The organism is Sulfitobacter sp. 15WGC, from assembly GCF_005068605.1.
GTDB classification, from domain to species: Bacteria; Pseudomonadota; Alphaproteobacteria; order Rhodobacterales; family Rhodobacteraceae; genus Sulfitobacter; species Sulfitobacter faviae.
Window position 1 is genome coordinate 56,805 of record NZ_SZNL01000010.1, and the last position, 53,962, is coordinate 110,766.

General features: G+C 64.7%; 59 protein-coding genes and 1 pseudogene (1 of these 60 running past the window's edge). 27 read left to right on the top strand and 33 right to left on the bottom strand.

Going from position 1 to position 53,962, the window contains the following annotated elements; all coding sequences use genetic code 11:
* The 3 genes in view from FCK22_RS10335 to FCK22_RS10345 are tightly spaced (each overlapping or abutting the next) and all read left to right on the top strand, a layout consistent with a single transcriptional unit that may run on beyond the window.
* On the top strand, positions 1-574 hold the 3' portion of the coding sequence (locus tag FCK22_RS10335; RefSeq protein ID WP_067261046.1) for a FliM/FliN family flagellar motor switch protein. 374 nt of this gene lie to the left of the window's left edge; only the last 574 of its 948 coding nucleotides appear in the window; its start codon lies off the left edge, out of view; it ends in the stop codon at positions 572-574.
* Positions 555-956 carry a hypothetical protein gene (locus FCK22_RS10340; RefSeq protein ID WP_082851920.1) on the top strand — a complete coding sequence of 134 codons (402 nt, stop codon included), beginning with the start codon at positions 555-557 and terminating at the stop codon, positions 954-956. The genes FCK22_RS10335 and FCK22_RS10340 overlap by 20 nt, the downstream gene beginning before the upstream one ends.
* Positions 953-1,582, top strand: a complete 630-nt coding sequence (locus tag FCK22_RS10345; RefSeq protein ID WP_067261044.1) for a hypothetical protein — start codon at positions 953-955, stop codon at positions 1,580-1,582. Before FCK22_RS10340 ends, FCK22_RS10345 begins: the two co-directional genes overlap by 4 nt.
* A gap of 9 nt (positions 1,583-1,591) precedes the next feature.
* Here the strand turns inward: FCK22_RS10345 and flhB are convergent, their stop codons facing one another.
* The 8 genes from flhB to flgB are packed head-to-tail and all read right to left on the bottom strand — an operon-like array spanning position 1,592 to position 7,831.
* On the bottom strand, positions 1,592-2,710 hold the full coding sequence (gene flhB / locus FCK22_RS10350; RefSeq protein ID WP_067261042.1) for a flagellar biosynthesis protein FlhB: 1,119 nt from the start codon (positions 2,708-2,710) through the stop codon (positions 1,592-1,594).
* Between the two features lie 3 nt (positions 2,711-2,713).
* Positions 2,714-3,469: a flagellar biosynthetic protein FliR gene (locus FCK22_RS10355; protein WP_067261040.1), complete on the bottom strand. Its 756-nt coding sequence runs from the start codon at positions 3,467-3,469 to the stop codon at positions 2,714-2,716.
* Positions 3,470-3,471: 2 nt separating this feature from the next.
* Positions 3,472-5,556, bottom strand: a complete 2,085-nt coding sequence (gene flhA, locus FCK22_RS10360; protein WP_067261039.1) for a flagellar biosynthesis protein FlhA — start codon at positions 5,554-5,556, stop codon at positions 3,472-3,474.
* Positions 5,553-6,374, bottom strand: a complete 822-nt coding sequence (locus FCK22_RS10365) for a lytic transglycosylase domain-containing protein (protein WP_231886261.1) — start codon at positions 6,372-6,374, stop codon at positions 5,553-5,555. Before FCK22_RS10365 ends, flhA begins: the two co-directional genes overlap by 4 nt.
* A 14-nt stretch (positions 6,375-6,388) precedes the next feature.
* On the bottom strand, positions 6,389-6,658 hold the full coding sequence (fliQ, locus tag FCK22_RS10370; protein ID WP_067261035.1) for a flagellar biosynthesis protein FliQ: 270 nt from the start codon (positions 6,656-6,658) through the stop codon (positions 6,389-6,391).
* 3 nt (positions 6,659-6,661) lie between these two features.
* Positions 6,662-6,994 (bottom strand): flagellar hook-basal body complex protein FliE, encoded by a 333-nt coding sequence (locus FCK22_RS10375; RefSeq protein ID WP_067261033.1) that lies wholly within the window; start codon positions 6,992-6,994, stop codon positions 6,662-6,664.
* 12 nt (positions 6,995-7,006) lie between these two features.
* Positions 7,007-7,417 carry a flagellar basal body rod protein FlgC gene (gene flgC, locus FCK22_RS10380; protein WP_067261031.1) on the bottom strand — a complete coding sequence of 137 codons (411 nt, stop codon included), beginning with the start codon at positions 7,415-7,417 and terminating at the stop codon, positions 7,007-7,009.
* A 9-nt stretch (positions 7,418-7,426) separates the two neighbouring features.
* Positions 7,427-7,831 (bottom strand): flagellar basal body rod protein FlgB, encoded by a 405-nt coding sequence (flgB, locus tag FCK22_RS10385; protein WP_067261029.1) that lies wholly within the window; start codon positions 7,829-7,831, stop codon positions 7,427-7,429.
* Positions 7,832-7,901: 70 nt separating this feature from the next.
* Between flgB and FCK22_RS10390 the strand changes: the two genes are divergently transcribed.
* Entirely contained in the window at positions 7,902-9,242 is a 1,341-nt protein-coding gene (locus tag FCK22_RS10390; protein ID WP_067261028.1) for a FliI/YscN family ATPase, read from the top strand.
* Positions 9,243-9,248: 6 nt separating this feature from the next.
* Here FCK22_RS10390 and FCK22_RS10395 read toward each other — a convergent pair whose 3' ends face one another.
* The 6 genes from FCK22_RS10395 to FCK22_RS10420 form a co-directional block, all read right to left on the bottom strand.
* Positions 9,249-10,397 (bottom strand): lytic murein transglycosylase, encoded by a 1,149-nt coding sequence (locus tag FCK22_RS10395; protein WP_067261026.1) that lies wholly within the window; start codon positions 10,395-10,397, stop codon positions 9,249-9,251.
* 116 nt (positions 10,398-10,513) lie between these two features.
* Positions 10,514-10,978 carry a CreA family protein gene (locus FCK22_RS10400; RefSeq protein WP_067261025.1) on the bottom strand — a complete coding sequence of 155 codons (465 nt, stop codon included), beginning with the start codon at positions 10,976-10,978 and terminating at the stop codon, positions 10,514-10,516.
* A 53-nt stretch (positions 10,979-11,031) separates the two neighbouring features.
* Entirely contained in the window at positions 11,032-12,756 is a 1,725-nt protein-coding gene (gene sulP / locus FCK22_RS10405; protein ID WP_067261023.1) for a sulfate permease, read from the bottom strand.
* Between the two features lie 50 nt (positions 12,757-12,806).
* Complete coding sequence (locus FCK22_RS10410; RefSeq protein WP_067261021.1) at positions 12,807-13,724, bottom strand: MBL fold metallo-hydrolase; 918 nt, start codon at positions 13,722-13,724, stop codon at positions 12,807-12,809.
* Positions 13,721-14,164, bottom strand: a complete 444-nt coding sequence (locus FCK22_RS10415) for a YeeE/YedE family protein (protein ID WP_067261020.1) — start codon at positions 14,162-14,164, stop codon at positions 13,721-13,723. The genes FCK22_RS10410 and FCK22_RS10415 overlap by 4 nt, the downstream gene beginning before the upstream one ends.
* A 1-nt stretch (position 14,165) precedes the next feature.
* Positions 14,166-14,600, bottom strand: coding sequence for a YeeE/YedE family protein (locus FCK22_RS10420; RefSeq protein WP_067261018.1), 435 nt, complete (start codon positions 14,598-14,600; stop codon positions 14,166-14,168).
* A 92-nt stretch (positions 14,601-14,692) separates the two neighbouring features.
* Here FCK22_RS10420 and FCK22_RS10425 point away from each other — a divergent pair, with 92 nt between their 5' ends.
* Positions 14,693-14,998 carry a metalloregulator ArsR/SmtB family transcription factor gene (locus FCK22_RS10425; RefSeq protein WP_067261016.1) on the top strand — a complete coding sequence of 102 codons (306 nt, stop codon included), beginning with the start codon at positions 14,693-14,695 and terminating at the stop codon, positions 14,996-14,998.
* Positions 14,999-15,025: 27 nt separating this feature from the next.
* Here FCK22_RS10425 and FCK22_RS10430 read toward each other — a convergent pair whose 3' ends face one another.
* Positions 15,026-15,484 (bottom strand): sulfur transferase domain-containing protein, encoded by a 459-nt coding sequence (locus FCK22_RS10430; RefSeq protein WP_067261015.1) that lies wholly within the window; start codon positions 15,482-15,484, stop codon positions 15,026-15,028.
* Between the two features lie 279 nt (positions 15,485-15,763).
* Between FCK22_RS10430 and FCK22_RS10435 the strand changes: the two genes are divergently transcribed.
* The 5 genes from FCK22_RS10435 to FCK22_RS10455 are packed head-to-tail and all read left to right on the top strand — an operon-like array spanning position 15,764 to position 18,623.
* Positions 15,764-16,210 carry a hypothetical protein gene (locus tag FCK22_RS10435; RefSeq protein WP_136720410.1) on the top strand — a complete coding sequence of 149 codons (447 nt, stop codon included), beginning with the start codon at positions 15,764-15,766 and terminating at the stop codon, positions 16,208-16,210.
* Complete coding sequence (locus FCK22_RS10440) at positions 16,210-16,896, top strand: MotA/TolQ/ExbB proton channel family protein (RefSeq protein WP_067264877.1); 687 nt, start codon at positions 16,210-16,212, stop codon at positions 16,894-16,896. Before FCK22_RS10435 ends, FCK22_RS10440 begins: the two co-directional genes overlap by 1 nt.
* A gap of 28 nt (positions 16,897-16,924) precedes the next feature.
* Complete coding sequence (locus FCK22_RS10445) at positions 16,925-17,266, top strand: biopolymer transporter ExbD (protein ID WP_067264880.1); 342 nt, start codon at positions 16,925-16,927, stop codon at positions 17,264-17,266.
* A gap of 2 nt (positions 17,267-17,268) precedes the next feature.
* The gene (locus FCK22_RS10450; protein WP_067264882.1) at positions 17,269-17,658 is read left to right on the top strand and encodes a biopolymer transporter ExbD; all 390 of its coding nucleotides are present in this window, start codon (positions 17,269-17,271) and stop codon (positions 17,656-17,658) included.
* Positions 17,655-18,623 carry an energy transducer TonB gene (locus FCK22_RS10455; RefSeq protein WP_136720411.1) on the top strand — a complete coding sequence of 323 codons (969 nt, stop codon included), beginning with the start codon at positions 17,655-17,657 and terminating at the stop codon, positions 18,621-18,623. The genes FCK22_RS10450 and FCK22_RS10455 overlap by 4 nt, the downstream gene beginning before the upstream one ends.
* Positions 18,624-18,639: 16 nt before the next feature.
* Here the strand turns inward: FCK22_RS10455 and FCK22_RS10460 are convergent, their stop codons facing one another.
* A complete protein-coding gene (locus tag FCK22_RS10460) occupies positions 18,640-19,974 on the bottom strand; it encodes an aspartate aminotransferase family protein (RefSeq protein WP_067262143.1) in 1,335 nt (444 codons plus the stop codon).
* A gap of 173 nt (positions 19,975-20,147) precedes the next feature.
* On the opposite strand from FCK22_RS10460, the gene FCK22_RS10465 reads away from it, so the two are divergent.
* From FCK22_RS10465 to gap, 6 genes and pseudogenes are all read left to right on the top strand, one after another.
* Complete coding sequence (locus FCK22_RS10465; protein WP_067262144.1) at positions 20,148-21,155, top strand: BMP family protein; 1,008 nt, start codon at positions 20,148-20,150, stop codon at positions 21,153-21,155.
* A pseudogene (locus tag FCK22_RS10470) lies at positions 21,156-22,702 on the top strand (ABC transporter ATP-binding protein). It begins immediately after the preceding gene.
* On the top strand, positions 22,692-23,741 hold the full coding sequence (locus FCK22_RS10475) for an ABC transporter permease (protein WP_067262148.1): 1,050 nt from the start codon (positions 22,692-22,694) through the stop codon (positions 23,739-23,741). The pseudogene FCK22_RS10470 and the gene FCK22_RS10475 overlap by 11 nt, the downstream one beginning before the upstream one ends.
* A complete protein-coding gene (locus FCK22_RS10480; RefSeq protein ID WP_067262155.1) occupies positions 23,741-24,685 on the top strand; it encodes an ABC transporter permease in 945 nt (314 codons plus the stop codon). The genes FCK22_RS10475 and FCK22_RS10480 overlap by 1 nt, the downstream gene beginning before the upstream one ends.
* A 142-nt stretch (positions 24,686-24,827) precedes the next feature.
* Positions 24,828-26,108, top strand: a complete 1,281-nt coding sequence (locus tag FCK22_RS10485; protein WP_067262156.1) for an amidohydrolase family protein — start codon at positions 24,828-24,830, stop codon at positions 26,106-26,108.
* 147 nt (positions 26,109-26,255) lie between these two features.
* A complete protein-coding gene (gap, locus tag FCK22_RS10490; RefSeq protein WP_067262158.1) occupies positions 26,256-27,257 on the top strand; it encodes a type I glyceraldehyde-3-phosphate dehydrogenase in 1,002 nt (333 codons plus the stop codon).
* 39 nt (positions 27,258-27,296) lie between these two features.
* On the opposite strand, the gene FCK22_RS10495 is transcribed toward gap, so the two are convergent.
* Positions 27,297-27,824, bottom strand: a complete 528-nt coding sequence (locus FCK22_RS10495) for a winged helix DNA-binding protein (protein WP_067262160.1) — start codon at positions 27,822-27,824, stop codon at positions 27,297-27,299.
* Between the two features lie 198 nt (positions 27,825-28,022).
* Between FCK22_RS10495 and FCK22_RS10500 the strand changes: the two genes are divergently transcribed.
* Positions 28,023-29,090, top strand: coding sequence for a Hint domain-containing protein (locus FCK22_RS10500; RefSeq protein ID WP_067262162.1), 1,068 nt, complete (start codon positions 28,023-28,025; stop codon positions 29,088-29,090).
* Positions 29,091-29,126: 36 nt separating this feature from the next.
* Here FCK22_RS10500 and FCK22_RS10505 read toward each other — a convergent pair whose 3' ends face one another.
* The gene (locus tag FCK22_RS10505) at positions 29,127-29,696 is read right to left on the bottom strand and encodes a TlpA family protein disulfide reductase (RefSeq protein WP_067262164.1); all 570 of its coding nucleotides are present in this window, start codon (positions 29,694-29,696) and stop codon (positions 29,127-29,129) included.
* Between the two features lie 23 nt (positions 29,697-29,719).
* Here FCK22_RS10505 and argH point away from each other — a divergent pair, with 23 nt between their 5' ends.
* From argH to FCK22_RS10530, 6 genes are read left to right on the top strand one after another with little or no spacing between them, the layout of a single operon-like run.
* The gene (gene argH, locus FCK22_RS10510) at positions 29,720-31,111 is read left to right on the top strand and encodes an argininosuccinate lyase (RefSeq protein WP_067262166.1); all 1,392 of its coding nucleotides are present in this window, start codon (positions 29,720-29,722) and stop codon (positions 31,109-31,111) included.
* A complete protein-coding gene (locus tag FCK22_RS10515; RefSeq protein ID WP_067262173.1) occupies positions 31,108-31,287 on the top strand; it encodes a hypothetical protein in 180 nt (59 codons plus the stop codon). Before argH ends, FCK22_RS10515 begins: the two co-directional genes overlap by 4 nt.
* 8 nt (positions 31,288-31,295) lie before the next feature.
* Positions 31,296-31,445 (top strand): hypothetical protein, encoded by a 150-nt coding sequence (locus tag FCK22_RS18920; protein ID WP_156505620.1) that lies wholly within the window; start codon positions 31,296-31,298, stop codon positions 31,443-31,445.
* Positions 31,445-31,762 carry a DUF2834 domain-containing protein gene (locus FCK22_RS10520; protein WP_067262174.1) on the top strand — a complete coding sequence of 106 codons (318 nt, stop codon included), beginning with the start codon at positions 31,445-31,447 and terminating at the stop codon, positions 31,760-31,762. The genes FCK22_RS18920 and FCK22_RS10520 overlap by 1 nt, the downstream gene beginning before the upstream one ends.
* Positions 31,763-31,789: 27 nt before the next feature.
* Positions 31,790-33,055 (top strand): diaminopimelate decarboxylase, encoded by a 1,266-nt coding sequence (gene lysA / locus FCK22_RS10525; protein WP_067262175.1) that lies wholly within the window; start codon positions 31,790-31,792, stop codon positions 33,053-33,055.
* Positions 33,056-33,090: 35 nt separating this feature from the next.
* On the top strand, positions 33,091-35,643 hold the full coding sequence (locus FCK22_RS10530) for a DUF4175 domain-containing protein (RefSeq protein ID WP_067262177.1): 2,553 nt from the start codon (positions 33,091-33,093) through the stop codon (positions 35,641-35,643).
* A gap of 6 nt (positions 35,644-35,649) precedes the next feature.
* Here FCK22_RS10530 and FCK22_RS10535 read toward each other — a convergent pair whose 3' ends face one another.
* Positions 35,650-36,624: a zinc-ribbon domain-containing protein gene (locus FCK22_RS10535; RefSeq protein WP_136720412.1), complete on the bottom strand. Its 975-nt coding sequence runs from the start codon at positions 36,622-36,624 to the stop codon at positions 35,650-35,652.
* Between the two features lie 162 nt (positions 36,625-36,786).
* Between FCK22_RS10535 and FCK22_RS10540 the strand changes: the two genes are divergently transcribed.
* The 3 genes from FCK22_RS10540 to FCK22_RS10550 are packed head-to-tail and all read left to right on the top strand — an operon-like array spanning position 36,787 to position 39,103.
* Positions 36,787-37,464, top strand: a complete 678-nt coding sequence (locus FCK22_RS10540; RefSeq protein ID WP_067261931.1) for an ATP-binding cassette domain-containing protein — start codon at positions 36,787-36,789, stop codon at positions 37,462-37,464.
* Complete coding sequence (locus FCK22_RS10545) at positions 37,461-38,369, top strand: FtsX-like permease family protein (protein ID WP_067261930.1); 909 nt, start codon at positions 37,461-37,463, stop codon at positions 38,367-38,369. Before FCK22_RS10540 ends, FCK22_RS10545 begins: the two co-directional genes overlap by 4 nt.
* Positions 38,366-39,103 (top strand): lysophospholipid acyltransferase family protein, encoded by a 738-nt coding sequence (locus FCK22_RS10550; RefSeq protein WP_067261928.1) that lies wholly within the window; start codon positions 38,366-38,368, stop codon positions 39,101-39,103. Before FCK22_RS10545 ends, FCK22_RS10550 begins: the two co-directional genes overlap by 4 nt.
* 413 nt (positions 39,104-39,516) lie before the next feature.
* On the opposite strand, the gene lpdA is transcribed toward FCK22_RS10550, so the two are convergent.
* The 14 genes from lpdA to FCK22_RS10620 all read right to left on the bottom strand — a co-directional run bounded on the left by lpdA (position 39,517) and on the right by FCK22_RS10620 (position 53,196).
* Positions 39,517-40,905: a dihydrolipoyl dehydrogenase gene (lpdA, locus tag FCK22_RS10555; protein ID WP_067261927.1), complete on the bottom strand. Its 1,389-nt coding sequence runs from the start codon at positions 40,903-40,905 to the stop codon at positions 39,517-39,519.
* 94 nt (positions 40,906-40,999) lie between these two features.
* The gene (locus FCK22_RS10560) at positions 41,000-41,395 is read right to left on the bottom strand and encodes an MAPEG family protein (protein WP_067261925.1); all 396 of its coding nucleotides are present in this window, start codon (positions 41,393-41,395) and stop codon (positions 41,000-41,002) included.
* Positions 41,392-41,655: a hypothetical protein gene (locus FCK22_RS10565; protein ID WP_067261923.1), complete on the bottom strand. Its 264-nt coding sequence runs from the start codon at positions 41,653-41,655 to the stop codon at positions 41,392-41,394. The genes FCK22_RS10560 and FCK22_RS10565 overlap by 4 nt, the downstream gene beginning before the upstream one ends.
* Positions 41,656-41,666: 11 nt before the next feature.
* Positions 41,667-42,050: an MAPEG family protein gene (locus FCK22_RS10570; RefSeq protein ID WP_067261921.1), complete on the bottom strand. Its 384-nt coding sequence runs from the start codon at positions 42,048-42,050 to the stop codon at positions 41,667-41,669.
* Between the two features lie 79 nt (positions 42,051-42,129).
* Positions 42,130-43,713, bottom strand: a complete 1,584-nt coding sequence (gene odhB, locus FCK22_RS10575; RefSeq protein WP_067261920.1) for a 2-oxoglutarate dehydrogenase complex dihydrolipoyllysine-residue succinyltransferase — start codon at positions 43,711-43,713, stop codon at positions 42,130-42,132.
* 3 nt (positions 43,714-43,716) lie between these two features.
* On the bottom strand, positions 43,717-46,677 hold the full coding sequence (locus FCK22_RS10580) for a 2-oxoglutarate dehydrogenase E1 component (protein WP_067261918.1): 2,961 nt from the start codon (positions 46,675-46,677) through the stop codon (positions 43,717-43,719).
* A 305-nt stretch (positions 46,678-46,982) separates the two neighbouring features.
* Entirely contained in the window at positions 46,983-47,870 is an 888-nt protein-coding gene (sucD, locus tag FCK22_RS10585) for a succinate--CoA ligase subunit alpha (protein WP_067261915.1), read from the bottom strand.
* Positions 47,871-47,922: 52 nt separating this feature from the next.
* Positions 47,923-48,609 (bottom strand): hypothetical protein, encoded by a 687-nt coding sequence (locus FCK22_RS10590; RefSeq protein ID WP_067261913.1) that lies wholly within the window; start codon positions 48,607-48,609, stop codon positions 47,923-47,925.
* 73 nt (positions 48,610-48,682) lie between these two features.
* Positions 48,683-48,976 (bottom strand): hypothetical protein, encoded by a 294-nt coding sequence (locus FCK22_RS10595; RefSeq protein ID WP_067261912.1) that lies wholly within the window; start codon positions 48,974-48,976, stop codon positions 48,683-48,685.
* Positions 48,977-49,109: 133 nt separating this feature from the next.
* On the bottom strand, positions 49,110-50,303 hold the full coding sequence (sucC, locus tag FCK22_RS10600) for an ADP-forming succinate--CoA ligase subunit beta (RefSeq protein WP_067261910.1): 1,194 nt from the start codon (positions 50,301-50,303) through the stop codon (positions 49,110-49,112).
* A 223-nt stretch (positions 50,304-50,526) separates the two neighbouring features.
* The gene (locus FCK22_RS10605; protein WP_067261908.1) at positions 50,527-51,558 is read right to left on the bottom strand and encodes a MaoC family dehydratase; all 1,032 of its coding nucleotides are present in this window, start codon (positions 51,556-51,558) and stop codon (positions 50,527-50,529) included.
* Positions 51,558-51,761 (bottom strand): DUF1737 domain-containing protein, encoded by a 204-nt coding sequence (locus tag FCK22_RS10610; RefSeq protein WP_067261906.1) that lies wholly within the window; start codon positions 51,759-51,761, stop codon positions 51,558-51,560. Before FCK22_RS10610 ends, FCK22_RS10605 begins: the two co-directional genes overlap by 1 nt.
* A gap of 14 nt (positions 51,762-51,775) precedes the next feature.
* Positions 51,776-52,333, bottom strand: coding sequence for an NnrU family protein (locus FCK22_RS10615; RefSeq protein WP_067261905.1), 558 nt, complete (start codon positions 52,331-52,333; stop codon positions 51,776-51,778).
* The gene (locus tag FCK22_RS10620; protein ID WP_067261903.1) at positions 52,330-53,196 is read right to left on the bottom strand and encodes a CoA ester lyase; all 867 of its coding nucleotides are present in this window, start codon (positions 53,194-53,196) and stop codon (positions 52,330-52,332) included. Before FCK22_RS10620 ends, FCK22_RS10615 begins: the two co-directional genes overlap by 4 nt.
* Before the next feature lie 303 nt (positions 53,197-53,499).
* Here FCK22_RS10620 and FCK22_RS10625 point away from each other — a divergent pair, with 303 nt between their 5' ends.
* Positions 53,500-53,826 carry a hypothetical protein gene (locus tag FCK22_RS10625; protein ID WP_067261901.1) on the top strand — a complete coding sequence of 109 codons (327 nt, stop codon included), beginning with the start codon at positions 53,500-53,502 and terminating at the stop codon, positions 53,824-53,826.
* Positions 53,827-53,962 lie beyond the last annotated feature (136 nt).

Consider the following 53,962-nt stretch of genomic DNA (forward strand, 5'->3'; position numbering starts at 1 on the left):
TGAGCAGAAACTGGGCCGCAGGCTGGCGGAACTATCGCTCAAAGGTTTGGCGCATTGCCTGCAGGATGTCAGCCCGGTGCAATTCGACATTCAATCGCTCGAATCCAACCCCCGGTCGGTCATGCTGGCCGCGCCGCGCACGGCGACGGTGCTGGTCCGCTTGCATATGCAATTCGAAGACCGCAGCGGCCATATGGCGCTGGTCTTGCCCTATGGCACGCTGGATGAGGTCAGCGCCCAGCTTGCGCAGCCTTTCCTTGGCGGGCGCTCGCCCACCGACAGCAACGCGCGCAAGGATATGAACAGCCAGATCTCCAGTACCACGGTCACCATCACCGGCGTGCTACAGCAGGTGACGATCCCGCTGCATGAGGTGCTGGAATGGAAGCCCGGTCAGGTGATCGATCTGGGCATGACCGTCGATACCCCCGTGGTCGGCATGGTGAACGCCCAGCCGATGTTTCAAGCGGCCTTTGGCCAGCGCAGCAATGGCGCCTTGGCGCTGCGGGTGATCCAATCCCTGCTCCCTAAGGAAAATCAGGAGGACAGCGACGATGATGCCGGCCTTGATTGATATCCTCATCATCGTGCTGCTGGTCGGCACGCTGGTCTATGCCTTTATCCTCGACCGCCGCGTTCGCGCCTTGATGGCGACCCTGAAAGAGATGGAGCCGATGGTCGGGGCCTTTTCCAACGCGGTCGATCAATCGGCGAAATCGGTCGAAGACCTGCGTGACCTCAGCACCAAGGTACAGCGCCCCGAGCCGCCGGTGCAACGCGAGGCCACGGCGCCCCGTCAAGCCGCGCCCGAGCCTGCCCCGGCGGGCCAGAACCCGGCCCAGATGCGCGCCGCGCGGCTCAAGGGCCGTGCGCAGGTCCGGGGCCAAGCGGCGGTACAGGGCAAGTCCGAACTGGTCCGCACCTTTTTCGACATCACCAAGGAGCGTAAGGAATGAGCCGTATTTCCCTGCCCAAGATCGCGCTTTTTGGCCTTGGCGTGGCTGGTGTGCTCAAACTCACGGTTGAGTTCATGCCGATGATGGCCATCGCCGAAACCCCCGATGACACGCCCCCGGTCCCTGTTGAGCTTGCCGCCGCCCCCGCGCCACCCAGCTATGACGCCAGCGCCCCGGGCGAGAGCGGCATGTGCGAGCCGAGCCATCTGATTGCCGAAGCCATCGCCGAAGAGCGGGCGCTGCTGAAAGAGCAACGCGACACGATTGCCGACCGTGAAGCCAAGCTTGCGCTGGCCGAACAGAGCCTCAAGGCCGAACAGACCCGCCTCGCCAGCCTGCGCGACGAGATCGGCGCGCAGCTCAAGGTGATCGAAGAGGCGAACAATCAGGACATGACCAAACTGGTCGAACTTTACCGGAACATGAAGCCGCAGGTGGCGGCGGGCATCATGGATGAGATCGACGTGGAGACCGCCGTGCAGGTCATCGGTGCCATGCCCGAACGGGACGCGGCGCAGATCATGGGATCGTTCAGCCTTGTCCGGGCGCGGTTGATCACGAAAATCCTGCTGGAACGCTCCAAACTCCCCGCCGACCGCAATCTCGAAGGGCTGCGCCTGCGCTAAGCACGCGCATCACTCTTCGCGGATCGACGACCCCGCAGGGGGCTTGCGGCGCACGTTGCGGCGCAGGTCCATGACAAAGCCGATGATCTCGGCCACGGCTTGCCAATGTTCCATCGGAATGTGGTCGTCGACCTCTACCGCCGCGTGGAGGGCGCGGGCCAACGGACGGTTCTCGATCATCGGAATGTCGTGTTCCTTGGCCAACTCGCGGATGCGGTGGGCCATGACATCGGCCCCTTTGGCCACGCAGACCGGCACATCATCGACGCCCTGTTCATATTTCAGCGCCACGGCGTAATGGGTCGGGTTGGTCAGGATCACGCTGGCATTGGGGATGGCCTGCGCGATGCGCTGACGGGCGCGGGCGCGGCGCAATTCGGCGCGGCGGCCCTTGATCTGCGGATCACCCTCGCTGTCCTTATGCTCGTCGCGGATTTCCTTGAGGCTCATCATCTGTTTCTTTTTCCACTGCGCCCGCTTCCAGATGATGTCGGCGATGGCGATGGGCACCAGAAGCACGGTGGTGACCAGAAAAATCCAGCGCACCTTTTGCAGGGTCGCTTGCAGCAGCGTCTCGGGGATGAAAGCCTGCGTCTGGCCCAGTGACTGCGCGATGTCACGCACGGCCCAGACGGTGATGAAACCGATCACCAGCACCTTGGCCGTATTCTTGGCAAATTCGACAAAAGCCTCGGCCGAGAACAGCCGTTTGAACCCCGACAGCGGGTTCAGCTTGGAGAACTTCGGTTTGATCCGCTCGGCCGAGACGACAGTCTCGCCTTGGATTAACACGCCGAAAAGGGCTGCCAGCACCATGATCCCCACCACCGGCATCATCGCCAGCCCCAGCGTAAAGCCGAGCGATTTCAACACCTGGCCCGCTTCTGCAACACCAGTGCCGCCGGTGCCGATGGCGGTGACACCCGCCCCCAAAAGGGGGCTTTGCAGCGCCGCCACGATACCGTCGATCGAGGCGGGCAGCACGAAGATCAGGATCATCAGCAGGGCAAAGACCAGCATCGCCGTGCCGGTCTCACGCGATTGCGGCACGTCGCCTTTCTTGCGCGCGTCTCGGAGCTTTTTCTCCGTCGGCTCTTCGGTCTTACTGCTCTTGTCCTCTTCCGACATGGGCTAGAATCCGTAGGTGGTGAGCCAATTCGCGAAAGGCTCAAGAAACCCGCGCATCATGGTCGGAACCGCCAGCACCATCAAGGCCAGCCCGGCGGCGATCAGCAGGGGCTGGGCGATAAAGAAGACCTGAAGGCTCGCCATCATGCGGTTGGCCAGCCCCATCCCGACGTTCAGCACCAGACCGGCGACATAGAAGGGGGCTGCGATTGACAGGCCGAGGTAGAGGCTCACCTGCGTCGCCCGCGCGAATTGGTCGGTCAGATCGGCCAGCATAAAGGTGCCGGGCACGAAGACCTGATAGGACATCAGCAGCGATTCAATGATGAGGTGGTGCAGGTCGGTGATGAAGATCAGCGCCGTGGCCCCGATCAGCAGCATCGCCGCCATAGAGGTCGCCCCCTCGAAGGCGCCGATGTTCGGGGCCAAAGCGTTGGCCAGCCCCGACATCAGTGCCATCTGATAGCCCGCGAATTGCAGCGCCGAAAGCAGCGTGCGCGCGACCAGCCCGATCCAAAGCCCCACGGTGATCTCAGAGCCAAAGATCAACAACAGGGCACCGGGGCGATCCTCGGCGACGGGGCCGAGGCCGGTCACGGGATAGAGCGCGGCGCTCAGGATCAGACCAAAGAACAACCGATGCCGCATCGGCACCGAGGTCTCCCCGAACCCCGGCATGAACACAAGCGCGCTGCCGATCCGGGCAAAAACGACGAAATACCCCATCAGGGCATCGGTCAGGAGGGCCGAGAGGTCCATCCCTAGCCCCCGATGGTGGCGACGGTCCGCAGGGATACCTTGCGATGGATCTCGGCGTTGGAGATCACCGGCGTCATCGGGCTGACCCGTTCCAGCATGGAGCGCACATAGGACCGCGCCTCGGGGTTGACCATCAGCGCGGGCCAACTGTCCTCTGAGGCGAAGCGCTGGATCTGCTGGCGCGCTTGCAGCACGAATTCCTGCACCCGTTTGGGCGACATGACAAAGGTGCGGTCCTCGCCCACGATCTTGACCGCCTCGATGAACTCCGCCTCCCATGAGGGCGATAGGGTGATGACCGGCACGAAGCCCTGCCCATCGGCCAGCCCTTGGCAAATCTGGCTCGACAGGCGGCGGCGCACATTCTCCAGCACCAGCGCGGGCTTGGAGGTCTGGCGCGTCGCCTCGGCCATCGCCTCGACGATCAGCGGCAGATTGCGGATCGAGACGCGTTCAAGCAGCAGTTCCTGCAAGACCTGCTGCACCAGAATCGCGGGGGAGGGGACAGGCAGATCGTTGACCAGCTTTTGATAGTTCCGGTCCAACCCCTCGATCGCCTCCTTCGCTGCGCCATAGGTCAGCAGTTCCGACATGTTCTCTTTGACGACTTCGGTCAGATGGGTGGTGATCACGCTTTCCGGGTCCACCACCGTATAGCCCTGCGCCTCGGCCTGATCGGCGACCTTGCTGTCGACCCAAAGCGCATCCAGCCCAAAGGTCGGCTCGCGCGTGGCCTCACCCGGCAGTTGCAGCGGCGCGCCTTCGGGGTTGATGACCATCATCTGATTGGCGCGGATGTCACCCTTGGCCGCGTCGACGCCGTGGATTTGGAAGGCGTAGCTGTTGATCGGCAGGCTCACGTCATCCTTGATCCGCACCGAGGGCATGGGAAAGCCGAATTCCTCGGCAAAATGCTTGCGCAGGGATTTGATCTTGCTCGGCAGTACCGCGTCGGGGCGGTTGGCCAGCGCCACCAACCCTTCGCCCAGCACCAGCCGCAGCTCATCCAGATGCATCGGATTGTTGTCGACCTCCGGCATCTCCTGCTTTTTCTGCGCCTCGGCATCGGCCTTCGCCTTGGCCTCTGCCGCCTCTGCCGCGCCGCGCTGGATCACCAGCCCCAAGCCCACCATGGCCGCGGCCAGAAGGGCAAAGACCAGCAGCGGGAAGCCGGGCAAAAGACCGATGCCGAACAGCAGCAGAGCCGCCATGTAAAGCGCCTTGGGGAAGTTTGAAAGCTGATCGAACACCGCCTCATTGGCCGCCCCCCGCGTGCCGCCCTTGGTCACGATCAGACCGGCGGCGAGCGAGACGACAAGCGCCGGAATTTGGCTCACCAGCCCGTCGCCGATGGTTAGCGAGGTAAAGACGTTGAAGGCATCGCCCACGCCCATGCCGCGCTGCACAACGCCGATGAGGATGCCGCCGATCACATTGATCAGCGTGATGATCAGCCCCGCGACCGCATCACCGCGCACGAATTTCGAGGCACCGTCCATCGCGCCGAAGAAAGCGCTTTCGTCCTCAAGCTCCTTGCGGCGGCGGCGGGCCTCATCCTCGTCGATCAGCCCCGCGCCCATATCGGCGTCGATCGCCATCTGCTTGCCCGGCATCGCATCCAGCGAGAACCGCGCGGCGACCTCGGCGATGCGGGTCGACCCCTTTGTAATCACGACGAAGTTGATGATCACGAGGATGGCAAAGATCACCACGCCGATGACGAAATTCCCCGCCACGATGAACTTGGAGAACCCTTGAATCACATCCCCCGCCGCATGCATCCCCGCATGGCCTTCGCTGAGGATCAGCCGGGTCGAGGCCACGTTGAGCGACAGCCTTAGCATGGTGGTGACGAGCAGCAGCGTCGGGAAAGAGTTGAACTGCAAGGGGGAGGGGATCCAAAGCGCCACCATGAAGATCAGCACCGAGAGCGACAGCGACAGCGCCAGCCCGAAATCCAGCAGGATCGGCGGCAGCGGCAGGAACAGCACCGCCAGCACCAACGCCATGCCAACGGCAAAGCTCACGTCCTTATTGGCGCCAAACATGCTGAGTTGCGGCAGAAGGGTATTGGGTTTCGCGCTCATCCCGCATCCTCCGCCGGGACGGTGGTAAACTGCGGCAGGACCGGCTGCATCTCATGCGCCGAGTAAAGCGAGCGCCGCGCGTTCGCCGCCCCGCCGATCTGTGCGCCCCATGTAGCCTTGGCCGTCAGCCTGTCATAGCGGCCCGCCTCGCGCCGCGCCGTTTTGCGCGGGCGGGCAGGGGCCGCCGCCGGGCTGGCACTGGCCAGCGCCTGAAACTCCGGCAGCCGCGCATTGGCGGCGGAAATGTTCTTTTGCAGCCGGTCGAGGTAGGTGTCGCGGTATTCCGGCTCAAAGGAATGATACGACCCCGCCGCCTGTAGCCAACTGCCTGTGCGCCGGTGCAACCGCTTGAGAAAGCGCGCCGCGTAATCCACATTCACCCGCGGATCGAACCCTTGGGCGGGGCTGTCAAAGGCATCCGGGTGCCAGCGCAAGTTGATCTGCATACAGCCCACGTCGATAGAGCGGATGCCGCTCGCCTGCCGCTCTGCAATCCAATCCAGCGCGGCAGTGCGGCTGTCGAACAGCCGCCCTTCGCCCGCGGCGTTGACCGCATAGGGCCAGACCGTGAAATGCCCGTTGCGGCGGGTGCCCGCCTCTTGCAGGCCGATGGCCAGCAGCAGATTGTCGGGGATGCCATGCCGGGTTTGGGCGGCGAGGATCTCGCGGATGCAGACCCCCTCTGGCCCGCCCTTGGCGGCAAGCGTGCGCGCGGTCTGCGTCACCTTGTCCTTGCGCGACGGCTCATAGAAAGACCCCCAGCCTTGCGCGAGGGTGGGGGAGGCGAGCGCGGCGCCCAAAAGTGCCGCGCGGGCCATATGCCAAAACACCCTCACAGCCCACCGTTCTGCACGAGGTCGAAAATCGTATCCGACAGGTTCTTCAGCGTGGCATACATAAATGGCGTCGCCGCCAGTAGGGTGACAAAGATCATCACGATCTTGGGCACGAAGGTCAGCGTCATTTCCTGAATCTGCGTGAGCGCTTGGAAGAACGCGATCACCAGACCAATTGCCAGCGCCACCCCCAACACCGGACCCGAGGCCAGAAGCACGGCCCAGACGGTAGCAGAGATGATGTCATAGGTCTGGGTTTCGGTCATGGCCTAGATCGGCATCCGCAGAATTTCCTGATAGGCTTCGACAAAGCGGTCGCGCACAGACACGGCCACTTTGACGGTGGATTCCATCGCCAGCATGGCTTCGACCACCTGCTGGGTATCCGCCTCACCGCGCAGCCCGGCTTGGGCCACGGCTTCGCCCTCGCGCACCGTTTCCAGCGCGCTTTCCGAGGCTTGCTGCACCATATTGGTGAAACTATTGGCGCTGGCGCCTGCCTCTTCGGCGATGGCTTCGCCCTTTTGCGCCGTCAGCGATTGCGAGGTGCGATAGGCACCGCGAACCGCGGCGGTCGAGATCAGGGAGGCGGGATCGCTCATCTCAGGTCAGCCTCACTTCAGCAGGTCGAGCATCTGACCGCGCATCCGGCGGCCTGACTCGAACATGTTCATATTGGCCTCGTAGTTGCGCGAGGCTTCGCGCATGTTGGCCATCTCGATGATCGGATCGACATTGGGGCGTTTGACATAGCCGGTTTCATCCGCCGCAGGATGCGCCGGGTCATAATCGCGGCGAAAGGGGGATTGGTCGCGCCCGATACGGTCGACCTCCACCAAGGAGCCGCCGCCATTGCGGTCGATCAACTCTGAGAAACTGATGGTCTTGCGCCGGAACGGATCGGCGCCGGGCGTGGTGCCCGTTGAATCGGCATTGGCCACGTTTTCCGAGATCACCCGCAAACGCGCGGTCTGCGCGGTCATCCCGCTGGCGGCGATTTTGGCGATGGACTGAAGCGGATCCATGGGCTTTCCTTACCTGTTTCCGGTGACGGCCATGGTCAGCATGTCATAGCTTTTGCGGTAAAGCTGTGCGGCCAACCTGTAGTGATCGCCGATCTCGGCGGCCTTCACGGCCTGTTCTTCAAGGTTCACGGTATTGCCATCCAAAGTGGTGCCCTTGGCGTGGCCATCCGTCACTTCGCGCACGCCGGGCGTGCCATGGGCGACACCGGTGAAGTGTTTGTCATGTGTGGTCACCAGCCCGGTATCGCGCGACAACTCTCCGCTGAGCATCGATTCAAAGGACGATACGTCGCGCGCCTTGTAGTTCGGGGTCGAGGCATTGGCGACGTTTTCAGAAACAACCTTCTGCCGGGCCGAAAGCCACTGCATCCGGTCCGACGCGAGTCCAAGAATAGAAAGATTAGACAAGTTCATTTTTTTGCCTATAGCCTGTTTAATCCTTGTATAGTAAATATTGCCCCGCGCTCCTAGAGGAAATTTATCCATGCAGACACTCTTTTCCGAGCTGACCAGTTTCGCCCGCGAGGCAGGCGAGGCCGAGATCACCGGCGAAGTGCGCGCGATCACCGGCATCACCCTAACCGCCGTGGGGTTGGAGCGGGTCTTGGGCATCGGCGAGCGCTGCATCGTGCATGGCTCCGACGGGCCGGTCCATGCCGAGGTGGTGGGGCTGGGCAGTCACGGCACCGAATTGCTCCCCTTCGGCTCATGGCGCGGGGTGGCGGCGGGCGACCGGGTCGAGGTCGCGATTGGCCGCGATGTGATCCGCCCCGATGAAAGCTGGAAGGGCCGGGTGATCAGCGCCTCGGCCACGCCGCTCGACGGAAAAGGGCATCTGCCCGAGGGCAACGACCCCCGCCCGCTGCGCGCCGCCCCGCCGGGGGCTTTCGACCGCAAGCGCATCGGCCCGAAACTCGCGACCCATGTCCGCGCGCTGGATGTTTTCACGCCGCTTTGTCAGGGCCAGCGCTTGGGCATTTTTGCGGGCTCTGGTGTGGGTAAATCGACGCTGATGGCCATGCTGGCCCGCTATACCGACTGCGATGTGGTGGTCATGGCACTGGTCGGCGAACGCGGACGCGAGGTGCAGGATTTCATCGCCTCCGACCTCGGCCCCGAGGGGATGGAGAAGGCGGTTCTCGTCGTCGCCACCGGGGACGAGCCGCCGCTCACCCGCCGCCAAGCCGCTTGGACCGCCATGGCCGTGGCCGAACATTTCCGCGATCAGGGCCAGCATGTGCTTTTGCTGATGGACAGTGTCACCCGTTTCGCCATGGCGCAGCGCGAAATCGGCCTCGCCTCGCGCGAACCGCCCACCGCCAAGGGCTATCCGCCGACGGTTTTCTCCGAGCTTCCACAGATGCTGGAACGTGCAGGGCCGGGGCCGGTGGGCAAGGGGGATATCACCGCGATTTTCACCGTTTTGGTGGATGGCGATGATATGAACGACCCCATCGCCGATGCCGTGCGCGGGATCACCGATGGGCATATCGTGCTTGACCGCAAGATCGCCGAAAAGGGCCGCTACCCGGCGATTGACCTGCTGGCGAGCGTCTCTCGGACGTTGCCGGATTGCCACAGTTATGTGGAATATACGCTGCTCACCGCCGCCCATAAGGCGCTCGCCGCCCACGCGGATATGGAGGAATTGATCCGCATCGGGGCCTACCGCGCCGGCAGCAACCCTGAGTTGGACCGCGCCATCGCTTTTGCCGGACCTTGCGAAGCCTTCCTGAGCCAGCGCAAGGCCGAACATACCCCGCCGCAATCCTCTTTTGCTGAGGTGGCAGGGATGCTCGACCGAGCCGGGATCAGCCTGGGCTAGGCCCGGTTACTGCAACCGGCGCAGCAACTCGACCGAAGGCTCACCCGTCGCGGGCAGGCCGACGCTGGATTGATAGGCGCTGATCGCCTTGCGGCTGTTCGGCCCGATCACCCCATCCGCGCCATCGGTATCGAAGCCCCGCGCGGTCAGCCGTTGCTGTAGCGCGATGCGGTCGTCCTTGGTCAGCCCATTGGCGTCGGGTGGGAAGCTGCCGCGCAGCGGCCCGCCGCCCGCGATCCGATCCGCCAGATGGCCCACGCCAATCGCATAGCTGTCGGAGTTGTTGTAGCGTTTCAACGCGCGGAAGTTGCTGGTCACCACGAACTGCGGCCCGCCCGCCTGCGGCTGGATCACCGACCCCGCGCTGGCAGGAAGACTGCCCAACTCCCCGCCCCATTTCAGCCCCCGCGTCCAGCCGTTGCGCGACAGATATGCGGCGGTGGAGGCCAGCGCATCGCTGGGGTCTTCCGACCAAATATCACGCCGCCCGTCGCCGGTAAAATCCACCGCGAAGGCTTGGTAAGAGGTGGGGATGAACTGCGTATGCCCCATGGCCCCGGCCCAAGACCCGGTCAGCCGGTCGGCAGTGATGTCACCGTTTTGCAGGATCTTTAGCGCCGCGATCAACTGCTTTTCAAAGAACGGCCCGCGCCGACCATCATAGGCCAATGTCGAGGTGGCCGACACGACAGGCACATTGCCGCGCCGCTCTCCGAAATAGCTCTCGAGCCCCCAGACCGCCGCGACGATCTCTGCCGCGACGCCGTAGCGGCCCTCAATCGCGTTCAATGTGCTGCGGTGGCGAGCAAAGGCCGCGCGCCCCTTCGACACCCGCTCATCCGAGGTGGCGATCGACAGGTAATCTTCCAAGCTGCGACTGAATTCCGTCTGATTGCGGTCGCGTTTGACCACGCCGGGCAGATAGCCCGTGCCACGGAACCCGCGGGCCAAGGTGCTGGCCGAAATACCCTGCGCCGAGGCGCGGTTTTTGAAAGCCCCGACCCATGCGTCATAGCCCGCGTTCGGCACCGGGCGCAGATCGTCCGGCACCCCCGCCGCCGCGGCGGGGCCCAGCGTGCCGCCCCCGGTCGAACAGGCCGAGGTCAGCCCCAATGCGGCAAGGCCGAATGCGAATGTTCTGCGTGAATGTCTCATAAAACCTGCCTGTCGCTGCGTTGTTGCCTTTTGCGCAGCATATCGCAGGCAGGTCGCCCGACAAGGCGGGATCGCCCCAATGGCAAGGCTTTGCCTAAGCGATCCTCGGCTTTCGGCTACTGACCGGGCTGGTAGAGGGGCACCGTCGACATCGATGTCTTGGCCGAGCCGTCTTGCACCCGTTGGCTGTGGCTGATGTAGATCAGCGTGTTGTTCGCTTCGTCAAAAATACGCTTGACCTTCAAGGTCTTGAAGATGATTGAGCGGCGCTCGCTAAAGACGTTTTCGCCCTCGTCACCACGGTCAATGTCACCAATCTCAATCGGGCCGGTCTGGCGGCAGGAGATCGAAGAGTTCGACGGGTCTTCGAACCAATTGCCCTTTTGCAGCCGGTCGATCAGCCCGCGTTCGAAAAAGGCCAGATGGCAGGTCACGCCCTTCACCTTGGGGTCGGCCACGGCTTCGACGATGATGTCATTGCCCAGCCAATCCACATCCACCTTGCCGACCTCTTCGGCGTTGGCAGCGGTGGCGAAAATACTGGCGGATAGGGCGGCGGCGCGGGCAAATGTCTTATTCATGGCAGGCAAACGCGCAGCGGGCCGCGCGGTTCCCGGAATTTTTCTCGGCGGCGTCACCGGGGATGTTCGGCCAGCGCACAGGCCGCCTCATGCTGGCTGAGGAAGACCTCCCCGGTCAGCTCGTCAAGGAAATGACTGCGCTTCAGCCGGTCCATCACCGGGCCTTTCACCTCGCTCAAGTGCAGGCGGATGTCGGCGTCCTTCAGCCGGGTATTGATCGCTTCAAGCGATTCCAGCGCCGAAAGGTCGATTTCATTCACCGCCGGGAACATCAGCACCACATCCGTCAGGTCAGGCTTATCGGCGGCATATTGGGCCAGTTGATCCTCCAAGAACCGCGCGTTGGGGAAATAGAGGCTCTCGTCCACCCGCAGGCTCAGCACATGGGGCTGGGTCTCGACCTCGTGACGCAGCACGTTGCGGAAATGTTCGGTCCCCGGCACCCGACCCACCACGGCCATATGCGGGCGCGAGGTCTTGTAAAGATGCACGAGGATCGAGGTCACGACGCCCGCGCTCACCCCGGCCTCGACGCCGAAGATCAGCGTCAGAAGGATCGTCACGCTGACGGCGGCGAAATCGGCGTGGCTGAAGGCCCATGCGCGTTTGAGGATCGAAAAATCGACGAGGCTCAGCACCGCGACGATGATCGTGGCGGCCAGCGTGGCCTTGGGCAGGTAGTGGATGAGCGGCGTCAGGAAAAGCGCCGCCAGCGCCAGCCCGGCGGCAGTGAAGGCGCCCGCGGCGGGGGTCTCGGCGCCCGCGTCGAAGTTCACCACCGAGCGCGAGAAGCCTCCGGTGACCGGAAAGCCGCCGGTAAAGGCCGCGCCAAGGTTGGCGCTGCCGAGGCCGATCAACTCCTGATCCGGGTCGATCCGCTGGCGCTTCTTCGCGGCCAAGGTCTGCGCCACGCTGATGCTCTCGACAAAGCCGATGACGGAGATCAGCAGCGCCGGGACGAAGAGTTGCGACAAGAGCTCGGACGAAAAGGAGGGCAGGGTGAGCGGCGGCAGGCTCTGCGGCACTTGGCCCACTATTGAAACGCCCCGCGCGCCCAGATCGAAGCCCCAGACCGCCAGCGTCATCGCCACAATCGCCAGCACCGGCCCGGTCTTGGTCCCGATATCCGCCATCCGCGGCCCTAGCCCCATGCGCCGCAGCAGCGGTTTCAGCCCGCCGCGGACCCAGAACAGGAAACCCGTCGCCGCCACGCCCAAGCCGAGGGTGATGACATTGACCTCCCCCAGATGCGCCCAAAGGCTGGACAGGATCTGCGGCAGCGTGTGCCCCTCGGCCTCGATCCCCAGAATATGCCGCAACTGGCTGGCGGCGATCAGGATGCCGGAGGCGGTGATGAACCCCGCGATCACCGGGTGCGACAGAAAATTCGCCAGAAACCCCAGCCGAAACAGCCCAAGCGCCAGCAGCATCGCGCCCGACAGGAAGGCCAGCGTCAGCGCCGCCGTGACATAGCCCGCCGTGCCGCTCTGCGCGATCTCGCCCACCGCCGCCGCCGTCATCAGCGAGACCACGGCCACCGGCCCCACCGCCAGCGCCCGGCTGGTGCCGAAGATGGCGTAGAGCACGATGGGCGCGATGGAGGCGTAGATGCCAGCCTCGGGCGGCATGCCCGCCAGTAGAGCATAGGCCAGCGATTGCGGGATCAGCATGATCGTCACGATTACCGCCGCGATCATATCCCCGGTGAACTGGCCACGGTCATAGCGCCGTCCCCAGTCGAGGATCGGCAGGTAGTGCGAAAGCGAAGGGAGAGGCATGGGCGGCGATCCGTCAGATAGGGGCGGCCCCGAGGGGCCACCCGGTTGGCTCAGTCGAAACGGTTTACGGGCAGTTTCAGGTAGTGATGGCCATCATCCTCCGCCGGGGGCAGCCGCCCGCCGCGCAGGTTGATCTGCAATGCCGCAAGGATGCGGTTGGGCAGCGACAGGGTCGCGTCGCGTTTCTGACGGCGCTCGATATAATCTTCGCGCTTGGTGCCATCCTTGACGTGGATGTTGTGGGCGCGGTGCTCGTCCACCGTGGCCTCCCACTGCGGCTCATCGCGATCATCGGTGCCGTAGTCATGGCCGATGTAAAGCCGCGTGTCGCCGGGCAGGGCGAGGATGTCTTGGATCGACTCCCACAACTCTTCAGTCGTGCCGCCGGGGAAATCCGACCGCGAGGTGCCCGCATCGGGCTGCATCAGCGTGTCATGCACAAAAGCCGCATCGCCACAGACATAGGTGATCGACCCCAGCGTATGCCCGGGCGACAGCATCACCTTGGCATCAAGCTCGCCAATCTTGAAGGTCTCGCCCTCCTGAAACAGGTGGTCAAAATCGCGGTCCGGGTCAAAGGCATCGGGCAGGTTGTAAAGATCGGCCCAAATCTTGGCGATCTCAGGCACCAGCGCGCCGATGGCATTGGGCGCGCCCGTCCGCTCTTTCAACTGGGCCGAGGCCATAACGTGATCCGCATGGGGGTGGGTGTCGAGCACCCATTCCACGGTAAGGCCGTTTTCTTTCACCAGATCAAGCACCTGATCCATGCTTTCGGTGGTGAACTTGTAGTTCTTCGGATCGAAGTTCCACACCACGTCGATCAGCGCGGCCTTCTTCGTTGCCGGATCGGCGCAGATGTATTGGATCGAGCCGGTGTCAGGCTCATAGATGCCCCAGACATCGGGGCTGCCTGCTCCGGTCGAAGGGGAGTGGCGCACGACGGGTGAATTGAGAGGGTCGCTCATCTGGCTGGTCCTTTCTTGGTTATAGAGGTCAAATCAGGGCTGTGCCGGGCGATCCACATGCCGCCCAGCATGAAGGGGACAAAGATCAAGGTGCCGCTGGCCGCGATGGGCAGGGCGGTCAATGCCGGGCCGGGGCAAAAGCCGCCCAAGCCCCAGCCGATGCCGAAAATCGCGGCGCCGGTCAGCAGTTTCGGCTCAAGATCATTGCGGGTGGGAAGGCGGAATTTATGGTCGAAAAAGGGGGTCTGACGGCTGCGGAACAGCCAGGCGAACCCCGGTGCCGTTACCGCGATGGCGCCGCCCATGACAAAGGCAAGGCTGGGATCCCATGTGCCGAAAACATCGAGGAAGTTCAGCACTTTGGCCGGGTCGGCCATGCCGGAAACGATCAGGCCGATGCCGAACAAAAGGCCGGAGAGGAGGGCGAAGAACTGTTTCATATCACCCTCCGATCACATGGCGCATGACAAAGACGGTCACGAATGCCGTCGCCATGAATGTCACTGTCGCCACGATCGACCGCGCAGAGCCTCGGCTGATCCCGCAGACCCCGTGGCCCGAGGTGCAGCCATTGCCATAGGTCGCGCCAAAGCCGACGAGCAGCCCGGCCACCGCCATCAGGACGGGGTTCGAAGGCACCCATTGCTGCGGCCATCCGCCCGAGGTGATCAGCCAAAGCGGCGCCGCGAGCAAAAGACCCAATACGAAGAAAAACGACACGCCCCGTGCTTCGCCGTCGCTGTCACGCGCGAAGAGCCGAGAGGTCAGCCCGCTGATCCCCGCGATGCGCCCGTTCGTGGCCATCAGCAGCACCGCCGAGACCCCAATCATCGCGCCGCCGCCCAGCGACAGCCATGGTGTGAATTCGGTTTCCATCTCTCAACTCCTTACGGCCCGCCAAGCGGCTGGCTTGTGTCAGACTGTAAATCAGTATATATTACGTCATCATAATATTCAATGATGCTAATATGAAAAACACGGACGACTTTCTGGATGGCGATATCGCCGGGGCTGCGGCGCTTATGACGATGCTAGCGTCAGAAGCGCGGTTGCAGATCCTGTGCCGTCTGATCGGTGGGGAACGCTCGGTCGGGGATCTGGCGCAGGCCTGTGGTCTGTCGCAATCCACCATGTCGCAGCAGTTGAAAAAGTTGAAAGACGCCGGTCTGGTCGACAGCCGCCGGGCGGGGCAGACGATCTTTTACCGGGTCAAGGGGCAGGAGGCCGTGGCCGTTCTGGAAACGCTGCATGGCCTCTACTGCGCGCAAAAGTAAAACGCCCGGCAAAACCGGGCGCTTCTCTCACGCTTTGCTATCCGCGTAGGATTTGACCAACTGACCGATCTTCTCTTCGGTCAGGTCGATGCCGCGGGCCTTGCCCTCCTGCAGGGCCGTATCGCCGTCCCAACCCTTATCCGCCGCAAGGGCCATCAGGGTCATCGCCCCCGCACGTTTGCCCGAAGCGCAGTGCAGAAACACCGGCTGGGGTAGGTCGTCCAGTGACTTGCGGAATTCATCCACCGTCTCGGGGCCAAGGGCGTCTGGCGTCACCGGATGGTGCAGGTAGTTCAACCCCAGCTTCTCGGCCACCAGCCGCTCTGCATCGGGGGAGAGGCCGCCTTTCTCATCCGAGGCACGGAAGTTCACCACCGTTTTCATCCCGGCCGAGGCCGCTTGCTCCAGTGCTTTCGCGTCCGGCGTGAACAGGGCCACGTTATGGGCAGGGTCGATGGTCGCGATCTTTTGGCTGTCGTCGGTCATTCTGGCCTCCTTCTCTGCGCGGATGCGGTCGCCCGCGCGTGGTGGTTTCAGCAGCCCAACCCCAGCCCGGCGCAACTGTTCCCCGCTTGGCAGAACGGGCCGCGCTGCGCAGATATAATCCGAGTATTAAAGTCAGGATTGTCACCGTCGCCCGGTTTTGCTAGGCAGCAGGCAGAAATTCCGCTTGGCGCAAGAGGTGCTGCGACGATTCTGCCCCGCTGTGGCAGGCGCCCCAGACCTGCGCCGTGATCAAAGACAAACCCATCGGGAGCCACCCCCATGCCGCATTTTCGTTCCGCGTTCCTCGCGGCCCTGTCCCTGACCATCGCCCAAGGCGCCGCCGCTGAGACGCCCGCCGCAACCCCGGCCAGCGCCTCGCCCGCGCTCAAGGTCGAGCTGAACGCCGCCGACACCACGGAAGCCAATTGCAAGCTGACCTTCCTCATCACCAACGAGCTTTCCGCCCCGCTCGACAAGGCGGTCTATGAAACGGTGCTGTTCGACCGCGAAGGCACCGTGAACCGGCTAACGCTCTTCGATTTCGGCGAACTGCCCGTTGGCCGCCCGCGCGTGCGTCAGTTCGTGGTGCCGCAGACCACCTGCGAAAACCTTGGCCGCATCCTCTTTAACGGCGCGCAAAGCTGTGACGGCGTGGGGATCGAGGCGGGCACCTGCGAAAACGCGCTGGCCCCGGCGACCCGGACCGAGATTGAGGTGCTGGGCTGATGGATCAACTTGACGCGCTGCTGACCCCGCTGCGGGGCATTGCCGAAACCGGTGGCCCGGTGGTGGTGATCCTGATGGCCGTGGCCGTGCTGACCCTTGCGGTCGCCCTCTATAAGACATGGCAGTTCCGCGCCGCCGCCGTGGGCCGCCACCGGGCGCTGTCCGAAGCGGTCAACGCATGGGAGCGCGGCGATGCCGCCGCCGCCCGCGCGGCGCTGGGCCGGTCGAAAAGCTACCTCGCCCCGGTGATCGAATTGGCCATGTCCGCGCCTGAGGCGGGTGCCTCTCGCTTGCAGGCCGAGGCCGAGATGCGTTTTGCCAAGCTGGAGCGCGGCTTCCGCCTGCTCGATTCCGTGGCGCAGCTTGCCCCGCTCTTGGGTCTCTTCGGCACGGTTCTGGGCATGATCGAAGCCTTCCGCGCTTTGCAGGATGCGGGCTCTCAGGTGGACCCGTCGATCCTCGCCGGTGGCATCTGGGTGGCGCTTCTGACCACTGCCGTGGGGCTTGTCGTGGCCATGCCGACCGCGCTGGTGCTCAGCTGGCTTGAGCAACGCATGGAGAACGAGCGCGTCATCGCCGACAAGGCGATCCTCACCGTGCTGCATCCCGGCCAGAACGCGGCCCCCGCCGCTGCGCCTGCCGCCACCCCCTTCGCCGCCGCCGCGCCCCGGCCAGCCCATGGCTAGGCCACGCCGGCGGCGCAACCGCCTCTCCATGACCTCCCTGATCGACGTGATCTTTCTGCTGTTGTTGTTCTTCATGCTGACCTCGACCTTCTCAAAATTTGCCGAGATCGAATTGGCCGCAGCGACATCCGGGGCAGGGGCCGAGACGGGGGCGAAACCCTATTTCCTGCAACTGACCACCGAGGGGCTGCGCCTCAACGGCGATGCGCTGGCGCTTGAGGCGCTGACCGCCAGCCCCTTGGCCGAGGCTGAGGAGGGCACGCCGCTTCTGGTCTCGCTCGGGGCCGAGGTTGAGGCGCAGGCGTTGGCCGATCTGCTCATCGCGCTGCGCGCCCTGCCGGGGCTCAGCGTCTCGGTTCTGGAGGGCTGATCATGCGACCCATCGCCAAGGCCAAACCGCAACGCGAACCGACCATCGCGTTGATCAACATCGTCTTTCTGATGCTGGTCTTCTTCATGGTCGCAGGCACCCTGTCGCAGCCGCTCGATTCCGATCTCAACCTCGTCGAAACCCGCGAGCTTGAGGGCCGCGCCCCGCCCAATGCGCTGGTGGTCCATGCCGATGGCCGCATGACCTACGCAGGCCAAGACCGCGCCAGCGTGGCCGATTTCATCGACGCGCTGCCCGAAGAAGAGCGCGACACCGTGCGGCTTCTCCCCGACCGCGCGCTGCCCGCCCGCCGCCTTGTCGAACTGACCCGCAAGCTGCGCGGGGCAGGGGCCGCGCGCGTCATGCTTGTCACCGAAAGGGCGCTGCAATGATCCCCCGTTCCGGTCTCGTCAAAACACTTTCCATCGGCGTCGCTGCCAGCCTCGTCGTGGGCGTGTCGCAACTCGCCCAGATCGACGACAGCGCCAAGATCGCAGGCGGCGGCGCGCCCGCCGCGGCCCAGCTTGGCACGCGGTTTGAGGATATGGCGGTCGGCACATTGGATGCCGAACCGGTGGAAGAGATCACCCCAACCCCCGAACCCGAACCGGTGGAAACCGCAGAGGCCCTGCCGCCGACCCCCGCGCCCGAGCCCACGCTCACCCCCACGCCTGCGCCCGTCGCAGAGCCGGTGCAGACGGTTGAGGCCGAGCCCATGCCCGTGGCTCCGCCCGCCGCCGCGCCGACAGAGACGCCGGTCTTGCCCGCCCTGACACCGGTCGAAACCCCGCCCGAGACGACTGAGGCCACGCCAACGATCACGCCTGCCGCCCCGGTGCCGCCGGTCGAAACCCTCACCGCCGAGGCCGAGGATGACGCGCCGCGCCTGTCGCAGCGCCCGCAGCGCCGCGACCCCGAACGCGCCGCCGAAGCGGCCAAGAAGGCCAAGCCCAAGCCGCAGCCGAAACCCAAGCCCAAACAGACCACGCGCGGCAATGCAAAGCGCAACAACACCAAGGGCGCGCAGACGGCCAGCCGCGCGGGCAACGCCGCGCAATCCGGCAGCCGCCAGCGTGCCGCCGCGCCTGCGGGCAATGCGGCGGCCAGCAACTATCCCGGCAAGGTGATGAGCCGCATCGCCCGTGTCGGCAAGCCGCGCGTCCGCTCCCGCGGGACGGCTGTGATTGCCTTTTCCATCGGTGGGGGCGGGCAGTTGGCAGGGGTCCGCGTGGCCCGCAGCTCCGGGTCGGCGGCGCTGGATCAGGCGGCGCTTGGCATCATCCGCAAGGCCGCCCCTTTCCCGCGCCCGCCCGCCGGAGCGCGGCGCAACTTCTCGATCCAGATCAAAGGCCGGTAATGGGCAGGCGGAGGGGTCAGCCCTCCGCGATCACCCCGTCGACCGCCGCGCCCAGCATCTCGACCGTCATCTCGATTTCCTCGGGCGGGGAGGTGAAGGCCGGGGCCAGCAGAACGTGATCCCCCGCCGTGCCATCGGCGCAGCCCTGCGAAGGGTAGCAGATCATCCCCGCCTCCATCGCCGCGCGCTGGATCTTGCCCGCAAGGTTGCGGCTGACGTCAAAGGGCGTCTTGCTGTCGCGCTCGGCCACCAGTTCGATGGACCAGAACAGCCCGCGCCCGCGAATGTCACCGACATGAGGATGCTCGCCAAAGCGGTCGCGCAGCGCGGTTTCCAACTGCTGCCCCCGGATGCGCACCGCGCTCAGCAAATCGTGGCTCTCGACCTCTTGCAGCACCGCCAGCGCGCCCGCCGTGGCGACCGCATGGGACATATAGGTGTGCCCGTTCCACAGGTTGCCGCTGCCCGCCATGATCGCCTCGATCACGCTTTGACGCGCCATCACCGCCGCGATCGGCTGATAGCCCGCGCCGAGGCCCTTGGCCATGGTGGTGATATCGGCGCAAATGCCTTCCTGCTCCAGCGCGAAAAGGCTGCCGGTGCGCCCCATGCCGCACATCACCTCATCGGCGATCAAGAGCACGCCGTGGCGGTCGCAGATCTCGCGCACATGTTTGAAATAGCCCTCGGGCGCGGGCTGGGAGCCGAGCGAGGCGCCGACCACCGGCTCGGCCACGAAGGCGGCGACCGTCTCTGGCCCCAGCTCGACAATCCGCGCCTCCAACTGATCCGCCAGCCGCCGCGCAAAATCCGTCTCGCTCTCGCCGTCGCGTTGCAGACGGTAGGCATAGGCGGCGTCGATATGCTCCACCTCCATCAACATCGGGGCAAAGGGCTTGCGGCGCCCGGCATGGCCGCCCACCGCCAGTGCGCCGAGCGTATTGCCGTGATAGCTGGGCTTGCGCGCGATGATCTTGGCGCGCGCCGTGTCGCCGCGCTCCAGATGGTACTGCCGGGCGAGCTTCAGTGCCGCCTCCATCGCCTCGGACCCGCTGCCCAGATACATGACCCGGCCTTCGCCTGTACCCTCAGGCGCGCGGGCGATCAGATGGTCGGCCAGCGCCTCTGCCGGGGCGTTGGTGAAGAGGCCAGTATGGGCAAAGGCGAGCTTGTCCATCTGCGCGGCGACGGCGGCGCGCACGGCGGCATTGTCATGCCCAAGGCTTGATACAGCCGCACCGCCACAGGCGTCCAAATAGCGCTTCCCTTTGTCATCAATAAGGAAATTTCCTTCTCCGCGTACGATCACAGGTTGCGTGGCGCGCAGGTTACGGTGCAATACATGGCTCATCGTAGAATCCGATCCTTGGGGTCGACCCTATTTACCGCTTCGCCTGCTGACTGCCACATTAATCAGCACAAGGCGCCTATTCGGAAAAGCTTGGGCTGACCTAGGGTCAGGAGAAGCTTGACAGGTAAAATATTTTATCAAACGGTAAAATACCTAACCAACGGGGGATAAAAATGACACAACGCAATTTCACACGCCGCTTCCTATTGGGCACGGCGGCCATGCTGGCGGGTGCCAGCCTTTTGCCGCAGGGCGCGCTGGCCGCCGAGCCGATCAAGGTCGCGGGCGTCTATACCGTGCCGGTGGAACAGCAGTGGGTCAGCCGCATCCACAAGGCCGCCGAGGCGGCGCAGGAACGCGGCGACATTGAATATACCTTCACCGAGAATGTCTCCAACACCGATTACGCGCGGGTGCTGCGTGAATATGCCGAGGCCGGTAACCAGTTGATCGTGGGCGAGGTTTTCGGCGCCGAGGCCGAGGCGCGCGAGGTCGCCGCCGATTACCCCGAGGTTGCCTTTCTCATGGGTTCCAGCTTCAAGCAGGACGATGCGCTGCCGAATTTCGCGGTCTTCGACAACTACATTCAGGACGCGGCGTATCTGTCGGGGATCGTAGCAGGGTCGATGACCGAGAGCGGCAACATCGGCATGGTCGGCGGCTTCCCGATCCCTGAGGTGAACCGCCTGATGCATGCCTTCATGGCCGGTGCGCGCGAGATGAACCCCGACATCAAGTTCCAGGTCAGCTTCATCGGCTCCTGGTTCGATCCGCCCAAGGCCAAGGAAACCGCCTTTGCCATGGTCGAGCAGGGCGCCGACGTGCTTTATGCCGAGCGCTTCGGCGTCTCGGACGCGGCGCAGGAGAAGGGCGTGCTGGCGATCGGCAACGTGATCGACACCCAGGCCGAATACCCCGAGACCGTCGTCGCCTCCGCCCTGTGGCATTTCGAGCCGACGCTCGATGCCGCCATCGCCGCGGTGAAGGCGGGCGAGTTCAAGGCCGACGACTACGGCCGCTATTCCTTCATGGCCGAGAACGGCTCCTCGCTGGCGCCTCTGGGCACCTTCGAGGGCAAGGTCCCGCAGGAGGCGATGGACCTCATCGAGGAGCGCGAGAAGGCGATCCGCGACGGGTCCTTCACGGTCGAGATCAACGACGAAGAGCCGAAGTCCAACTAAATGACCGATCAAAACCCCGAGGCGCAGGTGGTCCTGCGCCTCGATGGCATTACCAAGCGATTTGGCAAGCTCACCGCCAATGACGCGATCTCCTTCGATCTGCGGCAGGGCGAGGTCATTGCCCTGCTGGGCGAAAACGGCGCGGGCAAGACCACGCTGATGAATATCCTCTTCGGCCACTACACGCCCGACGAGGGCCATGTCGAAGTGTTCGGCGAACGCCTGCCTGCCGGCAATCCGCGCGCGGCGCTGGCCGCCGGTGTCGGCATGGTGCACCAGCATTTCACGCTCGCGGACAACATGAGCGTTCTCGAAAACATCGTCCTCGGCACCCGCTCAATCTGGCGCCCCGGCTTTGGCCGGGCGCAGGCGCGACAAAAGATCGTGGCGCTGATGGAGGACTACGGTCTGCGCGTGGACCCCGATGCGCAGGTCGCAGCCTCAGCGTGGGCGAGCGGCAGCGGGTCGAGATCCTGAAAGCCCTCTACCGCGAGGCGCGTATCCTGATCCTCGACGAGCCGACCGCCGTGCTGACCCCGCAGGAGACCGAGGACCTCTTCGCCACCATGCGAAAAGCGGTCGCCCTTGGCCTTTCGGTCATTTTCATCTCGCACAAGCTGCACGAGGTCATGGCGATCTCCTCGCGCGTCGTGGTGCTGCGACATGGCAAGTTGGTAGCCGAAGCCAAGACCACCGAGACCGACCGCGCCGCGATGGCGCAGATGATGGTGGGCTCCGAGGTCGCCGCCCCTGTTGTGCGCCGTGCTGATCCGGGTGCCGCGCTGGTGACGCTGCAAGGCGTCAGCACCCCGGACGTCGGCAGCGCTCCGGGGCTGAAGAATGTCGATCTGGAACTGCGCGCGGGCCAGATCACCGGCCTCGCCGGGGTTTCCGGCAACGGGCAGACGGCGCTTGCGGACCTCATCGGCGGCCTCATTCGCCCTGCCTCCGGCACGTTTCATGTGAAAGGCGACGCCCCGCGCGGCTGGTCGCCCCATGCCGCCATCGGCGCGGGCATCGCCCGCATCCCCGAGGACCGGCACAAGACCGGCACCATCGCCGATTTCGACCTCACCGAGAACGCGGTGCTCGAGCTTTACTCTCGCCCCGGTTTTTCCCGCCACGGCTGGATGAACTGGCGCGCCGCCCGCGATTTCGCCGCCAAGATCATCAAGGGCTACGACGTGCGCTGCCCCGGCCCCGAAACGCGTATCCGCCTTCTGTCGGGCGGCAACATGCAAAAGCTGATCTTGGGCCGGGTGCTAGAAACCGCGCCTTCGGTGGTGCTGGCCAACCAACCGGTGCGCGGCCTCGACATCGGGGCGCTCACCTACGTGCACGAACAACTCTTGGCCGCCCGCGACCGCGGCGCGGCGGTGCTGCTGATCTCGGAAGACCTCGACGAGGTCACGGCGCTGTCGGACGTGATCCACGTGATCTCCGAAGGCCGCCTTTCGCCCCCCTTCGCACGCGGCGCGCTCACCCCCGCCGAGCTCGGCGTCTGGATGGCGGGCGATGGATTCGAGGAGACCTCCCATGCGGCTTGAACCCGTCGCCAACCCCACATGGACCCGCTCGCTGGGCCTGCCCGCGCTGGCGCTGCTCGCCACCGTGGTTATCGCCTCACTGCTCGCGATGGTCGCCGGTGCACAGCCGTTCTCGGTGCTGGGCCTCATCGTCAAGGGCGCCTTCGGCTCGAAGTTCGCCCTGCTGGAGACGCTCAACCGCGCCACCCCGCTGATCTTCACCGGGCTTGCCGTCGCCGTCGCCTTCCGCGCGAAACTGTGGAACATCGGCGCCGAGGCGCAGCTTTACATGGGCGCGGTGGTCACCGTGGTGCTGGGCACCGGCGCGCTGGCATGGCCCAGCTTCGCGCTCCTGCCGACGATTGCCGTCGCCGCCATGCTCGCCGGGGCCGTGGTGCTGCTGGTGCCGACCTTCCTCAAAACCCGCTTCGGCGTCGATGAGGTGGTCACCACGCTTCTGCTGAACTTCGTCGTGCTGCTCTGGGTCTCCATGCTGCTCGAAGGGCCGCTGAAGGACCCGATGGGCCTCGGCTGGCCCAAGTCCGCGCGGCTAATCGGGGAGGCGCGTCTGCCGCGCATCGCCGAGGGGCTGCGGCTGCACTGGGGCTTTGCCCTCGCGCTGATCTCGGCCCTCGTCGTCTGGGTGATCCAGCGCCGCAGCACGCTGGGCTACGAGATGCGCGCGGTGGGGCTGAACCCCGCCGCTGCACGGTTCGCGGGCATTCCGGTGAATGCCGTGCTGATCAAGACGGCGCTCTTGTCGGGCGGCCTTGCCGCGCTGGCGGGCTTTTCCGAGGTGGCGGGGCTTAAGGGCAACCTCACCTTGGATATCTCGCCGGGCTTTGGCTACACCGGCATCATCGTCGCCATGCTGGCGCTCTTGAACCCCTTGGGCGTGGTGGTCGCGGCACTCTTCGTCGCCGGCATCTTCGTCGGCGCCGACAGCATGAGCCGCGCCGCGGGCGTGCCCACCTACCTCGCCGACATCATGCTGGCGCTGGCGCTGCTGGCGATGGTGCTGGCGATCATGCTCACGAAATTCCGGGTGAGGCGCGACTGATGGATATTTTCGACATTCTCCTTCAGGCGAGCTTCTGGACCGCCGCGATCCGCATCGCCTCGCCGCTGATCTTCGCCGCCTTGGGCGAGCTGATTTGCGAGCGGGCCGGGGTGCTGAACCTTGGCATCGAGGGCATCATGGTCGTCGGCGCTTTCGCCGGCTGGCTTACCGTCTACCTCGGCGGCGGGCTGTGGTTCGGCGTGGCGGTGGCGATGCTTTCGGGCATGTCCTTCGGCCTCGTGCACGGTGTGCTGACCGTGCCCTTCGGCCTCAGCCAGCATGTCGTGGGCCTCGGCATCACGCTTCTGGCAACCTCGCTCACATACTATTGCTACCGTCTGGCGCTGCCCGAGGTAACCTCGCCCCCCAAGATCGAGGCCTTCCAGCCGCTGGAAATCCCGCTTCTGTCCGACATCCCGGTGATCGGTCCCGCGCTCTTCAACCAGACCCCGCTGACCTATCTGGCCTTCGCGCTGGTGCTCGTGGTCACGCTGGTGCTCTACCGCACGCCCATGGGCCTCGCCCTGCGCGCGGCGGGGGAGAACCCGGCGGCGGTCGAGGCGCAGGGGCTCAGCGTCTCGGCGATCCGCATCGGCGCGGTCATGGTCGGCAGCGGGCTGATGGCCGTGGGCGGGGCCTTCCTGACCATGTCGGCCTTCAACTCCTTCTTCTTCGAGATGGTCAACGGCCGCGGCTGGATCTGCATCGCGCTGGTGGTCTTCGGCTCGTGGAAGCCGGGCAAGACGCTTCTGGGCGCGGTGCTGTTCGCGGCTTTCGACGCGTTACAGATCCGCGTGCAGCAGACGCCGCTCGGGGCCGATATTCCCTACCAGATATTCCTGATGGCGCCCTATATCCTGTCGATCCTCGCGCTTGTCGTCATGTCGCGCCGGGCGCAGGTGCCAGCGGCGCTGATGGTGCCCTTCAACAAAGGTGAGCGCTGACTGAAGCGCTTCCTTTCAACCGTTCCGTCCGGCCGCAGGCCGGACAGCCCCCGACCGCCCCCCTGGGCGGGGGCTTCACCCCCACCCGCGGCCGGGGGCTGCCCTTTGTGGTTGCCCGCATAGCCATGAAAAGGACCAACCCATGTTCGACCTCATCATCAAAGGCGGCACGCTCCCCGACGGACGCCGCACCGACATCGGCATCAAGGGCGACCGCATCGCCGCCATCGAAGACCTCTCCACGGCGCAGGCCCGCGAGACCATCGACGCCAGCGGCGACCTCGTCAGCCCGCCCTTCGTTGACCCGCATTTCCACATGGACGCCACGCTCAGCTACGGCACCCCGCGCATCAACGCCTCGGGAACCCTGCTCGAAGGCATCGGCCTCTGGGGCGAGTTGAAGGAGGTGATGACCCAAGACGAAGTCAAAGCACGCGCGCTGGAATATTGCGACTGGGCCGCCTCGCTCGGCCTTCTGGCGATCCGCAGCCATGTCGACACCTGCGACGACCGTCTTTTGGGCGTCGAAGCCCTACTCGACGTGCGCGAAACGGTGAAGGACTACATCGACCTGCAACTCGTCGCCTTCCCGCAAGACGGGCTCTACCGCGACCCCACGGCGCATGAGAACACGATCCGTGCCCTCGACATGGGCGTCGACGTGGTGGGCGGCATCCCGCATTTCGAACGCACCATGGCCGACGGCGCCCGCTCCGTCACCGCGCTGTGCGAGTTGGCCGCCGAACGCGGCCTCATGGTCGACCTGCATTGCGATGAGACCGACGACCCCCATTCGCGCCACATCGAGACGCTGGCCTATGAGACTCAACGCCTCGGGCTGCAGGGCAGGGTGGCTGGCTCGCATCTGACCTCGATGCATTCGATGGATAATTACTACGTCTCGAAACTGCTGCCGCTGATGGCCGAAGCGCAGGTCGCCGCGATCCCCAATCCCCTGATCAACATCACCCTGCAGGGCCGCCACGACAGCTTCCCGAAACGCCGCGGCCTGACGCGGGTGAAGGAGATGCAGGCCATGGGCATCGACGTCGGCTGGGGGCAGGACTGCGTGATGGACCCGTGGTATTCCATGGGCACGGGTGACATGCTCGACGTGGCCTTCATGGGGCTGCACGTGGCGCAGATGACCTCGCCCGAGGAGATGCGCCGCTGTTTTGACATGGTGACGAATGTGAACGCGCGGATCCTCGGCTTGCAGGACTACGGGCTGCGCGTTGGCGCGACCGCCTCGCTGGTGGTGCTGGACGCGGGCAACCCGATCGAGGCGCTGCGCCTGCGGCCCGACCGGCTCTGCGTCGTGGCCAAGGGCCGCGTGATCTCACGCCAAGCGCGCAACGACGCGCGGCTCAGCCTGCCGGGGCGGCCCGACAGCGTGCGCCGCCGCCATAGCGCACATTCGTAAAACCGGGCTGAAAACAGGCCCAAAATCGGCGCCTTGAAACCGGGTGCCGATTTCCTACCTCTGGCCAATTGAACTCCATCACACCCAATGCTATGTTAGCGCTAACCGCGCCAATCCGCCCGAAACCGGGCCACCGGAGGACTCACCATGACCACTAAAATCGCCATCAACGGCTTTGGCCGCATCGGACGCTGCGTGCTGCGCGCGCTGATCGAGAACGGCTTTGACGGGATCGAAGTCGTTGCCATCAACGATTTGACCGATGCCGAGAACCTGCTGCACCTGCTGAAATACGACTCCGTCCATGGCCGCCTGCCGGTGGATGCGGAATTGAAGGACGGCACCCTGCATGTGGCGGGCCAGAGCATCCGCATGACGGCAGAGCGCGATCCGGCGATGCTGCCCTGGGGCGACGTCGATGTGGCCTATGAATGCACCGGTTTCTTCACCGCCCGCGATGCGGCGGCGAAACATTTGGAGAATGGCAGCAAACGCGTGTTGATCTCGGCCCCCGGCAAGGGTGTGGACCGCACCGTGGTCTACGGCGTCAACCATGACGAGTTGACCGGCGAAGACGTGATCGTCTCCAACGCCTCCTGCACCACCAACTGCCTCGCCCCCGTGGCCAAGGTGCTGGACGATACTTTCGGGATCGAAACCGGCTATATGACCACGATCCACGCCTATACCGGCGACCAGCCGACCCATGACAGCCCGCACCGCGACCCCTATCGTGGCCGTGCCGCCGCCCTGTCGATGGTGCCCACCTCGACCGGCGCCGCCGCCGCGATTTCCGAGGTGATCCCGCATCTGAAAGGCGTGCTCGAAGGGTCCGCCGTGCGGGTGCCGACGGCCAATGTCTCGCTCGTGGACCTGTGCATCATGCCCAAGAAACCCGCCACGGCAGAGGCGGTGAACGCCGCCATGCAACAGGCGGCCGATGGCGCGTTGAAAGGCGTGCTGGCCTATGAGCCCGCGCCGCTCGTCTCGACCGATTTCAACCACGACCCGCATTCCTCCACCCTCGCGCCCGATCAGACGCGGGTGACCGATGGCGGCATGATCCGCGTGGTGAGCTGGTATGACAATGAATGGGGTTTCTCGAACCGCATGAACGACACCGCGCGCGCCATTGCCGCGCTGATCTAAGCTTTGGCAGGCGCGGGGGGCAGCCCTCGCGCCCGCGCTCTACAGCGAGGCCGCCGCGCGGCTCGCTTGGTCATATTGCCCCGACATCGCCCGAAGCTGCGCCGCAATCTTGCGCAGTTCCTCGCCCGAGATATCGGTGCGCGGCAAGCCATCCAGAAAACACGCCTGACGGATCGCGCGATAGGCTTCGCATAGCTCGGCGCCCGCAGGCGAGGTGCGATAGAACACCTCCTTGCCGCGCTTCTCTGCGCTCAGCAATTCGGCCTTCACCAGCTTGCGCAGCGCGTAGTTCACCGTATGCGTGTCTTCGATGTTGAGCAGGAAGCAAATATCCGTCAGCCGCTTTTCCCGGCCCCGGTGGTTGGCGTTGTGCAGCACGAGGATTTCCAGCGGCGTCAGATCGCCATTGCCCGCTGCCGCCATGCAACGCGACATCCAGCGCGTGAAGGCGTTATAGGCAATGATCATGCCATATTCGAGTTCGGAGGCCTCCCAGCCATCGCCCTCGGCCAAGTGACGTGAAGAGACGATCCGGCGTGACGGGGTGGGGGGTACTTCTTCCGACATGCGGTGCCTCCGGCTGTTTGACCCCTCTGACGTTACCAAGACGCTGACAATTTACAAGCGTTTCGCGGCGCTTCTCCGGTGCGGCAGGGGCAAAGATCAATTTGCAACAGGTTGCGCCGCCACATTCACGCCATCTTTCGCGCGGCCCCCGGCTTTGCTAGGCTGCTGGCAATAATAAACGAGGCAGGCAGAGCAGTTATGAAAACGGGCTTTCGGGGCACGTTTGTCATCAGCTGGTCGCAAACAGAGATCGACGGTCTGGAGGCCGCGCCGGTGCAGTCGCTCGAACTGGGCTCGGCCTGGGCGTGGCGCGGGGATACCATCCGGGTGGATGGGCCGAATGATGTGCTGCGGCTGGATATGGCGGACGGGGCAGAGCGGCTGCGCAAACGCGCGGCCCGCAAGGTGCAGCGCCTGATCGGGGCGGCACTAGAAGAGGGGGGCATGCTGCCGCCCGCGCCGCGGCGCGCCGTGGGCACGGCCCCGCTGCCCGATGACAGCTTCATGGCCACCAATGGCGCGCGGACCTATACCGTCACCCTGATCGACGCAGGCCCGGGGCGGATGCCGCTGCTGATGTTCGTCGATGAACTGCCCCCGCGCGACAGTGAGCTTTGGGTGATGCACAGCACCCTGACCCCCGCGCGCGATGACCGGCCCGAGCGCGGCGGGGTGATCTGTTTTACCCCCGGCACCCGCATCCGGACCCCCAAGGGCAGCGCCTTGATCGAAGAGTTGCGCGAGGGCGATCTGATCCAGACCAAGGACAATGGCGCACAGCCGCTGGAGTGGATCGGCAGCCGCCGGATGACAGGCGCGCGGCTACATGCCATGCCGCATCTGCGCCCCGTGCGCTTCCGCCCCGGTGCCTTGGGGATTGCCCAGCCCGACGCCCCGCTGCTGGTCTCGCCCGATCACCGGATCGTGCTGCAAGGCGCTCAGGCCCGTGATCTGTTCAACTGCGACGAAGTGCTGGTCGCCGCCAAGGACCTGATCAACGGCCGCAGCGTGGCCAGCGATATGTCCCTGCGTGAGGTGACCTATGTCCATGTGTTGCTGGCCGAACATCAGGTGATGTGGGCCAATGGGGTCGAAACCGAGAGCTTTCACCCCGCCTCGGCCCCGCTCACCAGCCTTGGCGCGCAGGACCGGGCGCGGCTGCTGGCGGCCTATCCGCAGCTTGAGACGGACCCGCACAGCTATGGCGGTTTCGCGCGGCGCAATCTCAGCACTTCGGAGGCGGCGATCCTGCAGCATGTGGCCTGAGGGCCGGGCCCGGAGGCCCGACCCCGCGTTAGGCGCTTAGCTCTCGGCGCCTTCTTCGATCAGGGCTGCGATGATCGCCCGTGCGCTGTCGGAATCCCATTTCGCATCGCCCTGCAACCGGGCAATCTCGCGCCCCTCACGGTCAAGGATCACGCTGATCGGCAGGCCGAATACGCCCATCTGGCTGGCGAGCTTTTGCTTCGGGTCTTGGTGGCGGGGCAGGCTGTCGACGCCGGCTTCCTCGAAGAACCGTTTGATCCCTTCTTCAGAGTTGCGCCCCGTGGCGATGGTCAGCACCTGAAAATCATCGCCGCCGAATTCCTTTTGCAGGGCATTCAACTGCGGCATTTCCTTGCGGCAGGGTGCGCACCATGTGGCCCAGAAGTTCACCAACACGACCTTGCCTTCGTAATCCGCCAGCGACATCGCCTCGCCATCGTCCTCACGCTCAAAGGTCACGTCAGAGGCCGCCTGCGGCGCGTCATGGATCACGAGTTTCTTCATGTCCCCTTCGCGCAGCCCCGCGATGTCAGCCGTTCCGGCAAGGGCGGGGTTTGCACCTGCGACAAGCAGCGTATAAACGAGGCCGAGCACAAGATTTTTCATACGTCCCTCCAAGGGTATTCAACATGACCGACACGACCTCGAACAAAATGTGGGGCGGGCGTTTCGCCGCCGGACCGGATGCGATCATGGAGGCGATCAATGCCTCGATCGGGTTCGACAAACGGATGGCCGCGCAAGACATCAAAGGGTCGCGTGCCCATGCCGCCATGCTGGCAGCCACAGGCATCCTGACTGATAACGACGCTGACGCGATACGGGAAGGGCTTCTCACAATCTTGTCAGAGATCGAAGAGGGCCGGTTCGAATTCTCCGCCGCGCTCGAAGACATCCACATGAACGTGGAGGCACGGCTGAAAGACCTGATCGGAGAGCCCGCAGGCCGCCTGCACACGGGCCGCAGCCGCAATGACCAAGTCGCGACCGATTTCAAACTCTGGGTGCGCGACCAATTGGACGCCGCCGATGAGGGGCTGCAAGCCCTGATCCGCGCGCTTTTGTCTCAGGCCGAAGCGGGGGCCGATTGGGTCATGCCGGGCTTTACGCATCTGCAAACCGCGCAGCCCGTGACATGGGGGCATCACATGATGGCCTATGTCGAGATGTTTGGCCGTGACCTGTCGCGCATCCGCGATGCGCGGGCGCGGATGAACGAATGCCCGCTGGGCGCCGCCGCATTGGCTGGCACCTCCTTCCCGATCGACCGCGAGATGACGGCAGAGGCGCTTGGTTTCGACCGGCCCGCCGCGAACTCCCTCGACGCCGTGAGCGACCGCGACTTCGCGCTGGAATTCATGTCAGCCGCCAGCATCTGCGCCATGCACCTGTCGCGCTTCGCCGAGGAACTGGTGATCTGGTCCTCCGCGCAGTTCCGCTTCGTGGCGCTGTCGGATCGCTTCTCGACCGGCTCGTCGATCATGCCGCAGAAAAAGAACCCCGATGCCGCCGAGCTCATTCGCGCCAAGGTGGGCCGCATCTTTGGGGCCAACACCGCCCTGATGATGGTGATGAAGGGGCTGCCGCTGGCCTATTCCAAGGACATGCAAGAGGACAAAGAGCAGGTCTTTGACGCTGCCGACAACCTGATGCTGGCGCTGGCCGCGATGACCGGCATGGTGGGCGACATGACCGCCGAGCGCGAGAACCTTGCCGCCGCCGCGGGCTCGGGCTTCTCCACCGCCACCGATCTCGCCGACTGGCTGGTGCGCGTGCCGAACCTGCCGTTCCGCGACGCGCATCAGGTGACCGGCACGCTGGTCGCCATGGCCGAGGCGCAGGGCTGCGATCTGCCCGACCTGACGCTGGAGCAGATGCAATCGGTCCATGCCGAGATCACGGCGGATGTTTTTGATGTGCTCGGCGTCGAAAATTCGGTAAACTCGCGCATGTCTTATGGCGGCACCGCGCCCGCGCAGGTGCGTGCCCAGATCGCGCGTTGGAAGGAAATCCTGAAGTGAAGCGCCTCCTTGCGGCCCTTTCCCTGTTGAGCCTTGCCGCCTGTGGCGCGGATGGTGAACCGGTGCGGCCCACGGCGAGCAGCAGCATCACCATGTCCTCGTCGGGCATCTCGGTAGGCACGGCGGTGGGGCTGCGCCGCGGGCCGTTCTCCGTCTCGCTCGGGGCCGGGTCGTGAGGCCGCTGTTGCAGATCACACTGGTGGCCGGGGCGCTTGCCTTGGCCGCTTGCACCCCGCCGCAGCCCAGCCCACGGCAGGCCGCGCCGACACCGCCGACCGAGCCGGGGATCAGCCTGTCGGGCTATGCCACCGTCGGCGTGGTCAAGAGTTTCTGATGTCGCTTTTGCGGATGCTCTACCTCGCCCTCGCGGTCTGGGGGGCGGTGCATCCGATGTATTACTTCGTCACATGGTTCAACGCCGAAGGCTGGAGCCTGAGCGCCATGGTGGACGCATGGCACGCCAATGCCGCCGCCAGTGGGCTGGTCTGGGATCTGACCATCGCTGCCGTCACTTTGACCATCTGGATCATTGCCGAAGTGGCCGTGCGGCGCAATTTCCTCAGCCTGATTGCCATTCCCGCCACGTTCTGTATTGGGGTGAGCTGTGGCCTGCCGCTCTATCTTTTCCTGCGGACAGCGCCCATCAGATAAGCGGTGACGACATGGGGCCAAGCGCAGATGGATCATTTTCTCTATAAAGACGGTGTGTTGCACGCCGAAGACGTAAGCCTGGCCGAGATTGCCGCTGCCGTGGGCACGCCTGTCTATGTCTATTCCACCGCCACGCTGCTGCGCCATTTCCACCTTTTTGACGATGCGCTGTCGGGGATGGACCATCTGGTCTGCTATGCGATGAAGGCCAATTCCAACCAAGCCGTCTTGCGCACGCTCGCGCAGGCGGGGGCGGGGATGGATGTGGTTTCGGGCGGGGAATACCGCCGGGCCAAGGCGGCGGGCGTGCCGGGCGATAAGATCGTCTTCTCCGGCGTTGGCAAGACCCGGGAAGAGATCGAACTGGCGCTGACGGGCGGCATCCGCCAGTTCAACGTCGAGAGCGAACCGGAGATGATCCTGCTGGATGTCGTGGCGCGCGAAGTGGGCAAAGTGGCCCCGATCACCATCCGCGTGAACCCGGATGTAGACGCGAAGACCCACGCCAAGATCGCCACCGGCAAGAGCGAGAATAAGTTCGGCATCCCCATCGCCCGCGCCCGCGAAGTCTATGCCATGGCGGCCAAGCTGCCGGGGCTCGAGATCATGGGCATCGACGTGCATATCGGCAGCCAGTTGACCGATCTCGCCCCCTTTGAGCAAGCCTATGGCAAGGTCGCGGAACTGACAGAGGTGCTGCGCGCCGATGGCCATGACATCCGGCGGCTCGACCTTGGCGGCGGCTTGGGCATCCCTTACGAGCGGTCGAACTCCGCCCCGCCGCTGCCCACGGATTACGGCGCGATGGTGCAGCGCACGCTGGGGCATCTGGGCTGCGAGGTCGAGATCGAGCCGGGCCGCTTGATCGCAGGCAACGCAGGTGTGCTGGTGAGCGAGGTGATCTATCTCAAATCCGGCGAGGGCCGCGATTTTCTGATCCTCGACGCCGCGATGAACGATCTGATCCGCCCTGCCATGTATGACGCTTGGCATGACATCGTGCCGCTGAACGAACCCGCCCCGGGGGCCGAACCGCGCCCCGTCGATATCGTGGGCCCGGTCTGCGAATCCGGTGATACTTTCGCCAAACAGCGGATGATGCCGGTGCTGGGCTCAGGCGATCTGGTGGCCTTCCGCTCTGCCGGGGCTTACGGCGCGGTGATGAGCAGCGAGTATAATTCGCGGCCCCTGATCCCCGAGGTGCTGGTGAACGGCGATCAATTCGCGGTTATCCGCCCACGGCCAAGCTTTGACGAAATGATAAACCGCGATACCATCCCTGAATGGCTTTGACGGCATCCCGCCGCCGGGCCACCGGAGCGTGACGCATGGAGACATCCACTGACAGGACAGACGGGCTGCGCGCTTTGCGTTGGCCGCTGCGGCTGACCTGGGCGGGGATGCTGGCCGAGGCGCTGGTGCAGGCGTTTTGGCCCATGTTAGCGCTGGTGCTGGCGGTGCTGGCGGCGCTGATGATGGGGGCGCAGGATGCTTTGGTGGGCGGCGCGCTTTGGGCCGTGCTGGCCGCTATCGGTCTTGCGGCCCTTTTTACTCTGTTCTTTGCCCTGCGCCGTTTCCGCCTGCCGTCCCGCGCGGCGGCGCTGGCGCGCTTGGATGCCAGCCTGCCGGGGCGGCCCATTCGCGCGCTCTTGGACGATCAGGTGATTGGCGCGGGCGATGCCGCCTCGGCGGCGGTCTGGCAAGCGCATCAGCGGCGCATGGCCGCGCGGGCGGCTGCGGCCGAGCCGGTGAAGGGCGACCTTCGGGTCGCGCAGGCCGATCCCTATGCGCTGCGCTATGTGGCGCTGCTTGGGTTCATCGTGGCGCTTGTCTTTGGCTCCGTCTGGCGGTTGGGGGAGGTGACGCATCTGGCCCCCGGCGGGGCGGGCGGCACGCTCGCCTCCGGCTCCGTTTGGGAAGGATGGGCCGAGCCGCCGCGCCATACCGGCAAGCCGACGCTCTACCTCAACGATCTTGAGGCCGGGGTGCTGTCGCTGCCTGAGGGCACGCTAATTACCCTGCGGCTCTATGGCGAATTGGGCGCGCTGACGGTGGCTGAGAACGTCTCGGGCCGCGAAGTGGCGGCATCCTCGGAACCCGCGCAGGATTTCACCCTGCGCCAAAGCGGTGAGATCAGCATCGACGGGCCGGGGGCGCGGGCGTGGCAGATCACGCTTTTGCCCGATGCCGTGCCGCAGGTCGAACGACTTGGCCCGCCTGAGGTGACCGCTTTGGGAGAGATGAGCCTGCCGTTCCTTGCGCGCGACGACTATGGCGTCGAAGCCGGGGAAGCGCGGATCAGCCTCGATCTGGCCTCGATCGACCGGCGCTATGGTCTGACCGTCGACCCCGAGCCGCGGCCTGAGATCGTCGTGCCGCTGCCCATGCCGATCAGCGGCGACCGGCGCGATTTCGAAGAGACGTTGATCGAAAATTTCTCGAAACACCCATGGGCCAATCTCCCGGTGTCGCTGCAACTTTCGGTCTTGGACGCCTCCGAACAGCAGGCCGTGACCGAGGTGAGCCAGTTGACCCTGCCGGGGCGGCGTTTTTTCGATCCGGCGGCGGCAGGGGTGATCGAGATGCGGCGCGATCTTTTGTGGTCGCGCGCCAATGCGCCGCGCATTGCGCAGGTGCTGCGCGCGGTGAGTTATGCCCCCGGCGATGATCTGCGCTCGGAGGTGACGGCGCTGCGGCTCAAGCAGGTGATCCGGCGGTTGGAATTGCGGGCGCGCTACGGGCTGGACGAAGAGGTGCAGACCGAGCTGGCCGAAGACCTTTGGGCGCTGGCGATTGAGTTGGAAGAAGGCGTGCTGGCCGATGCGCTTGAGCGGATGCGCCGCGCGCAGGATCGGTTGAACGAGGCGATGAAGAACGGCGCCTCTCAGGCCGAAATCGCCGAGTTGATGGACGAGTTGCGCCGCGCCACCGAAGACTACCTTGAGCAACTCCAGCGACAGCAGGCGCAAGAGGGCGCGGGCGAAGACCAGCAGCCGCAGGGCGAGGCGATGCAGATGACCCAAGACGATCTGCAGCGCATGATGGACCGCATTCAGGAGTTGATGGAACAGGGCCGCATGGCCGAAGCCGCCGAGGCGCTGCGCCAGTTGCAGGAAATGATGGAGAACATGCGCGTCACCGAAGGCCAGCCCGGACAGGGCGGCAATTCGCCCGGTGAACAGGCGATGGAGGGGCTGTCGGATACGCTGCGCGAGCAACAGGGGCTGAGCGATCAGGCCTTCCGCGACCTGCAAGAGCAGTTCAACCCCGGCACCGGCGCGGGGGAGAGTGACGGCAACGAAGGCCGCAACGGCGGGCAAGGGCGCGGCGAGAGCCATGAAGGGCAGCGCGGGCAGGGCGGCCCCTCTGGCGAAGAAGGGGGCGAGGAAGGGCTGGCCGGACGCCAGCAAGCACTGCGCGACGCGCTGCGCCGCCAGCAAGGGCGTTTGCCCGGGCAGGGCACGGCTGAGGGGGACGCGGCCCGCGACGCGCTGGACCGCGCGGGAGAGGCGATGGACCGCGCCGGAGAGGCGCTGCGCCGCGATGAACTGGCCGAGGCGATCGACAATCAGGCGCAGGCGATGGAGGCGCTGCGCGAGGGCATGCGCGCCCTCGGTGAAGCGATGGAGCAGGAGCAACGCGCAGGCCAGCCGGGCCAAGGCACGGCAGAGGGCGGCGATCAGCGTGGCGAGGGGCGCGATCCGCTTGGGCGAGAGCAGGGCGGCAGCGGGGCCAACAGCTCGGACGCGCCGCTGGCGCAGGGGCCGGACGATCAAGGTCGCGCGCGGCGGTTGCTGGACGAAATCCGCCGCCGCTCGGGCGAGGCGGAGCGGCCCGAGGTCGAGCGGGATTACCTTAACAGGCTGTTGGATCGGTTCTGATCGAGATTAACCCTGCGACTGGGTCGCCACGGTGTCGAGCCAGACCAGCAGGTCTTGCAACTGCCCGTCGAGCCAGAGCCGCGCATCGTCCATCCATGCCACATAGGATGACAGATAGGGATCGGCCTGCGGCAGGGATTGCGCGATCTCGGGCGCGTAGACATAGACCGCCGCGAGAAGGGCCGCCAAGACGATCATTATAGTGAACCCCCGCATGAACCCGCCGGATTTCTGCGGCTTTTCGGGGCGGTCGAGCGCGGCGGTGGGGGTGGGCCCGGCCTGCGCGCCCTCTTGCCCGTCATGGCGCAGGGTCGAATTGATCTCTTCGATATCGGGCAGAAGATCGCGGCGCGAGGCGCTGCCATAGGCGTCGACCTCGCTTTCGGGCACCGGCTCTCCGCGCATCTTGGCCATGCGCAGCCGGGCCTCATGGGCGCGGCGGGCGTCTTCATCCTCGGGCACATGGTCTTCCGCGGCGATCTCGGGCGTGCGCTGCGGCTGGGGCGCGTCGTCTAGGCCGAGGTCCGGCTGGCTTTCCAGCGGTTCCGACTGGCGGCGGCGGCGGGCTTCTTGCTCTGCCGCGGCCTCTTGGCGGAGGATCTCGGCGATGGCGGGGTCGAGGGGGCGGCGCACCGGCGCGGCGGGGGCGGGCTGGGGCGTTTCCTCCTCGGGGTCGAATGCGTCTTCAAAGTCGTCGTCTTGATCGTCTTCGAAGGGCGCGTCTTCCTCTTCATCGCCGAAGGGCTGCAAATCCGGCAGGCTTGCCGCTGCGGCGGCTTCTGTGTCCTCATCCGAGCCGCGCTGCTTCATCCGCATCACGTCGTCGGCGAAATCATCCTCTTCGGCCTCCGGCGCATTGTCGGGGTGATGCTGGAACCAGGTCTGCCCGCAGTTGGAACATTGCACATCACGCCCCGCCGCCGGCATCACATCGTCGGGGACTTCGTATTGCGCGTCGCAGTTGGGGCAGATCAGCCGCATGGTCATTCCTGGGTTCGTTCGGTGCTCTGAGATCGTAACGGGCAGCATATGTCCTAGAATAACGTAGGAAAAGTGATATCTGGGCAGGGTGCTGGGGTTCTGAGTGATTGAATCCTTTCCGGTGCTGAGGCACAACAGGTCGAAGTTTTTTAAGGTGGATGCGTGATAGAGCTCGAAAATGTGGCCTACAGCTATGGCGGGGGCGAATTGCTGTCCGACATCACGCTGAAACTCGCCCCCGGATCGTTCCATTTTCTGACCGGCCCCTCGGGCGCGGGCAAGACCACCCTAATGAAGCTCTGCTACGGGGCGCTTTTGCCCACGGCGGGGCATCTGCGGATGTTCGGGCAAGATGTGCGCGGGCTGGGGCGCGATGACATCGCGTTGATGCGCCGCCGTGTCGGCGTGGTGCACCAAGACGTGAAATTCCTCGACCACCTCCCGCTGACCGAGAATGTGGCCCTGCCGCTTAATGTGTCGGGCCGCGGGGCCGAGGCGGGGGGCACCGATCTGGAAGAATTGATGTCTTGGGTTGGCCTCACCAACCGGGCCGACGCTCTGCCGCCTGAGCTCTCGGGCGGGGAGCGGCAGCGGGCCGCATTGGCGCGCGCGGTGATCATGTCGCCCGATGTGATCCTCGCCGATGAGCCGACGGGGAATATCGACTGGGAGATGTCCCAGCGGCTGCTGCGCCTGCTGATCGAGTTGAACCGCATGGGCAAGACCGTGTTGATCGCCACCCATGATCTGGGCCTCATCCGCGCCACCAAGGCGCATGTGCAGGCCCGCGTGCTGCGCATCGCGAACCGGCGCATCCAACTGGCGGGGGCGGATCTGTGAAGCGCTTCGATCTGGGCGCCCTGCGCGCGATTTTCAAAGGCGACCGGCAGGCCGACCGCGTGGTGCCGCCTTCGGGGTTCACCGCGCAACTGACCCTTTTCGCCGCGGGGGCGATGGCCTTTCTGGCGGTCTTTGCCTTGGCGCTGTCGCTGGCCTCGGGCCGGTTGGCGCGGGTCTGGGGGCAGGAGTTGGCGCAGTCGGCGACGGTGCGGATCGTGGCGCCGCTGGACCAACGCGCGGCCCAGACGGAGGCGGCTTTGAAGGTGTTGCAGACGACCAAGGGCGTGGCCTCGGCCCGTGCGCTGACGGATGCGGAACAGGAAGAGTTGCTCGCCCCGTGGTTCGGCCCGGAATTGGCGATGGAGAACCTGCCGGTGCCGCGCCTGATCGAAGTGGTCGAGGAAGGCGAGGGGTTGGACCCTGTGGGATTGCGCCTGCGCTTGTCGGCTGAAGTGCCGGGCGCGGTGCTTGACGATCACAGCCGTTGGCGCGCGCCGCTGGTGGCGGCAGCGAGCCGCCTGCGCCTCTTGGGCTGGATTTCGACGCTGCTGATCGGGGCGGCGGTGGCTGCGATGGTGACGCTTGCCGCGCAGGCCGCGCTGGCCGCCAATGCGCAGGTGATCGCGGTGCTGCGGCTTGTGGGGGCGACCGATGATTATATCGCGCGGGCCTTCATCCGCCGTTTCACCCTGCGCGCGCTTCTGGGCGCGGCGGCGGGCACGGCTTTGGGCATGATCGCGGTGGTGTTGCTGCCTGACGCGGGCGAGGCAGGCGGATTTCTGACCGGTCTGGGCTTCCAAGGCTGGCATTGGGCCGTGCCGTTGATGGTGCCGCTTCTCGTCGGCGCGGTCGCCTTTGCCGCCACCGGGGCCGCCGCCCGGCGTACATTGAGGGAGTTGACATGAAGCTGCTGCAATGGGTCCGCTCGATCCTCTATATCGTGCAGGTGACCGTGGCGATGCCGGTGATCGGGCTGGCCTTCGCGCCTTGGGCGATGTTTTCCAAACGCGGCGCCTATGCGGGCTGCAAAGCCTATGCCGCTTGGGCCATGTGGACGGCGCGTTGGCTGATCGGCTTGCGCTGCGAAGTGCGCGGCCAAATCCCCGAGGGTGAGGTTCTGATCGCGGCCAAACATCAATCGTTCCTCGATATCATCATGATCTTCCACGCCCTGCCGCGGGCCAAGTTCATCATGAAGCGCGAGGTGCTTTGGATGCCGGTGATCGGGCAATACACCAAGCGGATGCAAATGATCGCCGTGAACCGGGGCAAGCGCGGGCAGGCGATCACCAAGATGATGGAAGACGTGAACGCGGGCCGGGTGGAGCCGGGGCAGATTGTGATCTATTCCCAAGGCACCCGCGTCGCCCCGGGGCTGAGCGCGCCTTACAAGGTCGGCACGGCGGTGCTTTACGATCAACTGGGGCAGGTCTGCGTGCCTGCGGCGACCAATGCGGGCTACTTCTGGCCGCGCCGGGGGCTCTACCGCCGACCGGGCTTGGCCGTGGTGGAGTTTCTGGAGCCGATCGAGCCGGGGCTGGACAAGCGCGTCTTCATGGCGCGGTTGGAGCAGGAGGTGGAGAGCCACTCCGACGCGCTGCTGCGCGAGGCGGGGTGGCGGCCTGCGGAGGCGGGGTAGGCGCGGGGCGCTCGCCTTTTTGGTCTGAGGCCTCTCGGAATGACACGCCCGGCCGCAGGCCGGGCAGCGCCGACCCGCCCCCCTGGGGCGGCGCTTTCAGCACCACCCCGCGGGTCGGCGCTGCCCTTCGCAATTTATCGGCATGCTGTAGTGCCCGCTGAAACGATGGTTTCGCGGGATGCAATCTTGGATATTTAGGAAGCCGTTCGAAAGTGGCGGCGCCGCCGAGGGTGGTGGAAAGAGCAGGCGTCACCCTGCATGTCTCTACGTATCGACATGACCCGCGAGGGGCCTCGTCTTCCGTGAATGTCGCGACGGGGGAGGTTGTAGGGCAGGGATGTTAACGCGCGATAGCCGCAGCGAGCGCCGCCTGCGCAACGAAAAGGGGCGGACCCTTGGCCCGCCCCGTCGTCTTACATGTGGATCGGCCCGTCGCCGCAGGCCAGTGCGGCTTCGCGCACGGCTTCAGAATAGGTCGGGTGCGCGTGGCAGGTCATCGCCAGATCCTGCGCCGAGGCGCCGAATTCCATCGCCACGCAGACCTCGTGGATCAGATCGCCCGCGCCGGGGCCGATGATGTGGCAGCCGAGGATGCGGTCGGTCTCCTTATCGGCGATGAGCTTGACGAAACCGTCGCCGGCAAAGACCGCCTTGGCCCGTGCGTTGCCCATGAAGGAGAACTTGCCGACCTTGTAGGCGCGGCCCGCTTCCTTCAGCGTCGCCTCGGTTTCGCCCACGCTGGCGACTTCCGGGTGGGTGTAGATCACGCCGGGGATCACGCCGTAGTTCACATGGCCATGCTTGCCCGCGATGACTTCGGCGGCGGCCATGCCTTCGTCCTCGGCCTTATGGGCCAGCATCGGGCCTTCGATCACGTCGCCGATGGCATAGACGCCTTTGACGGAGGTCTCCCAATGCTCGTTGACAGCGATCTGGCCGCGCTCGGTCATCTTGATGCCCAGATCGTCGAGCCCCATGCCCTTGACCACCGGCTTGCGGCCTGTGGCGACGAGCACGGCATCGGCTTCGATCTCATGTTCGCTGTCGTCCTTGCGCAGCTTGTAGCTGACCGTGGCCTTGCCCTTGGCGACTTCGGTCTTCTGCACGGCAGCGCCCATGACGAAGTTCAGCCCCTGCTTTTTCAGCATGCGCTGGAAGGTCTTTTGCACCTCGGGGTCCATGCCGGGGGTGATCACGTCGAGATATTCGACGACCGTAATCTCGGTGCCGAGACGGGCATAGACGCTGCCCAGTTCCAGCCCGATTACGCCTGCGCCGATTACCACCATCTTCTTGGGGATCTTGCCCAGTTCCAGCGCGCCGGTGGAGGTCACGACGGTTTTCTCATCGACCTCGACGCCCGGCAGCCCTGCAGGCTCGGACCCGCTGGCGATGATGATGTTCTTGGCCTCATGGACCTCATCACCGACCTTGACCTTGCCCGCTTCGGGGATCGACCCCCAGCCCTTCAGCCAGTCGATCTTGTTCTTCTTGAACAGAAATTCGATGCCCTTGGTGTTGGTCTCGATGGTCTTGTCTTTGTAGGTCAGCATCTGCTTCCAATCGACGGTCGGCGCTTTCGCCTTCAGACCCATCTCTTCGAAATTATGCTCGGCCTCATGCAGCATATGCGTGGCGTGGAGCAGCGCCTTGGAGGGGATGCAGCCCACGTTGAGGCAGGTGCCGCCGAGGGTCTCACGGCCTTCGACACAGGCGGTTTTCAGGCCCAGTTGCGCGCAACGGATGGCGGCGACATAGCCGCCGGGGCCGGAGCCGATCACGATGACATCATAGCTCGACATGGGGGGTCTCCTTAGCAGTCGGGTGGTGCAGGCAAGGTATGAGGCGCGGGTTTCAGGTGCAAGCGCCGCTGCCTGCGGGTGTTTGGGGATAGGGTTAAATGAGGGCCGCCAGCAGCATCAGCATGGTCGCGGCGAAACCGACGATCCAGATGAACGACCGATGCGGGCGCAGGCCAAGCGCATAGGCGGGAACATAAAGCAGCCGGGCGATGAGATAGACCCAAGCGCAGGCGGCGGTGAAGGCGGTGTTCTGGGCCGACATCTGCACCACGCCCACGGCGATGCCGAAAAGGATCAGCCCTTCGAAATGGTTGTCCAATGCGCGGCCCAGACGGGCGGTGCGGTCGCTCATCGCGCGCGACGGCTCACGGTCACGCGCCGACATGGTGTAGCCGGGGCCAAGCTCACGGTTGGCGGGCACGGCGTAGAGCACGAATTGCAGCCCTTGCAGCAGGGCCGCGAGGGTCAGGACGGTCAGCTCGGCGCTCATGCGGATTTCACGAAATAGGCGGTGGAGCTGGTCACGGTGCCCTTGTCATCGCTGCTCAGCGCATCGGAGCGGGCGAGCCAGTCATCGGCCTTTTTGCGGTCGTTCACATCCAACAGGACAGAGGCTTTGGTGCTGCTGTCGGCGTGTTTCCAGATTTGCAGCACCGAGAGCCCGGCATTGCGCCGCGCCTCGGCATCGGCGTCGAATGCGTTTTTCCAAGCGGCGAAATCGGTGACGTCGAAGTGGCAGATCATCTGCATGGGAATGCCTTTCAGAGCGCGTGGAAATAGAGAACGGCGGTGGCGGCATAGCCTGCGAGCCACGCCAGCGTGCGGATCGTCGGCACACCGAGTGCATAGACGATCAGATAGATGATCCGCGCCAGCAGAAAGACCTGCGCGGCGAGCAAGGTGGCGCTGTTGTTGCGGCCCATGATCTCGACCAGCAGCACGGCGGGGGCGAAGACCGCCATGGCCACGACGGAATTGTCGAGCGCGCGGCCCAGACGGGCGGTCATGCCGGTGGTGGTGCGCGTCTCATCGCGCGAGGACATCAGGTAGCCCATCGAGAGTTGCCGGGTCGCGCCAAGCACCTGCAAGAGGATCGTCAGCATCACCAGAAGGCCATAGGCGGCGAGGAGGGTGGTTTCACTCATGGTCTGTGTCCTTTCGCTTTGTGGGAAAATCCACGGGTCCACAGGTAGATAGGGCGGGGGTCGCCCCCCGCCCATAGTATCACAGATCCATCAGCAGGCGGCGCGGATCTTCGAGCATCTCTTTGACGCGGACGAGGAAGGTCACAGCGCCCTTGCCGTCGATCAGGCGGTGGTCGTAGCTGAGCGAGATATACATCATCGGACGGATCACGACCTCACCGTTGATCGCCATCGGGCGGTCCTGAATCTTCGCCATGCCGAGGATGCCGGACTGCGGCGGGTTCAGGATCGGCGCGGTCATCAGCGAGCCGTAGACGCCGCCGTTGGAGATGGTGAAGGTGCCGCCGGTCATGTCGGCCATGGTGAGCTTGCCGTCACGGGCCTTCTTGCCCATGGCGTTCACGGCCTTCTCGATCTCGGCGAAGGACATCGCGTCGGCGTCCTTGATCACCGGCACCACGAGGCCCGTGGGCGTGCCCGCGGCGACGCCGATATGGACGTAGTTCTTGTAGATCACGTCGGTGCCGTCGATCTCGGCGTTGACCTCGGGGATCTCTTTCAGCGCGTGGCAGCAGGCCTTGGTGAAAAAGGACATGAAGCCCATCCGCACGCCGTGCTTCTTCTCGAAGTCGGCCTTGTAGGCGTTGCGCAGGGCCATGACCTCGGTCATGTCGACCTCGTTGAAGGTCGTCAGGATCGCGGCGGTGTTCTGCGCTTCTTTCAGGCGGCGCGCCATGGTCTGCTTGAGGCGGGTCATCTTGACGCGCTCTTCGCGGGCGGCGTCATCGGGGGCGGAGGCAGCGCGCGGCGCGGTCGGCTTCGCCTCGGCTTTCGGCGCGGAGGCGCCTGCGGCCACGGCTTTGGCCACGTCTTCCTTCATCACTCGACCGTCACGGCCCGAAGCTGTGACCTGATCGCGGCTGATGCCCGCTTCGGCCATCGCCTTTTTGGCGGAAGGCGCGTCTTCGACATCCTTGCCATCGGCGGGCTTGGTCTCAGGCGCGGCACCGGCGCCGGATTGCGCGTCTTCACCCTTGGGGGCGGCAGCGCCCGCGCCGGTGGTCAGCGCGGCCAGCGTGGCGGACGCTTCGACGGTGCTGCCTTCTTCGGCAAAGATCTCGGCCAGCACGCCTGCGGCGGGGGCGGGGACTTCGACGCTAACTTTGTCGGTCTCCAACTCGCAGAGCATCTCATCGGCTTCGACCTTGTCGCCGACCTTTTTGAACCAAGTGCTCACGGTCGCTTCGGTCACCGACTCGCCCAAGGTGGGCACCAGCACGTCAATGCTTTGACCTTCGCGCGCGGCGACTTCGGTAGCGCCTGCGTCGATGGCTTTGGGCGCATCGCCGCCACGGTCGGACTGGGAGGCGGCGCCAGAGTCTTCGGCGGCTTCCTTGGCCTTGGGCGCAGCGGCAGAACCGCTGTCGCCTTCGCTGACATTGGCCAGCAGGGCGTCGACGCCCACGGTGTCGCCTTCTTGGGCCACGATCTCGCTCAGGGTGCCGGCGACGGGGGAGGGCACCTCGACCGTCACCTTGTCGGTTTCCAGCTCGCAGAGCATTTCATCCACCGCGACGGTATCGCCGGGTTTCTTGAACCATGTGGCAACGGTGGCTTCTGTGACGGATTCGCCCAGCGTTGGGACGCGTACTTCGCTTGTCATGGTTTACTTTCCTTTGATGGTCAGCGCCTCGTCAACGAGGGCGGCTTGTTGTGCTTTGTGCTGGCTGGCCAGACCCGTGGCGGGCGAGGCCGAGGTGGCGCGGCCCACATAGGAGGCGCGGCCATGTTTCGCGTCGATGCGGCCCAGAACCCATTCGATATTGGGCTCGATGAAGGACCATGCACCTTGGTTCTTGGGCTCTTCCTGACACCAGATCATCTCGGCCCCTTTGAAACGTTCCAGCTCCTTCACGGCGGATTGCGCGGGGAAGGGGTAGAACTGCTCAAAGCGCAGGAGGTAGATGTCGTCGATGCCGCGGGCGTCACGCTCTTCCAGCAGGTCGTAATAGACCTTGCCCGAACACATTACCACGCGCTTGATCTTGTCATCCGCGACCAGTTTGGTGTCGGAGTTGCCCTTTTCGGCGTCATCCCAGAGCACGCGGTGGAAGCTCGACCCAGTGGTGAATTCATCGGCCTTGCTGATGGCCAGCTTGTGGCGCAGCAGCGACTTGGGCGTCATCAACATCAGCGGCTTGCGGTAGCTGCGGTGCAGCTGGCGGCGCAGGATGTGGAAGTAGTTGGCGGGCGTGGTGCAGTTCGCCACGATCCAGTTGTCGCCGCCGCACATGGTGAGGAAACGCTCCAGACGGGCCGAGGAGTGCTCGGGCCCCTGACCTTCGTAGCCATGCGGCATCAGGCAGACGAGGCCCGACATCCGCAGCCATTTGCTCTCCCCGCTCGAGATGAACTGATCGAACATGATCTGCGCGCCATTGGCGAAGTCGCCGAACTGCGCTTCCCAGAGCGTCAGCGCGTTGGGTTCGGCAAGGCTGTAGCCATACTCGAAACCCAGCACCGCATATTCGCTGAGCATCGAGTCGATGACCTCATAGTCGGCTTGGCCCTCGCGGATGTGGTTCAGCGGATAGTAGCGGTCTTCGTTCTCTTGGTTGATGAAGGCCGAGTGGCGCTGGCTGAAGGTGCCGCGGGTGCTGTCCTGACCCGACAGACGGACCTTGTAGCCCTCGGTCAGCAGCGAGCCGAAGGCGAGCGCCTCTGCCGTGGCCCAGTCGAAGCCCTCACCGCTTTCGAACATCTTCTTCTTCGCGTCGAGCAGACGGCCGATGGTCTTGTGCAGCGGGAAGCCTTCGGGCGCGGTGGTGATCGCCTTGCCGACGTCTTGCAGCGTTTCGGGGGCGATGGCGGTTTTGCCGCGTTGGTAGGACTTGTTCTTTTTGTCCATGCCGGACCATTTGCCGTCGAGCCAGTCAGCCTTGTTCGGACGGTAGTCTTTCCCGGCCTCGAACTCATCATTGAGATGGTTCTGGAAGGCGGTCTTCATGTCTTCGATCTCCCCCTCGGGGATCAGACCGTCGGCCACCAGACGCGAGGTATAGAGGCTCAGCGTGGTTTTCTGTTTCTTGACGCTCTTGTACATCACCGGGTTGGTGAACATCGGCTCATCGCCTTCGTTGTGACCAAAGCGGCGGTAGCAGAAGATGTCGATGACCACGTCCTTGTGGAACTTCTGGCGGAACTCGGTCGCGACGCGGGCGGCATGGACCACGGCTTCGGGGTCATCGCCGTTGACGTGGAAGATCGGCGCCTCGACCACAAGCGCGTTGTCGGTCGGATAGGGGGAGGAGCGCGAGAAATGCGGCGCGGTGGTAAAGCCGATCTGGTTGTTCACCACGATATGCATGGTGCCGCCGGTCTTGTGGCCCTTGAGGCCCGAAAGCGCGAAACATTCGGCCACGACGCCTTGACCCGCGAAGGCCGCGTCACCGTGCAGCAGCACGGGCATGACGGCGGTGCGGTCCTCGTCGTTGAGCTGGTCCTGCTTGGCGCGGACCTTGCCCAGCACCACGGGGTTCACCGCCTCAAGGTGGGAGGGGTTCGCGGTGAGCGACAGGTGCACGGAGTTGCCGTCAAACTCACGGTCGGAGGAGGCGCCGAGGTGGTATTTCACATCGCCCGAGCCATCCACATCGTCAGGCTTGAAGCTGCCGCCTTGGAATTCGTTAAAGATCGCGCGGTAGGGCTTCTGCATCACATTAGCAAGGACCGAGAGGCGGCCCCGGTGCGGCATGCCGATGACGATGTCCTTGACGCCCAACTGGCCGCCGCGCTTGATGATCTGCTCCATCGCCGGAACAAGGCTTTCGCCGCCATCAAGGCCGAAACGCTTGGTGCCCATGTATTTGACGTGCAAGAACTTTTCGAAACCCTCGGCTTCGACCAGCTTGCTCAGGATCGCCTTGCGGCCTTCCTTGGTAAAGGCGATTTCCTTGCCGTAGCCTTCGATCCGCTCTTTCAGCCAACCGGCCTGCTCGGGGTCGGAGATATGCATATATTGCAGCGCGAAGGTGCCGCAGTAGGTCGAGCGGACGATGCCGACGATCTGCTTCATGGTGGCCACTTCGAGGCCGAGCACATTGTCGATGAAGATCGGGCGGTCCATGTCGGCATCGGTGAAACCGTAGGACTTGGGGTCAAGCTCGGGCTGTTCGCCCATGTCGCGCATGCCCAGAGGGTCGAGCGTCGCGGCGAGGTGGCCACGGATGCGGTAGGCGCGGATCAGCATGAGCGCGCGGATGCTGTCGAGCACGGCGGCGCGGATTTGATCGTCGGAAACGGGAACGCCCTTTTCCTCGGCCTTCTTCTTGATCTTCTCGCCTGCGGCTTTCGCCTCGGTCGGTTCGGGCCAGACGCCGGTCAGCGCGCCCATCACCTCGCTCTGCGGGGCGGGGGGCCAATCGGGGCGCGCCCAAGAGGGGCCAGCGGCTTCGGCCTGCGCGGTTTCGGCGTCATCGCCCATCGCCGCAAAGAACGTTTGCCATGCTTCATCAACCGCGTTGGGATCGTTGGCATAGCGGGCGTACATCGCCTCAAGATATTCCGCGTTGTCGCCTTCCATAAAGGACGAGGCGTGGAATTGTTCGTTGGCGGGTTGGTCGGTCATTGGGTCACCTTTGTTCGGCGGGGCAGACGGGACAGGGTCAGAATCAGGGTCGGTCTATAGTCAGGCCCGGGGCGGGGGGCCATAGGTATCGGAGGCGGAGGTGCAGGGCCCTGCGGGGCCGCCGGATCGGGCGCTTGCCCGCGGGCCGGCGCCGGGCGAAAACGGGCAGAGATTGACCGCGGTCTGAATGTGCATCTTGCCCTCCTTCGCTGTCGGCGGCGCCGGGTGGTTTTTATCAAGACCCCGCAAAACATAGTGCTTTGCGGAGTGGGTCAATGGACGGGCCGTGGCCCGCCCGGCAGGCATCAGCCCTTGTCGATCGCTTCTTTGACCGCTTCGCCCAGTGTCGCGGGGCTGTCGGCGACCACGATCCCGGCTTCTTTCATCGCTTCGATCTTGCTCTCCGCGTCGCCCTTGCCACCGGCGACGATCGCGCCTGCGTGGCCCATGCGGCGTCCGGGAGGGGCGGTGCGGCCCGCGATGAAACCGGCGGTAGGCTTCCAACGGCCCTTCTTCTTCTCATCGGCGAGGAACTGTGCCGCTTCCTCTTCGGCGGAGCCGCCGATTTCGCCGATCATGATGATCGACTGTGTTTCGTCATCGGCAAGGAACATCTCCAGCACGTCGATATGCTCGGTCCCTTTGATCGGGTCGCCGCCGATGCCCACGGCAGAGGATTGGCCGAGGCCCATGTCGGTGGTCTGCTTGACGGCCTCATAGGTCAGCGTGCCCGAGCGCGACACGACGCCGACGGAGCCGCGGCGGTGGATGTGGCCCGGCATGATGCCGATCTTGCAGGCGTCGGGCGTGATGACGCCGGGGCAGTTCGGCCCGATCAGGCGCGACTTGGAGCCTTCGAGCGCGCGGGCCACGCGGGCCATGTCGAGCACCGGGATGCCTTCGGTGATGCAGACGATCAGCTCCATCTCGGCGTCGATCGCCTCAAGGATCGAGTCGGCGGCGAAGGGGGGCGGGACGTAGATCACGGAGGCATTGGCCTCGGTCGCGTGTTTGGCTTCATGCACGGAGTTGAAGACCGGCAGGTCGAGATGCGTTTGACCGCCTTTGCCCGGTGTCACGCCGCCGACCATCTTGGTGCCATAGGCGATGGCCTGTTCGGTGTGGAACGTCCCCTGCGAGCCGGTCAGACCCTGACAGATGACTTTGGTGTTTTCGTTGACTAGTACGGCCATGATTTCTTCCTTGGTCGGTGATGTTTAATCCCGGGGGCAGGCCCCGGGGGCGTCAGACGCGGTGCGCCCGGTTGGTGGGATGGGCCGTGGCAGGCGCAGGGCCGGGCCACAGCAGGATGGCGACGAGGAACATGACCGGGATGCCAAGCTCCCCGATCTCCTCGACGACGAAGGCGGTGCGTTCGGCATCGGCGCTGACCTCGATCCCCAAGGGGGCGAGTTTGCGCGCGATGCCGTCGAGCAGTTTGTAAGCGACGGTGAAACCGATCCCCAGCAGGACAGCCCCCGCCCAAGCGCGGCCCCGAAACAGGGCCGTGAGATAGGGCCGGGCGTGACGCCAGAGCATCAGCAGGATGGCAGTGACGATCAGCGCAAGGACCAACCCGGCGATCAGCCTTTCGCCGAGCGGGACGCCCTCACCAGTATACTGCCGGGCTTTGAACAGGCCGCGGGTGAACAGGATTTTGTCGAGGTCCAACTCACGCGCCGCCATGACCGCCAGCACCAGCGGCAGATACCAGACCCGCAACACCGCGCCGCGCAGGGTCCAGACCAATGCGAGAATGCAAAGGAGGTAACCCACGACGGAGAGGCTTTCGTAAAAGCCGCCTTCGGCCAGCAGGGTGGTTTGGGTGGCGGCGGGCAGGCCGTTCACAACGACCATCTGCGCGGCAAAGGCCAGGATCAGGGCAAGGATCACCCACCAGCCCGCGCGGGGAGAGGAAAGCGCCTGTGTCATAGGCCCGCCTTTCGCGGGGCGCTGTCGCGCTTGGCCGCATGTTGAGTAAAGGGGGCGAGTGACAGCACGGGCATCAGTAAAGCTGCTCATCTTGATCGACCAGCAGGTCCAGCACCCGCAGGGTCAGCAGACCCGCGCCCATGATCATCAGGCTGCGGCCAATGGAGCCGGTGAGGTTCGACGGCAGGATCATCGCCAGCCCGTCACGGGATTTCCGCGCGGCGCGGCGGAACCCGCGGTCGTGGCGCCGGTGGTTGACCGGTTCGGGCAGGCGCAGGGCGCCGGGTTGCCATTGGCGGATCAGAATGCCCGCCCCCAATAGCGCAATACCCGTCAAAACGGGGGAGGATTTGGGAGATTGATCCATACTGACCTCATTGCGTGATCGGGTGGGCGCGGCGCGGTGTCGTCGCATCTGCCCCCGCCGCCGCAGGGCGGCGGGAACGGTGGTATCGGCCATGCCCGCGGGCGCGAAGCCCTGCGGGATTGGCCAAAAAGGCTTAGCCTTTGACCGCTTTCACGATCTTCTGCGCGCCATCTTTCAGGTCGTCGGCGGCGATGACGTCGAGACCGGAGTTGTTGATGATCGCCTTGCCTTCTTCGACATTGGTGCCTTCGAGACGGACAACCAGCGGCACTTGCAGCCCGACCTCTTTCACCGCGGCGACAACGCCCTCGGCGATGACGTCACAGCGCATGATGCCGCCGAAGATGTTCACGAGGATGCCTTTGACGTTCTCATCGGAGGTGATGATCTTGAAGGCTTCGGTCACTTTCTCCTTGGTCGCACCACCGCCCACGTCGAGGAAGTTGGCAGGCTCCGCACCGTAAAGCTTGATGATGTCCATGGTCGCCATCGCAAGGCCCGCGCCGTTCACCATGCAGCCGATCTCACCGTCGAGCGCGATGTAGTTCAGGTCATACTTGGAGGCTTCGAGTTCCTTGGCGTCTTCCTCGGTCTCGTCGCGCAGGTTGGCGATGTCGGGCTGGCGGTACATGGCGTTGCCGTCGAAACCGACCTTGGCGTCGAGCACCTTGAGCTCGTTGCCGGGCATGACGATCAGCGGGTTGATCTCCAGCATCTCCATGTCCTTCTCGATGAAGGCTTTGTAGAGCTGACCCATCAGCTTGACGCATTGCTTGACGGCGGCGCCCTCAAGACCCAGCGAGAAGGCAACGCGGCGGCCGTGATAGGGCTGGTAGCCGGTGGCCGGGTCGACGGAGAAGCTCAGGATCTTCTCGGGCGTGGCTTCGGCCACTTCCTCGATGTCCATGCCGCCTTCGGTGGAGCAGACAAAGGAGATGCGGCTGGTCTGACGGTCGACCAGCAGCGCGAGGTACAGCTCACGCTCAATGTCGGAGCCGTCTTCGATGTAGATGCGGTTGACCTGCTTGCCAGCCGGGCCGGTCTGGTGCGTGACCAGTGTTTTGCCCAGCATCTTCTTGGCTTCTTCGGCCGCTTCTTCCACGGATTTGGCAAGGCGCACGCCGCCCTTTTCGCCAGCAGCGGCTTCTTTGAAGCTGCCCTTGCCGCGACCGCCTGCGTGAATCTGCGCTTTGACAACCCAGAGGGGCCCGTCCATTTCGCCGGCTGCGTTCTTGGCGTCTTCTGCCTTCAGCACAACGCGGCCGTCGGAGACAGGGGCGCCATAGCTGCGCAGGAGGGCTTTTGCCTGATATTCGTGGATGTTCATGAAAACGGTCCCGTTTCTGTTCCAGTTGCCCCGTAGTATGGGGATGACTTTCGTTCCTGTAAGGGTTTTTTCGGAGAAAGCCGGGTTTGACCAGCTAAAAATGAGTTTTGTGATCACACGATAAATACGTGTGATCACATTTCCGCTCAGCGGCTCCGAATCGGCTGATTTTTGCTTGAATAAGGGGGGATAGGCCGCCCCACCGAAGGGGCGGACCGGCTGTTTAGCGCGGCATGAGCGCCCAGTAATCGAGGTCAAGCAAAACCTCGGGGCGGTATTTTCCGGCCTCATCGCGCAGCTCGAAGGGGGCGCCGCCCTTGGTCGCCACAAGGCGCAGACGCAGCGCGCCGACACCGGGGGCCGCAGTCTCGGCCTTGTCGAGCACTTCGGTCCAGGCACGCACGGTATCGCCCGCAAGGCAGGGGTTGGCATGGGCGCCGCCGTTCAGCCCCACGACCATTTGCGCATTGGCCAGCCCGTTGAAGGACAGCGCGCGGGCCATGGAGATCACATGACCGCCATAGATCAGCCGCGAGCCATCGGGGCGGGCGGAGGTGTCGAAATGCACCTTGGCGGTGTTCTGCCACAGGCGCGTGGCCATCATGTGTTCGGCCTCCTCAATCGTGACGCCGTCGACATGGTCGATCTTTTCGCCGACCACATAGTCGCCCCAGCGGTGCGGCTCCCCGGCGCGGGCGAAGTCGTAATTGGTAAAGTCGAGGCCCTGCGGGATGTGCAATTGATCCACGGTCAGCGCATCGGGCAGATCCGGCAGGGTGGTCTCGGGCGCGGGGGCGTCGAGGTCGCCTTTGCGGACCATGACCCAGCGGACATAGTCGAGCACCTTTTCGTCATTCTGGTTCAGCCCTGTGGTGCGGACCCAAACGACGCCGGTCTTGCCGTTGGAGTTTTGCTTGAGGCCGATGACCTCGCTTTCCGCGCGCAGCGTGTCGCCGGGCCAGACGGAGCGCAGCCAGCGGCCTTGGGCATAGCCCAGATTGGCCACGGCATTGAGCGAGACATCCGGCACGGTTTTGCCAAAGACGATGTGAAAGGCGATCATATCGTCGAGCGGGCTGGCCTTCAGCCCGCAGGACTGGGCGAAACTGTCGGCGGAATAGAGCGCGTGCCGGGCGGGGTAGAGCGCGTGATAAAGCGCGCGTTCGCCCGCACCGACCGTGCGGGGCACCGCGTGATGCAGCACCTCGCCCAGCTTGTAGTCTTCGAAAAAGCGGCCCCGGTTGGTCTTGCTCATCACTGCTCGCCCAATTTGGTGTCGGGCGAATAGGTGCCGGGGGCGTCTTTCACCACGGCCTGGCCGCAGCGCATGACCCCGGCCTTGTGGTCCCATGTTTGGGTGGGGGAGCCGTAAAGCTCCCAGCCTTTGTTCAGCGCATCGGTGACCTTGTGGCAAAAGGCGGATGTGTCTTCTTCGGAGAGGAAGCGGTAAACTTTCATGGAAGGCTCCGGGATCAATGGGGGAAGGGGATGACGCCGAGCCATGTGTGAATGCCGGCGACGAGAACGAAGAGGATCGTGGAGATCACGATGAGGCGGATATAGGTGGCGCGGCCTGCGTGGGGCGGGGGTGTCCAGCCCGGCTCGGCGCGGTTGATCAGGATCACCTCGCTCACCGCCCAGCCGAGCATGGTGCCAAAGAGCAGGATGGAGGCGAGATCGCCGTTGACTAGAAGGTGTGCCGTGGCCCAGATTTTCACCGCCAGCAGTTGCGGGTGACGGGTTTTATAGGCGGGCCATGCCTTGGCGCCCTTAGCAGCGCTGGAGCCGAAGACCCAAAAGGCCAGTACCATCAACAGGTTGTTGATGTGGATGAAGAAGCTGGGCGGGGTCCAGACCGGAATGAATTCCGCTGCGCGATAGCCCCAGATGATGAGGGCCAGCGCCACGACCAATGCGGCGGCCACCGCGCCCCGGCCTGCGGTGCCCATCTGCGCCCGTTGGGCAGGCATCAGGCGTTTGAAGAGATGGGCCCCGATCCAAAGGATCAGGCCGAGGATGAGGATTGTCATGGCGAAGGCTCCGGGCTCATGGCTGCAATTGCCGCCAGTTTTGCCAGTGTTTCGCGGGCGGTGGCAACATGGAGATTTTCCACGATTTTACCATCGACGACCGCCACGCCCTGACCTGCGGCCTGCGCCTCTTCATAGGCGTCGATCTGGCGGCGGGCGAGGGCGGCTTCTTCCTCTGATGGGGTAAAGGCCGCATTGGCGATGTCGAGCTGTGCGGGGTGGATCAGCGTTTTGCCGTCGAACCCCATGTCGCGGCCCTGTGCGCATTCGTCGCGCAGCCCGTCTTCGTCTTTGAACGCGTTATACACCCCGTCGATGATCGCCACGCCATGCGCTTTGGCGGCCAGCAGGCAAAGCCCGAGGCCGGTGATCAGCGGCAGGCGGTCGGGGCGGAAGCGGGTTTGCAGGTCTTTCGCCAGATCGTTGGTGCCCATGACCATGGCCTGCAACTGGCGGTGCCCGGCGATGGCGGCGGCGTTCAGCATGGCGCCCGGGGTCTCCATCATCGCCCAGAGGGGAATGTCGCCCACGATCTCGGCCAGCGCTTCGAGATCGGCGGGCGAGCCGACTTTGGGCAAGAGAATCGCATCGGGGTTCATTGCGGCGGCGGCGCGGGCGTCATCGGCGCCCCATTCGGTATCGAGCCCGTTGATCCGCACCACCCGCATCCGCGTGCCGTAGCCGCCCTCGGCCAGTGCCTCGGCCAATGTTTCACGTGCAGCGATCTTTTCGTCGGGGGAGACGGCATCTTCGAGGTCGAAGATCACCGCGTCGCAGGCCAATCCGCGGGCCTTGTCCAAGGCACGGGGCTTGGAGCCGGGAATGTAGAGAACGGAACGCAGGGGGCGGGTTGTGGCGGTCATGAGAGGCTCCTCGGGCAGGGCGGCGCGCTGGCCGCCTAACATTGTTGCGCACAGAGGGGCATTTTTGTGCGAAAACTTCAAGGCAAAACATGCCGCGACGCAGCGAAGCTGTTGCGGTGATTTCCGCGCGGCGGATTAACCAGTCTTTCAGCCTTGAGGCGCACTGTCCGTTGCATCGCATCTGCGGCAGTTTTCAGCGCAGCGGATGCAGTCATTTCAACCAAGGCTGCTTTGGGGCCGGTGCGAAAGACGGCGCATTGCCATCCCCCAAGGATCACGCCTTTCGATGCGAAGGCAGATGCTATGACAGGTTTCGTTAAATTTCTTCACCTCGCGGCGCTCACCGCCGCTTCGGCGATTGTGCTGGCCACCACGACCGAGGCGCAGACGCCGCGCAATTGCGCGCCGCGCGATCATGTGGTGCTGCGGCTGGCCGATGGCTATGGCGAGACGCGCCAGTCCATGGGGCTGGGCGGCGATAATGCGGTGGTTGAGGTTTTCGCCTCTGACCAGACGGGCAGTTGGACGATCACGGTCACCGGGGTCAACGGCATCACCTGTCTTGTCGCCTCGGGCCAAGGGTTCGAGGCGCTGGCGGAGGAGTTGCCCGCCAAGGGCGAAGACGCCTGAGAGTGGATTATATCGGGAAAGCGCGGGCGGCCTAGGGCCGCCTTTTCTATGTTTGGGGCCTGCCGATGCTTGGGCGAAGTCCCGCCATTTATTTGTGCCGCCGTGGAACTGGAGAGGGCCATCCGGGTTGTGGTTC

Coding starts and splice junctions, on each gene's coding strand:
- FCK22_RS10450 (WP_067264882.1), top strand. CDS start 17,269: ATGCGACCCATCGCCAAGGCCAAACCGCAACGCGAACCGACCATCGCG.
- FCK22_RS10625 (WP_067261901.1), top strand. CDS start 53,500: ATGACAGGTTTCGTTAAATTTCTTCACCTCGCGGCGCTCACCGCCGCT.
- FCK22_RS10465 (WP_067262144.1), top strand. CDS start 20,148: ATGACACAACGCAATTTCACACGCCGCTTCCTATTGGGCACGGCGGCC.
- FCK22_RS10420 (WP_067261018.1), bottom strand. CDS start 14,600: ATGGAAACCGAATTCACACCATGGCTGTCGCTGGGCGGCGGCGCGATG.
- FCK22_RS10480 (WP_067262155.1), top strand. CDS start 23,741: ATGGATATTTTCGACATTCTCCTTCAGGCGAGCTTCTGGACCGCCGCG.
- FCK22_RS10565 (WP_067261923.1), bottom strand. CDS start 41,655: ATGCAGATGATCTGCCACTTCGACGTCACCGATTTCGCCGCTTGGAAA.
- FCK22_RS10425 (WP_067261016.1), top strand. CDS start 14,693: ATGAAAAACACGGACGACTTTCTGGATGGCGATATCGCCGGGGCTGCG.
- flgC (WP_067261031.1), bottom strand. CDS start 7,417: ATGGATCCGCTTCAGTCCATCGCCAAAATCGCCGCCAGCGGGATGACC.
- FCK22_RS10610 (WP_067261906.1), bottom strand. CDS start 51,761: ATGAAAGTTTACCGCTTCCTCTCCGAAGAAGACACATCCGCCTTTTGC.
- FCK22_RS10550 (WP_067261928.1), top strand. CDS start 38,366: ATGAAGCTGCTGCAATGGGTCCGCTCGATCCTCTATATCGTGCAGGTG.
- FCK22_RS10615 (WP_067261905.1), bottom strand. CDS start 52,333: ATGACAATCCTCATCCTCGGCCTGATCCTTTGGATCGGGGCCCATCTC.
- FCK22_RS10460 (WP_067262143.1), bottom strand. CDS start 19,974: ATGAGCCATGTATTGCACCGTAACCTGCGCGCCACGCAACCTGTGATC.
- flhA (WP_067261039.1), bottom strand. CDS start 5,556: ATGAGCGCGAAACCCAATACCCTTCTGCCGCAACTCAGCATGTTTGGC.
- FCK22_RS10505 (WP_067262164.1), bottom strand. CDS start 29,696: ATGAAAAATCTTGTGCTCGGCCTCGTTTATACGCTGCTTGTCGCAGGT.
- argH (WP_067262166.1), top strand. CDS start 29,720: ATGACCGACACGACCTCGAACAAAATGTGGGGCGGGCGTTTCGCCGCC.
- FCK22_RS10390 (WP_067261028.1), top strand. CDS start 7,902: ATGCAGACACTCTTTTCCGAGCTGACCAGTTTCGCCCGCGAGGCAGGC.
- FCK22_RS10605 (WP_067261908.1), bottom strand. CDS start 51,558: ATGAGCAAGACCAACCGGGGCCGCTTTTTCGAAGACTACAAGCTGGGC.
- sulP (WP_067261023.1), bottom strand. CDS start 12,756: ATGCCTCTCCCTTCGCTTTCGCACTACCTGCCGATCCTCGACTGGGGA.
- FCK22_RS10595 (WP_067261912.1), bottom strand. CDS start 48,976: ATGGATCAATCTCCCAAATCCTCCCCCGTTTTGACGGGTATTGCGCTA.
- FCK22_RS10435 (WP_136720410.1), top strand. CDS start 15,764: ATGCCGCATTTTCGTTCCGCGTTCCTCGCGGCCCTGTCCCTGACCATC.
- FCK22_RS10590 (WP_067261913.1), bottom strand. CDS start 48,609: ATGACACAGGCGCTTTCCTCTCCCCGCGCGGGCTGGTGGGTGATCCTT.
- FCK22_RS10365 (WP_231886261.1), bottom strand. CDS start 6,374: ATGGCCCGCGCGGCACTTTTGGGCGCCGCGCTCGCCTCCCCCACCCTC.
- FCK22_RS10355 (WP_067261040.1), bottom strand. CDS start 3,469: ATGGACCTCTCGGCCCTCCTGACCGATGCCCTGATGGGGTATTTCGTC.
- FCK22_RS10415 (WP_067261020.1), bottom strand. CDS start 14,164: ATGAAACAGTTCTTCGCCCTCCTCTCCGGCCTTTTGTTCGGCATCGGC.
- odhB (WP_067261920.1), bottom strand. CDS start 43,713: ATGACAAGCGAAGTACGCGTCCCAACGCTGGGCGAATCCGTCACAGAA.
- lysA (WP_067262175.1), top strand. CDS start 31,790: ATGGATCATTTTCTCTATAAAGACGGTGTGTTGCACGCCGAAGACGTA.
- FCK22_RS10535 (WP_136720412.1), bottom strand. CDS start 36,624: ATGCGGCTGATCTGCCCCAACTGCGACGCGCAATACGAAGTCCCCGAC.
- FCK22_RS10530 (WP_067262177.1), top strand. CDS start 33,091: ATGGAGACATCCACTGACAGGACAGACGGGCTGCGCGCTTTGCGTTGG.
- FCK22_RS10410 (WP_067261021.1), bottom strand. CDS start 13,724: ATGAGCGACCCTCTCAATTCACCCGTCGTGCGCCACTCCCCTTCGACC.
- FCK22_RS10485 (WP_067262156.1), top strand. CDS start 24,828: ATGTTCGACCTCATCATCAAAGGCGGCACGCTCCCCGACGGACGCCGC.
- FCK22_RS10560 (WP_067261925.1), bottom strand. CDS start 41,395: ATGAGCGCCGAGCTGACCGTCCTGACCCTCGCGGCCCTGCTGCAAGGG.
- sucC (WP_067261910.1), bottom strand. CDS start 50,303: ATGAACATCCACGAATATCAGGCAAAAGCCCTCCTGCGCAGCTATGGC.
- FCK22_RS10455 (WP_136720411.1), top strand. CDS start 17,655: ATGATCCCCCGTTCCGGTCTCGTCAAAACACTTTCCATCGGCGTCGCT.
- FCK22_RS10345 (WP_067261044.1), top strand. CDS start 953: ATGAGCCGTATTTCCCTGCCCAAGATCGCGCTTTTTGGCCTTGGCGTG.
- FCK22_RS10500 (WP_067262162.1), top strand. CDS start 28,023: ATGAAAACGGGCTTTCGGGGCACGTTTGTCATCAGCTGGTCGCAAACA.
- FCK22_RS10570 (WP_067261921.1), bottom strand. CDS start 42,050: ATGAGTGAAACCACCCTCCTCGCCGCCTATGGCCTTCTGGTGATGCTG.
- FCK22_RS10495 (WP_067262160.1), bottom strand. CDS start 27,824: ATGTCGGAAGAAGTACCCCCCACCCCGTCACGCCGGATCGTCTCTTCA.
- FCK22_RS10620 (WP_067261903.1), bottom strand. CDS start 53,196: ATGACCGCCACAACCCGCCCCCTGCGTTCCGTTCTCTACATTCCCGGC.
- flhB (WP_067261042.1), bottom strand. CDS start 2,710: ATGTCGGAAGAGGACAAGAGCAGTAAGACCGAAGAGCCGACGGAGAAA.
- gap (WP_067262158.1), top strand. CDS start 26,256: ATGACCACTAAAATCGCCATCAACGGCTTTGGCCGCATCGGACGCTGC.
- FCK22_RS10395 (WP_067261026.1), bottom strand. CDS start 10,397: ATGAGACATTCACGCAGAACATTCGCATTCGGCCTTGCCGCATTGGGG.
- flgB (WP_067261029.1), bottom strand. CDS start 7,831: ATGAACTTGTCTAATCTTTCTATTCTTGGACTCGCGTCGGACCGGATG.
- lpdA (WP_067261927.1), bottom strand. CDS start 40,905: ATGTCGAGCTATGATGTCATCGTGATCGGCTCCGGCCCCGGCGGCTAT.
- FCK22_RS10400 (WP_067261025.1), bottom strand. CDS start 10,978: ATGAATAAGACATTTGCCCGCGCCGCCGCCCTATCCGCCAGTATTTTC.
- FCK22_RS10520 (WP_067262174.1), top strand. CDS start 31,445: ATGTCGCTTTTGCGGATGCTCTACCTCGCCCTCGCGGTCTGGGGGGCG.
- fliQ (WP_067261035.1), bottom strand. CDS start 6,658: ATGACCGAAACCCAGACCTATGACATCATCTCTGCTACCGTCTGGGCC.
- FCK22_RS10445 (WP_067264880.1), top strand. CDS start 16,925: ATGACCTCCCTGATCGACGTGATCTTTCTGCTGTTGTTGTTCTTCATG.
- FCK22_RS10440 (WP_067264877.1), top strand. CDS start 16,210: ATGGATCAACTTGACGCGCTGCTGACCCCGCTGCGGGGCATTGCCGAA.
- sucD (WP_067261915.1), bottom strand. CDS start 47,870: ATGGCCGTACTAGTCAACGAAAACACCAAAGTCATCTGTCAGGGTCTG.
- FCK22_RS10340 (WP_082851920.1), top strand. CDS start 555: ATGATGCCGGCCTTGATTGATATCCTCATCATCGTGCTGCTGGTCGGC.
- FCK22_RS10375 (WP_067261033.1), bottom strand. CDS start 6,994: ATGAGCGATCCCGCCTCCCTGATCTCGACCGCCGCGGTTCGCGGTGCC.
- FCK22_RS10430 (WP_067261015.1), bottom strand. CDS start 15,484: ATGACCGACGACAGCCAAAAGATCGCGACCATCGACCCTGCCCATAAC.
- FCK22_RS10475 (WP_067262148.1), top strand. CDS start 22,692: ATGCGGCTTGAACCCGTCGCCAACCCCACATGGACCCGCTCGCTGGGC.
- FCK22_RS10580 (WP_067261918.1), bottom strand. CDS start 46,677: ATGACCGACCAACCCGCCAACGAACAATTCCACGCCTCGTCCTTTATG.